Origin of the sequence: Paenibacillus sp. DCT19, from assembly GCF_003268635.1 — a bacterium.
Taxonomy (GTDB): Bacteria; Bacillota; Bacilli; order Paenibacillales; family Paenibacillaceae; genus Paenibacillus.
On record NZ_CP029639.1, the window covers coordinates 737672 to 795342 of the forward strand.

At 46.0% G+C, this 57671-nt stretch carries 50 protein-coding genes, 2 pseudogenes and 1 riboswitch (2 of these 53 running past the window's edge); of the genes and pseudogenes, 36 read left to right on the forward strand and 16 right to left on the reverse strand.

Annotated elements, in window-relative coordinates:
• From queG to DMB88_RS03465, 8 genes and pseudogenes are all read left to right on the forward strand, one after another.
• Positions 1-1377, forward strand: a pseudogene (gene queG, locus DMB88_RS03430) (tRNA epoxyqueuosine(34) reductase QueG) (it extends 560 nt beyond the left edge of the window).
• Positions 1378-1392: 15 nt separating this feature from the next.
• Complete coding sequence (locus DMB88_RS03435) at positions 1393-2424, forward strand: HD-GYP domain-containing protein (RefSeq protein WP_128100209.1); 1032 nt, start codon at positions 1393-1395, stop codon at positions 2422-2424.
• Between the two features lie 176 nt (positions 2425-2600).
• Positions 2601-2864: a YneF family protein gene (locus tag DMB88_RS03440; RefSeq protein WP_128100210.1), complete on the forward strand. Its 264-nt coding sequence runs from the start codon at positions 2601-2603 to the stop codon at positions 2862-2864.
• A gap of 55 nt (positions 2865-2919) precedes the next feature.
• A complete protein-coding gene (gene folE / locus DMB88_RS03445; protein WP_036668229.1) occupies positions 2920-3513 on the forward strand; it encodes a GTP cyclohydrolase I FolE in 594 nt (197 codons plus the stop codon).
• A gap of 476 nt (positions 3514-3989) precedes the next feature.
• Positions 3990-4847, forward strand: a complete 858-nt coding sequence (locus tag DMB88_RS03450; protein WP_128100211.1) for a lipoate--protein ligase family protein — start codon at positions 3990-3992, stop codon at positions 4845-4847.
• Positions 4848-4958: 111 nt separating this feature from the next.
• Positions 4959-5183 (forward strand): hypothetical protein, encoded by a 225-nt coding sequence (locus DMB88_RS03455; protein ID WP_128100212.1) that lies wholly within the window; start codon positions 4959-4961, stop codon positions 5181-5183.
• Positions 5184-5417: 234 nt separating this feature from the next.
• Complete coding sequence (locus DMB88_RS03460) at positions 5418-6047, forward strand: ZmpA/ZmpB/ZmpC family metallo-endopeptidase-related protein (RefSeq protein ID WP_128100213.1); 630 nt, start codon at positions 5418-5420, stop codon at positions 6045-6047.
• Between the two features lie 88 nt (positions 6048-6135).
• Positions 6136-9129 (forward strand): S-layer homology domain-containing protein, encoded by a 2994-nt coding sequence (locus tag DMB88_RS03465; protein WP_128100214.1) that lies wholly within the window; start codon positions 6136-6138, stop codon positions 9127-9129.
• 202 nt (positions 9130-9331) lie between these two features.
• On the opposite strand, the pseudogene DMB88_RS03470 reads toward DMB88_RS03465, so the two are convergent.
• Both DMB88_RS03470 and DMB88_RS03475 read right to left on the reverse strand, forming a co-directional pair.
• Positions 9332-10610, reverse strand: a pseudogene (locus DMB88_RS03470) (Fe-Mn family superoxide dismutase).
• A 222-nt stretch (positions 10611-10832) separates the two neighbouring features.
• Positions 10833-11846, reverse strand: a complete 1014-nt coding sequence (locus DMB88_RS03475) for an alpha/beta hydrolase (RefSeq protein ID WP_128100215.1) — start codon at positions 11844-11846, stop codon at positions 10833-10835.
• A gap of 343 nt (positions 11847-12189) precedes the next feature.
• Here DMB88_RS03475 and DMB88_RS03480 point away from each other — a divergent pair, with 343 nt between their 5' ends.
• Both DMB88_RS03480 and thiC read left to right on the forward strand, forming a co-directional pair.
• The gene (locus DMB88_RS03480; protein ID WP_056697171.1) at positions 12190-12933 is read left to right on the forward strand and encodes an IclR family transcriptional regulator; all 744 of its coding nucleotides are present in this window, start codon (positions 12190-12192) and stop codon (positions 12931-12933) included.
• A gap of 170 nt (positions 12934-13103) precedes the next feature.
• A riboswitch (TPP riboswitch) is annotated at positions 13104-13217 on the forward strand.
• Between the two features lie 380 nt (positions 13218-13597).
• Complete coding sequence (thiC, locus tag DMB88_RS03485) at positions 13598-15382, forward strand: phosphomethylpyrimidine synthase ThiC (RefSeq protein ID WP_128104294.1); 1785 nt, start codon at positions 13598-13600, stop codon at positions 15380-15382.
• A 149-nt stretch (positions 15383-15531) separates the two neighbouring features.
• On the opposite strand, the gene DMB88_RS30120 is transcribed toward thiC, so the two are convergent.
• From DMB88_RS30120 to DMB88_RS03500, 5 genes are all read right to left on the reverse strand, one after another.
• Positions 15532-15675: a hypothetical protein gene (locus DMB88_RS30120; RefSeq protein WP_164848599.1), complete on the reverse strand. Its 144-nt coding sequence runs from the start codon at positions 15673-15675 to the stop codon at positions 15532-15534.
• 292 nt (positions 15676-15967) lie between these two features.
• Positions 15968-16657, reverse strand: coding sequence for a hypothetical protein (locus DMB88_RS03490; RefSeq protein WP_128100216.1), 690 nt, complete (start codon positions 16655-16657; stop codon positions 15968-15970).
• 167 nt (positions 16658-16824) lie between these two features.
• Positions 16825-16992, reverse strand: coding sequence for a hypothetical protein (locus DMB88_RS30125; RefSeq protein ID WP_164848600.1), 168 nt, complete (start codon positions 16990-16992; stop codon positions 16825-16827).
• Between the two features lie 524 nt (positions 16993-17516).
• Positions 17517-18335: a zinc ribbon domain-containing protein gene (locus DMB88_RS03495; RefSeq protein WP_164848601.1), complete on the reverse strand. Its 819-nt coding sequence runs from the start codon at positions 18333-18335 to the stop codon at positions 17517-17519.
• A 71-nt stretch (positions 18336-18406) separates the two neighbouring features.
• Positions 18407-19357 carry a helix-turn-helix transcriptional regulator gene (locus tag DMB88_RS03500; protein ID WP_128100218.1) on the reverse strand — a complete coding sequence of 317 codons (951 nt, stop codon included), beginning with the start codon at positions 19355-19357 and terminating at the stop codon, positions 18407-18409.
• Positions 19358-19441: 84 nt separating this feature from the next.
• Here DMB88_RS03500 and DMB88_RS03505 point away from each other — a divergent pair, with 84 nt between their 5' ends.
• From DMB88_RS03505 to DMB88_RS03535, 7 genes are all read left to right on the forward strand, one after another.
• The gene (locus tag DMB88_RS03505) at positions 19442-20137 is read left to right on the forward strand and encodes a response regulator transcription factor (RefSeq protein ID WP_128100219.1); all 696 of its coding nucleotides are present in this window, start codon (positions 19442-19444) and stop codon (positions 20135-20137) included.
• Positions 20130-21218, forward strand: a complete 1089-nt coding sequence (locus DMB88_RS03510; protein WP_128100220.1) for a HAMP domain-containing sensor histidine kinase — start codon at positions 20130-20132, stop codon at positions 21216-21218. Before DMB88_RS03505 ends, DMB88_RS03510 begins: the two co-directional genes overlap by 8 nt.
• A 368-nt stretch (positions 21219-21586) precedes the next feature.
• On the forward strand, positions 21587-22450 hold the full coding sequence (locus tag DMB88_RS03515) for a M15 family metallopeptidase (RefSeq protein ID WP_128100221.1): 864 nt from the start codon (positions 21587-21589) through the stop codon (positions 22448-22450).
• A gap of 77 nt (positions 22451-22527) precedes the next feature.
• Positions 22528-23079: a VanZ family protein gene (locus DMB88_RS03520; protein WP_128100222.1), complete on the forward strand. Its 552-nt coding sequence runs from the start codon at positions 22528-22530 to the stop codon at positions 23077-23079.
• Between the two features lie 15 nt (positions 23080-23094).
• Positions 23095-23301 carry a hypothetical protein gene (locus DMB88_RS03525; protein WP_128100223.1) on the forward strand — a complete coding sequence of 69 codons (207 nt, stop codon included), beginning with the start codon at positions 23095-23097 and terminating at the stop codon, positions 23299-23301.
• Between the two features lie 39 nt (positions 23302-23340).
• Positions 23341-23739 carry a hypothetical protein gene (locus DMB88_RS03530; protein ID WP_128100224.1) on the forward strand — a complete coding sequence of 133 codons (399 nt, stop codon included), beginning with the start codon at positions 23341-23343 and terminating at the stop codon, positions 23737-23739.
• A gap of 52 nt (positions 23740-23791) precedes the next feature.
• Positions 23792-24106, forward strand: coding sequence for a hypothetical protein (locus DMB88_RS03535; RefSeq protein ID WP_128100225.1), 315 nt, complete (start codon positions 23792-23794; stop codon positions 24104-24106).
• A gap of 164 nt (positions 24107-24270) precedes the next feature.
• Here DMB88_RS03535 and acnA read toward each other — a convergent pair whose 3' ends face one another.
• Positions 24271-26985: an aconitate hydratase AcnA gene (acnA, locus tag DMB88_RS03540; protein ID WP_128100226.1), complete on the reverse strand. Its 2715-nt coding sequence runs from the start codon at positions 26983-26985 to the stop codon at positions 24271-24273.
• 363 nt (positions 26986-27348) lie between these two features.
• On the opposite strand from acnA, the gene DMB88_RS03545 reads away from it, so the two are divergent.
• From DMB88_RS03545 to DMB88_RS03610, 14 genes are all read left to right on the forward strand, one after another.
• On the forward strand, positions 27349-28347 hold the full coding sequence (locus DMB88_RS03545) for an amidase domain-containing protein (protein ID WP_128104295.1): 999 nt from the start codon (positions 27349-27351) through the stop codon (positions 28345-28347).
• Positions 28348-28492: 145 nt separating this feature from the next.
• Positions 28493-29593, forward strand: a complete 1101-nt coding sequence (locus tag DMB88_RS03550) for a D-alanine--D-alanine ligase (RefSeq protein ID WP_128100227.1) — start codon at positions 28493-28495, stop codon at positions 29591-29593.
• Between the two features lie 57 nt (positions 29594-29650).
• The gene (locus DMB88_RS03555) at positions 29651-29974 is read left to right on the forward strand and encodes a hypothetical protein (RefSeq protein WP_128100228.1); all 324 of its coding nucleotides are present in this window, start codon (positions 29651-29653) and stop codon (positions 29972-29974) included.
• Positions 29975-30101: 127 nt separating this feature from the next.
• The gene (gene uvsE, locus DMB88_RS03560) at positions 30102-31103 is read left to right on the forward strand and encodes a UV DNA damage repair endonuclease UvsE (protein ID WP_128100229.1); all 1002 of its coding nucleotides are present in this window, start codon (positions 30102-30104) and stop codon (positions 31101-31103) included.
• 288 nt (positions 31104-31391) lie between these two features.
• On the forward strand, positions 31392-32264 hold the full coding sequence (locus DMB88_RS03565; protein ID WP_128100230.1) for an inositol monophosphatase family protein: 873 nt from the start codon (positions 31392-31394) through the stop codon (positions 32262-32264).
• Between the two features lie 109 nt (positions 32265-32373).
• Positions 32374-32661, forward strand: coding sequence for a hypothetical protein (locus DMB88_RS03570; protein WP_128100231.1), 288 nt, complete (start codon positions 32374-32376; stop codon positions 32659-32661).
• Between the two features lie 199 nt (positions 32662-32860).
• Positions 32861-34189, forward strand: coding sequence for a stalk domain-containing protein (locus DMB88_RS03575; RefSeq protein WP_128100232.1), 1329 nt, complete (start codon positions 32861-32863; stop codon positions 34187-34189).
• A 231-nt stretch (positions 34190-34420) separates the two neighbouring features.
• Positions 34421-36208 (forward strand): sensor histidine kinase, encoded by a 1788-nt coding sequence (locus DMB88_RS03580; protein ID WP_128100233.1) that lies wholly within the window; start codon positions 34421-34423, stop codon positions 36206-36208.
• A complete protein-coding gene (locus DMB88_RS03585; protein ID WP_128100234.1) occupies positions 36183-37736 on the forward strand; it encodes a response regulator transcription factor in 1554 nt (517 codons plus the stop codon). Before DMB88_RS03580 ends, DMB88_RS03585 begins: the two co-directional genes overlap by 26 nt.
• Before the next feature lie 221 nt (positions 37737-37957).
• Positions 37958-39241, forward strand: a complete 1284-nt coding sequence (locus DMB88_RS03590; RefSeq protein ID WP_128100235.1) for an ABC transporter substrate-binding protein — start codon at positions 37958-37960, stop codon at positions 39239-39241.
• A 139-nt stretch (positions 39242-39380) separates the two neighbouring features.
• Positions 39381-40283 (forward strand): carbohydrate ABC transporter permease, encoded by a 903-nt coding sequence (locus DMB88_RS03595; protein ID WP_128100236.1) that lies wholly within the window; start codon positions 39381-39383, stop codon positions 40281-40283.
• Positions 40284-40285: 2 nt separating this feature from the next.
• Positions 40286-41125 carry a carbohydrate ABC transporter permease gene (locus DMB88_RS03600; RefSeq protein WP_128100237.1) on the forward strand — a complete coding sequence of 280 codons (840 nt, stop codon included), beginning with the start codon at positions 40286-40288 and terminating at the stop codon, positions 41123-41125.
• Positions 41126-41235: 110 nt separating this feature from the next.
• On the forward strand, positions 41236-42399 hold the full coding sequence (locus DMB88_RS03605) for a rhamnogalacturonan acetylesterase (RefSeq protein ID WP_254438609.1): 1164 nt from the start codon (positions 41236-41238) through the stop codon (positions 42397-42399).
• 68 nt (positions 42400-42467) lie between these two features.
• Positions 42468-42887 (forward strand): sensory rhodopsin transducer, encoded by a 420-nt coding sequence (locus DMB88_RS03610; protein WP_128100239.1) that lies wholly within the window; start codon positions 42468-42470, stop codon positions 42885-42887.
• Positions 42888-43026: 139 nt separating this feature from the next.
• On the opposite strand, the gene DMB88_RS03615 is transcribed toward DMB88_RS03610, so the two are convergent.
• The 4 genes from DMB88_RS03615 to DMB88_RS03630 all read right to left on the reverse strand — a co-directional run bounded on the left by DMB88_RS03615 (position 43027) and on the right by DMB88_RS03630 (position 47804).
• Positions 43027-44163 carry a Ger(x)C family spore germination protein gene (locus tag DMB88_RS03615; protein WP_254438610.1) on the reverse strand — a complete coding sequence of 379 codons (1137 nt, stop codon included), beginning with the start codon at positions 44161-44163 and terminating at the stop codon, positions 43027-43029.
• A 17-nt stretch (positions 44164-44180) separates the two neighbouring features.
• Complete coding sequence (locus DMB88_RS03620; RefSeq protein ID WP_128100241.1) at positions 44181-45650, reverse strand: spore germination protein; 1470 nt, start codon at positions 45648-45650, stop codon at positions 44181-44183.
• Positions 45631-46737, reverse strand: a complete 1107-nt coding sequence (locus DMB88_RS03625; protein ID WP_128100242.1) for a GerAB/ArcD/ProY family transporter — start codon at positions 46735-46737, stop codon at positions 45631-45633. The genes DMB88_RS03620 and DMB88_RS03625 overlap by 20 nt, the downstream gene beginning before the upstream one ends.
• 125 nt (positions 46738-46862) lie before the next feature.
• Positions 46863-47804 carry a DMT family transporter gene (locus DMB88_RS03630; RefSeq protein ID WP_128100243.1) on the reverse strand — a complete coding sequence of 314 codons (942 nt, stop codon included), beginning with the start codon at positions 47802-47804 and terminating at the stop codon, positions 46863-46865.
• A gap of 123 nt (positions 47805-47927) precedes the next feature.
• Here DMB88_RS03630 and DMB88_RS03635 point away from each other — a divergent pair, with 123 nt between their 5' ends.
• On the forward strand, positions 47928-49307 hold the full coding sequence (locus DMB88_RS03635) for an aminotransferase-like domain-containing protein (protein ID WP_128100244.1): 1380 nt from the start codon (positions 47928-47930) through the stop codon (positions 49305-49307).
• Positions 49308-49446: 139 nt separating this feature from the next.
• Here the strand turns inward: DMB88_RS03635 and DMB88_RS03640 are convergent, their stop codons facing one another.
• Together DMB88_RS03640 and DMB88_RS03645 are read right to left on the reverse strand one after the other, a co-directional pair.
• Positions 49447-50772, reverse strand: coding sequence for a glutamate-1-semialdehyde 2,1-aminomutase (locus DMB88_RS03640; protein ID WP_128100245.1), 1326 nt, complete (start codon positions 50770-50772; stop codon positions 49447-49449).
• A 163-nt stretch (positions 50773-50935) separates the two neighbouring features.
• Complete coding sequence (locus DMB88_RS03645; RefSeq protein ID WP_128100246.1) at positions 50936-51922, reverse strand: LCP family protein; 987 nt, start codon at positions 51920-51922, stop codon at positions 50936-50938.
• Positions 51923-52125: 203 nt separating this feature from the next.
• Between DMB88_RS03645 and DMB88_RS03650 the strand changes: the two genes are divergently transcribed.
• The 4 genes from DMB88_RS03650 (at position 52126) to bcp (ending at position 55459) form a co-directional block, all read left to right on the forward strand.
• Positions 52126-53172 (forward strand): ABC transporter ATP-binding protein, encoded by a 1047-nt coding sequence (locus DMB88_RS03650; protein WP_128100247.1) that lies wholly within the window; start codon positions 52126-52128, stop codon positions 53170-53172.
• Entirely contained in the window at positions 53173-53967 is a 795-nt protein-coding gene (locus DMB88_RS03655; protein WP_056699805.1) for an ABC transporter permease, read from the forward strand.
• Positions 53968-53971: 4 nt separating this feature from the next.
• Positions 53972-54757, forward strand: a complete 786-nt coding sequence (locus DMB88_RS03660; RefSeq protein WP_128100248.1) for an ABC transporter permease — start codon at positions 53972-53974, stop codon at positions 54755-54757.
• Positions 54758-54988: 231 nt separating this feature from the next.
• A complete protein-coding gene (bcp, locus tag DMB88_RS03665; protein WP_174715266.1) occupies positions 54989-55459 on the forward strand; it encodes a thioredoxin-dependent thiol peroxidase in 471 nt (156 codons plus the stop codon).
• A 170-nt stretch (positions 55460-55629) separates the two neighbouring features.
• Here bcp and DMB88_RS03670 read toward each other — a convergent pair whose 3' ends face one another.
• Together DMB88_RS03670 and DMB88_RS03675 are read right to left on the reverse strand one after the other, a co-directional pair.
• On the reverse strand, positions 55630-56727 hold the full coding sequence (locus DMB88_RS03670; RefSeq protein WP_128100250.1) for a GerAB/ArcD/ProY family transporter: 1098 nt from the start codon (positions 56725-56727) through the stop codon (positions 55630-55632).
• Between the two features lie 42 nt (positions 56728-56769).
• Positions 56770-57671, reverse strand: the 3' portion of a protein-coding gene (locus tag DMB88_RS03675; RefSeq protein ID WP_128100251.1) for a GerAB/ArcD/ProY family transporter. 202 nt of this gene lie beyond the right edge of the window; the window shows 902 of its 1104 coding nt (coding positions 203-1104); the start codon falls outside the window, past its right edge; it ends in the stop codon at positions 56770-56772.

Below are 57671 nucleotides of genomic sequence, written 5' to 3' on the forward strand. Positions count from 1 at the left end.
ATTCCATTTCAGCCGGATACACCTGTGACCGAAGACTGCGGAGAATGTACAAAATGTATTGATGCCTGCCCAACCGGGGCGTTGGTCGGGCCGGGGCAGCTTAATGCACAGCGATGTATTTCTTTTGTAACCCAAACCAAAGGGTTTGTAGATGAAGAGTTTATGTTGAAAATAGGCAACCGGTTATACGGTTGTGATACATGTCAGATCGTCTGTCCGAAGAATCGGGGCAAAAATTGGGATCATCATCCCGATCTACAGCCTGATCCGGAGATTGTAAAGCCTTTGTTACTGCCACTCCTAGACATTGGTAACCGTGAATTTAAAGAACGTTTTGGCCAAAGCTCCGCCGCATGGCGGGGAAAGAAACCGATTCAACGTAATGCAGTGATCGCCTTAGGCAATTTCAAGGATAAGAGCGCTGTACCAAAACTCACGGAAGTATTGAAGCGAGACCCGCGTCCTGAACTGCGGGGAACCGCAGCTTGGGCGCTGAGCAGAATTGGAGGAGAAGACGCAATGAGAGTAATTGGGGAAGCTGCCGCTAACGAACAAGATGGGAACGTGCTAAGCATGCTGCAGAAGGCCAAGGAACGACTGCACTCGTCCGAGACCTTACCCGATCAACCACAGGCTGGGCAAGCAAGTGAGAAGCAGCCGGTGGAACAATCAGTGGAACAACTAGCGGAACAACCAGTGAAGCAATCAGTGAAGCAATCAGTGGCACAGCATCAGTTTGAGTCACTACACGAGTTACAGAAGAGTTTGCAATCGGAAATGGCATCTGATCAGAGTGGTGAGTTACCTCCGCAGCCGGCCAAACCGGAAGCAGCAGCCTGGAAACCTTCAGCAGTTACGGGGCTTCAGGGTACACCTGTGTATTATGATGAATTGCTGACGCCAATAGGAACATTGACGCTATGTGCCACAGACGAAGGCTTATGCCACGTTGATTTTGGAACATTTCATGTGCGTGAGGCCCATCTGCAACAATGGGCTCGAACCTGGATCGGTGAATACCGCTATGAGAAGAATGAAGAGAAGCTGAGTGAGGCTGCGAAGCAGGTTCAGCAGTATTTTGCTGGAGAACGAAAAAGCTTCGAATTAAAGCTAAATTTGCATGGAACACCGTTTCAGCTACAAGTATGGCATGTTCTATCCGATATATCTTATGGAGAGACCTCATCACACCAACAGGTTGCGGAAACGATCGGAAGACCAAAAGCCGTTCGCGCAGTTTCGGATGCTATCAGCAAAAATCCGATGCCGATTATTATTCCCTGTCACCGCAACAGTGACAAAGACGGTACCCTGTTGGGTTATGTAGGCGGTCTGCAAACCAAAGAGCAATTGCTCACATTGGAGCAGCAATCGTAAGAGCGGGGGACGTGCATGAAGTATGTAAACGTGGAGAGTGTGGAGGCGGGGGAGCTTCTGGGGAAGACCGTATATTCAGCTAACGGAACTGTTTTGCTGTCTGCCGGCGTCCAGCTTACCGTATTTATGGTTAATACGCTCAAGCGTATTGGCGTAACCATGCTATACATCCAGGATGAAGCGTTTAAAGATGTGGAGACAGAAGACATTCTGGATGAAGCCACGAAGAGAGCGGTTATTAATGAAATGAGCGTTACCCTAGAAGCGGTTCGTTCCGGAAAAGACTGGAGTCCGAAGAAGGTAGCGCTCAGCATTGATAAACTGTTGAACGATGTATTGAACGGACGTGAGCTGCTGGTTCAACTTACGGATATTCGCACGAAGGACAATGCACAGTATGTTCATGCTATGAATGTATGTTTGCTATCGTCGGTGATCGGACTGAATATGGGGCTTAACTACAATCAATTGAAGGATCTCGCTGTAGGTGCGCTTCTGCATGACATCGGTAAAGTTGGTGAGCCTCCGGGTGGTAACTCTGCTGCCAATTCCTCGCTTCATCATACATGGCGTGGATTCGAAGTGATTAAGAACAAACGGGAGTTCAGTTTGCTCGTCGCTCACACGGCTCTACAGCATCATGAACATGTCGATGGGACAGGATTACCTAGAGGCATCAAAGGCAGTGATATTCATGTATTTGCCAAAATTGTTAGCACAGCGAACATCTATGATAATCTGATCAATGGACTATCTGGAAGCAGCATGCTGCCACATGAAGCGTGTGAAGAGATGATGGCGATGTCAGGCACGAGACTGGATCGGGACATTTTGATTGAGTTTAACAAAAGTGTATCCGTTTATCCGAATGGAACCGCTGTACGACTCTCAACCAAAGAGTCTGGCGTTATCGTGCGGCAGCATCGTGGACTGCCAGGCCGACCTGTCGTGAGGATTGCACGCGGGAGCACGCGCTACTCTCTCGATGTTATCGAAATCGATCTAGCGGAGCATACCACCGTTTTTATTGAATCGGTCATGACTTAGAAATGGATAACCAATGACAGTGATAGCTGGAAAATCCGTTTGCTCCATGCGTGCGGAAATGCTATGATAACTTTCAGGAAATCCGGTCCGTGACACGTGTATGAACAGGCGTTAGGATGTTATGTATATGCGCGGATCATCATGCTTTTTAGATTGCATAAAGAGGTGTCTAAGAGATGGAAATTGTAATACCGATTATTACATTGATTGTTGGTCTGGTCGGGGGCTTCTTCATTGGGGTGTTCTACTTGCGTAAACAGCTTGAGAAAATGCAAAGCGATCCAGACGCACTTCAGAAGATGGCGAAGCAAATGGGCTATAACCTGAATGGAAAGCAGATGCAGCGTGCCCAGCAGATGATGAAGAATCAGCAGCCTGGCGGTAAAATGCCTCAGCCAGGGCAACATCCTGCGCGTAAAAATTCGGGCCGCCGAAGATAATAGCAGTGTGTGGTAACTGCTTTACACCATGTGGTTCGAAAGGAGGCGTTCGGCAGTGGCTGGCGTGAAAGATTATTTGAATTCAAAAGTATCCGACAATCGGGAGAAGATCGAGTACCATGTGGAACAGATCTTGAAATTGATTGGCGAGGATAGTACGCGGGAAGGGCTGCTTGAAACGCCTGCACGCGTAACCCGGATGTATGAAGAGATTTTTGGTGGGTATGAGGTAGATCCACGTGATGTACTGGGGGTAACCTTTGACGAGAATCATGAAGAGTTGGTTATCGTTAAGGATATCGTCTACTATAGCCAATGTGAGCACCACATGGCGCCGTTCTTCGGCAAGGTGCATATTGGGTACGTTCCAAGCGGCAAGATCGTTGGTCTTAGCAAAATGGCTCGTCTGGTGGAAGCGGTAACGCGTCGTCTCCAGGTGCAAGAACGTATTACATCACAGATCGCTGATATTTTGACAGAGGCAGTTGAACCTCATGGTGTTATGGTCGTTGTGGAAGGCGAGCATTTGTGCATGTGTTCCCGCGGCGTGAAGAAGCCGGGCAGCAAGACGGTAACGTCTGCCGTACGTGGTTCTTTCCGTGAGAACCCAGCACAGCGTGCTGAGTTCCTGTCACTTGTTAAAGATTGAGGCCCAGCTTGGCTTAATAGACAAGCTGCATACTCTCACCTGCGTTCTTGCATGTTGTTTGGCATTAGGACGAACTAGAATGTCTCAATGCGGAGCAGCGCAGCATAGAGCAAGCATCTGAGGTTGTACAACAATAAGCCGTGTTCCCAGGGGAACACGGCTTATTTATAGAGGTTGTTCAAAAAGTCCACTTTCGATTACAAAAGATGCCTGTCGAAGATGGAATTTAGCCGAAATAAATGGAGGCTTACGAAGTTGGTTTCCTTTGGAAACAATGTAGTTGCTCACGTAGTTTTGCCTACGCTCCGCTACTCCATTTCTATCTTCATCCCATCTTCTCGGTACTGAAAACCGCCTTTTTTTGAACAATATTTATATGGATTCTATTATAATTGTAGTGGGAGTTATGGTAGGTTCGAGAATGTATCATGACTTGTACGCTCTCATTCATCTATATACAACGGAGGCTGTCTTCTATGAGTGTACCTTCAACACCAGAGGATCGATTTGGAAAACCAATGGAGCAGAGTTCGTCGGAAGATCGTCCTACCAGCCGTCTTCAGATTTGGGAGACACCGCTTATGGGGCAGAACAAAAATGTGCTTGAGGCTTTTGCATGGGAAGAAGTGATGTGTCGACTTGTAGGACAGGGGCATGAACCGGTGGCTCATATTTGGCGACATACGGATGCATTTGTTGCTGGTTTGCGTGATCGCAAACTGCCACATGCGGTTGAGAGCATGGAACGTATCCGAAATGAGGGGATTTCCGTCTGTGTTCGACCTTCTGGTGGTGCGGCGGTTCCGCTCAATCCAGGTGTGGTTAACTTGTCACTAATCTTGCCTAATCCTAAGCACGCGATCAATATTCATGATGATTTCCGTCATATGGCTGCTTTGATAGCCCGCTCACTGAATCCATGGTCTGATCAGGCTAAGACGGGAGAAGTGGAAGGTGCTTTTTGCCCGGGGGATTATGATGTAAGTGTTGGGGGATTGAAATTTTGCGGAATCGCTCAGCGAAGACAGGCTAAGGCTTACATTATTACTGCGTTTGTAATTGTGGAAGGCAAGGGCGATATGCTTGCAGCAGAGGTGCGACGATTCTATGAGCAAGCGGCCAATGGGATGAAATCTGGCTATCCGGATGTACATTCAGGTACGATGGCGAGTCTTCAAGAACTAGCTGGTGTACCTTCTGCGGCGGCATATACAGCATCCTTGGTGCGTACACTACGTAACCATTATCCTTCGTCAGAAACGAGCCGAGTATTGACTGTGAACCGGGACACGGTTGAACAGACGATGCAGCAGATGAAGTTACGTTATGATTAGGGAGTTTTCAGACACGACCTAGATTGATATAGATTCATTAGATTGGAATACACTGACTTGGAATTGGTTAATAGAGATGATATGATGTGATTTCGGAAGGAGAGTGACAGAATGGAAACATTGAGATATACATTTGAATACGAGGTTGTATCTTCGGGCGAAAAGTCTGAATTCAGCCAAATGGGTACAAGTAAAGAAGAAGCTGCGGCGTTGATTATTGCACGAATTGCTGACTTGGAGTTTACGGGTGAGGAAGATATTAAGCTAGGCGATCTCATCGCGATTAGCAAACAGGTTGGCGACAACTATGTTGCCTGTGAAGGGTGCGCTTCTTAAGTAAATGTCTTGCACTGATAGGTTCTAATAATAAGCAGGTCTCTGGTATAGAGGCTTGCTTTTTTTGTTGTGAAACGCGCGAAAAATGAAAAATAATTCATATTTGAAAAATATTTTTTTGCAAAAATGCGAGAAAAGCTCTTTTTCGCGGAAAATGTCGAAAATGTTCAGAATCCGTTCAGAGCTGACAGGTATACTCTTCTCACAAAAAGAAAGAGAAGGGAAGTTTCAAATATGAGAAAAAAGGATCGCCAGAAGCGCTCTAAGCTCCTGAGACAAATAGGGATTGTAGCCTTAACATTCCTTATGGTCTTGGGTTTGTTGCCAGGTCTATTTCAACAAGGAGTTGTACAGGCAAGAAGTTGTTATGAGATGACGGAAATCGATTCAAATAATGTAGAATGGAATCTCATTAGTACTCCTGAAGAGCTGTACTGCGTGGGAGAAGACGCAAACGGTAATTATAAGCTGAAGAATGATATTTCTGAAGCAGATATGAGCACGTTTTTAAACGGAGGATCTTGGACACCGATTGCCTATGAGGTAGAAGATGAGTCTGAACCTTTTACAGGCAGGTTTGATGGTAACGGTTATTCAATCTCCGGTTTGAAAACAACAGATGAAAATCAGAATGATGTAGGGCTGTTCTCTGATTTGTATGATGCTGAGGTTAAAAATCTTATATTAAATAATGTATCCTTTACAGGGAATGCGTCGGTAGGTGGGCTTGCAGGTAGTATATCAAATTCTCGTATTGAGGGTGTGCATATCAGTGGGAATATACAAGGCAATAGAAGAGTAGGGGCATATCAGGGGTTTCTAATAACAGTGAATATATTAATAATAGTACTGACGTTGTGGTGAGCACTATAGATGAGTATGGCGAATCACTCGGGGACTATTTGGAGAACTTTACGAGAGCACAATCATCGCAAATGCTGCTGAAGGTACAGTGAGTGGTTATCAGACAATAGGTGGACTGATCGGAGAGTCGAATGATAATACCATTCGTCAGAGCTACGCTTCAGGACAGGTAATAGGGAACTATCAGGTTGGTGGCTTGATTGGTGAACTTAATTATGAATCTGAATCTGAACTGAACCAGACTATTGAAGACAACTATGTGGTTGGTTCAATGAAAACTTATGCTGCAGGTGAGGATGAATTTTCTGCTGAGACTATTGGAGGCTTAATTGGAGAAGTAAGAAAAAATGGTCGTAATGATGACATCCAAGTAATTATTCAGAATAATTACGTTGCTGCATCCCTCGAAGTTGACCTTTCTAATGGTGTATCATCACCTATTGATGATCAGACGATAGGGTCAGTCATCGGCAAAGTGAAAGGCCCAACTAATCAAGTGACTTTTTTCGGTAATTATTTTGATTTGAACAAAATTGATACGAACCAGCAGAATGGTTCTGATTATGCAATGGGTCTTACTACTGAGCAGATGAAACAACAATCTAATTTCAGTGGATGGGATTTCGATGAGGTTTGGACATTCAGACAACGTATTAATGATGGGTATCCGATCTTGCGTTCATCCAAGCTGATGACTGCACCGACTCCGCCACTGCCAGATCCGACAATACACTTCCTGTCTCCATACCCTTTGTACGGAACAGTTACTCAATCCACATCTAAAGTTACAGTGAAGGTGAGTGAGCCTGGTAGATTTTACTTTGACAACGATGTGTGGGACATGTTTAATGATCAGTTGACAAAAGAAGATACCAAGTTAAACGCTATGAACAAACAAACCTATGTGGATTTAGCTGCGAATGAAGAAAAAACGTTCTTGTTTACAGGTTTGGATGAGAACACATTGTATCGATTGTACCTGGCTGTTGAAGATGTGAATGGTCAACTCGTAGATATGGGATCTAATATTTATCCAACACCTGCAAACTATACTCCTCTTCCGCAAAATGTAGTCGCTACACCGGGTGATGGTCAGTCTGCCCTTGAATGGACTGAAGAACCAGAAGTAGAATATCGCGTGTATATGTACCAAGGTACGGAGGCACCAAAAGATCCAGATCTGTGGACCAATGTAACGGACAGTTACATCGATGGATATATCGGTGGGCTGACGAATGGTGAATCTTATGTGTTTGCAGTTAGATCGTATGCTTCCGATGAAATGAATTCAGATTATGTTGCGTCTAACGTTGTAACTCCGCAAGAGGAGAATACAGGCGGTGGTAATGATGGTGGTGGTGGATCTAATCCAGATCCAGACCCAGACCCAGACCCGAATTTTCCTGTACCGCAGCACGTAGTGGCAACAAAGGGAGATAAAAAGGTTACGTTAACTTGGGATCCAATTTTAAACGGGTACGCTTCAGTTTATATGTACGAAGGTTCATCAGCACCGATAGATCCTTCACAATGGATTCTTGTTTCTACGGAAATTATGAATAATAGTTGGGAAATTAAAGACCTTAAAGAAGGCGAAAAATATATATTCGCTGTTAAAGCTGTATATGATGGTGGCGAATCGGAATATGGAATTTCTAATTCAGTGAAGATTAACATCACTCCATCCAATCCAGAAACACCGGGTAATGGGGGAGGCGGGGGAGTTATTACACCTACTCCGGTAACGCCAACACCGTCACCAGCACCTGTGACAACGAGTCCTGCGCCAACTACTCCACAAGCTCCACAAAAAGAAGTAATCAAAGTGGATGTAGCAAATGGGAATCAGGCGTCAACGATTGCTTCCTTGGAGATTAGTCGTACACGGGGCACAGATGGCACGGTGAAGGATGAGCTTCTGCTTGATCAGAGCAAGACCCAAACCATTATTGATCAATTGAAACAGACAGGCTCCCGCACAGCGGTTGTCTTGATTCCAGATACGAAAGATGAAGTATCACAGTGGGACCTTAATCTCTCTCCACAATCGTCAGCAATGCTGGCTGAGCAAGGTGTGGATCTCGTTATTTCCAATCCAAACGTGAAGATTACTATACCGGCAAGTTCTTTGCTCGGACGTACAGATGATATTTATTTCCGTCTGGTACCGGTGAAAAAAGAGACTGAACGTTCAGAAATCCAAACGAGAGTGCAAAGCAATGAGACAATTACTCAAGTTGTAGGCACAACGAATATTCAGATTCTCGGTCGTCCAATGACGATCGAAACGAATCTGCAGAGCAGACCTGTAACGCTCGTATTACCTGTTGAGGCTAGTCAGATCGCAGGTGTGAATTCTGAAGAGCTGGGTGTATACATTGAGCATAGCGACGGTACGAAGGAGCTTGTACACGGTAAACTCGTTACGATAAACAATGATGATCAACAAGGCATTGAGATTCAAGTCAACAAATTCAGTACGTTCTCCGTTGTTAAAGTGAAGGACTGGACGGACAACAGCTTGAAAGCTCAGCCATATATTCAAGGATATGCAGATGGTAGTTTCCGACCAGAGCGTAATGTAACTCGCGCAGAAATGGCAACATTAATTACGCGTATTACAGGAGCATCTACATTGGAAGCCAGTCATCCTTTTACAGACGTGAACTCCAGTCACTGGGCAGATGCAGCTATCTCAGCAGCAGCTCAATCCAGTTATGTTCAAGGCTACACGGACGGCAGCTTCAAGCCAAATCAAGCGATTACTCGTGCGGAAATGGCTGCTCTATTACAGCCGTTGGTAACATCTGACCAGATGAAGACTGTGCCGACAGCATTTACTGATGTGAACGGGCATTGGGCACAGCAGGCAGTAGAACAATTGAGTTCAGCTGGAGTAGTTACCGGTTATGCAGATGGCACGTTCCGTCCAAGTCAGCCGATCACTCGCGCTGAAGCCGTAACGATGCTGAATAAGCTGATTGGTCTTCAAGCTGCAACGAATGCAGCGGGACAGTGGTCGGATGTACCTGCCACACATTGGGCATATGCAGCGATTGAGGCAGCTTCTATCCGCCAATAGATCGTTACAATTTATCGATATAATCTCATAATAATCAAATGCAAAGAGATATCTATCAGTCATTCGGCTGGAGATATCTCTTTTTTTTACACTTATATTGTGAAGCATCGGGCTTAAAGAGGTCTGACACATTTATTTATGTTGTCCCTCGCTGATGAGAGTTGTTCTTAGGGTGGAAAGACTTTAAGAATCATAGGGGTCTTTAATAAGGTGGCCAGAGTAATTTCCTTGCCGTCTCGTACCGCTCAGCTACTGCAGGCCAGTAGACGACCTTCCACCAATCCTCAATATATTTTTGCGTTCATTCTGGTGCTTCAGATAATAAGCATGCTCCCACACATCCAGAGGAAGGAGCGGAACAATGTCGGATTGAGATAGGTTCTGATGCTTCTCTGCTTGCAAAATTTCAAGACGATGTGCCCGCGGACTCCAGACAAGCATAGCCCATCCACTGCCTTCTACTTTGTTTGCCGCTTCGGTGAATTGGTTCTTGAATGCTTCATAACTGCCAAAATCACGTTTGATCTGTTCAGCAAGCATGCCGGACGGTTTGCCACCACCCTGGGGACTCATAATCGTCCAGAAAATGGTATGCAGGTAATGACCTGCCCCGTTAAAGGCAAGCTCCCGTTCCCAATGTTTTACGAGTTCAAAATTGTTTTTCTTTCTGGATTCCGCTAATTTTTTCTCAGCCGTATTTAATCCATCCACATAGGACTGATGATGCTTATCATGATGAATGCGCATGGTCAGCTCATCAATATGTGGCTCTAAGGCATTGTATGCATAAGGCAGTGGTGGCAGGGTATGTCCGCCAATCGGTACAGGGCGTTCCTTAACAGGTGGTGTTGCAGCTACGGAAGTGGTGGTGCTATCGCTTGTTTGTGTGGGGGCTGAGTGAATTGCTGGAGAGTTTTGAGTCTGAGTAGCAGATGCAGAAGCATTAGAGGTTTCTTTAGCCGATGTAGCTGCAGGCTTCTCTACACTTTCTCGTTGGGATGATTGAAGGAGACTGTCCAGCGTAAAAGGGGGATCCGCTGCAGAGTCTCTCAAGGGTCCGGGCCCACGAAGTGTATCTAACACACCAAGGAAATACTCCGATTCTCGAATAAAATGCAGAATAATAGCTTTGGCAGAGGGCACGGCCTGCACCGCAGCACTCTGCTCCAATAAAACATAGAGTTGCCGGATGAACTCTCTGGATTGTGCTATGCTCGCAGACACTAACTGTTCTACACTACGAAGAATATAGGGGCGGGAGCATGAGTTCCAGGTAACACTTGTTTGATTAGCTGGTTAGCTGTGTGTTCACTGTTTGAAAATGCTACTTCCCATTCCTCCAGTAGTTTGACATATTCAGGTTCAAGGTCAGGTACAAGTGTACGAATAACAAGGGTGTGTTCTTTCTCTTGTTCTTTCCAGAAACGAATTTCTTCTAATATACGCAGGGGTAAGAGTGGTCCATATCCTTTCCATTGCATATCCAAGCATCCTCCCGTCATTGATATGATTCCGAATCCATTTCACCTTTAACATCGAGATGGGGCTAAAACAGCCAGATCTCTTTATCCTCGAACATGTCGTGCATAGCCATCGCAACAATATATTCATTAATGATGTTGTCCTATGTATATAAAAAAAGAGCCCCATAAGGGCTCATTCGTAGTTCGTATTCAGGCGCGATACACTTCAGGGCATGAACATTAATATCGATCCAGATCATCACTGGTGGTCTTCGTTACATGGCTCAGGAAGGTTGATACGCGGCGCAGGTATTCTTTGGGATGCTCACGGAAGATTAACTCATGGTGGGAACCGTCCACGATCCATTCCTCTGAATTCGGATTGGTTTGATTGGCGGCGAGTAGCTCCGCGATTGGATAAGGCGCCTTCTCGTCTTCCGTACCGTGAATGAAGAAAATCGGGAAAGGATAATCCTCTTTTTTGACCTCTTGATACGGAATTTGCTGTAATCCAGTGCCGTTCAGAACCGGGAACAACAGCTTCATAATCTCAAGTGTAGGTTGGCGCGGAAGATCGATCTGATTATGAATGTTGTGATACAGCGTATCTGGTTCAAGTAAAAATGTGCTGTCCAGAATCATCGCATCAACATCCTCGGTAAGAAGGCCTGTCTGTAATGCTGTGCCTGCACCCATGGAGAATCCCCATACGACGAGCTCCTCAGCACCTCGTTGCTTCGCCGTTTGAATGGCGCCCAGCAATTGTTGTGATTCCGCTTTGCCGCCTGTAGCGACGGCTTTATTCACCTGAGATGCAAAACCATAATCGAACATAATGACGTTAAATCCAAGTTGGTGCGCATAATGGGCAAGGTCATACATCGGAACCCAGGTTTCCTCACGGTTGGCACCATAGCCATGACTGAAGATAATCGTTTTGTTCACATCTTTGTCGGCAGGAATGTACCAGCCCTGCATCGTTCGGCTTCCGTCTGCCGCAGGGAATGTTATGTCTTCGTACTTCATATTCCTCGCTTGCATCGGATTAGAGAAGACAGGGGCTACCGTTGGGTTGGATAAGACCCAGGCGATGTAACCGTGTAGTGCAATAAAACAAAAGAGTAGAAAAAATACCACGGAGAGCAGCAACGCTACGATAATATGCTTGAACCGAATCAGCCTTGGCGATAACGAAGTAGGCAGATCGGACACTTTCGTTTGCAGCGGGGCTTCGCTCTGGGATGTCGAATACATGATTGCCCCTCCTTATAAGTTCAGATGAAATTGAGGATAACAACGAGAACCATCAACCCATATACGTAGTTCCTAAGTCACAGGAACGAATGATACAAATGCATAATCTATCTTTATCGTATGTTCCTATATAACCAAAGTCAATTGATTGGCAGCATTTGTTACGCAATTGTTATATAGTCCTGAGAGGATCTGGTTAACATTTCCTAAGCGTACAAATCGCGGAATATTTAGTCTTATAAAAAGGAGAATATTGCCCCTTTTTAGTTTACAGATGAGATCGTTTCTCATATAATTTATGTAACCAAGTTTCATGTGATGAAACATGAGGAGGCTTAGTGTCATGGAAGACCGCAAGTTGACCGTCAGGGCTGTGGAACGAGCCTTGGATATATTATTGTGCTTCACAACTCGGAGTGATCTGGGGCTTACCGAGATTGCAAGCCAGATTGGTCTGCACAAAAGCACGGTGCACCGGCTGATGGCAACCTTGGAAGAACGGGGATTTGTTATCCGGGATGCAGCTACCGAGAAGTATCGGCTTGGCATCCGCATCTGGGAGCTGTCCGCTCATATGTCCCGTAGTGATGACCCAGCTATCCTTCTTCTTCCTGCGATGGAGCGTCTGAGAGATCGACTCGGGGAGACGGTTAGCTTGTATTTGCGGGATGGCAGTGAACGGATTCGGATTCAGGCTGTTCAGAGCGATCAGGCTATACGGCGTGTAGCTCCTGTTGGTGTGCGCCTTCCTTTATCCGTAGGTGCGTCCAGTAAGGTGCTAATGGCCTTTGCTACGGAAGAGGATCGTGAGGAGCTGATGAATGGGCCGGAGTGGCCTGTCTTTATCGATCCTAAGGTCTATCTCGCGCAGATGAAGGATATTCTGGAGCATGGTTATGCAACGAGCTATGAGGAGCGTGAACCGGGAGCTGCGGCGGTATCTGTACCGATTATGGATCGCAAAGGCCAAATCGCTGCTGCATTGTCTGTATCAGGACCTGTCAGCCGTCTATCACAAGAGACGTTACATGAGTATGCACCCGTGTTGAAAGAAGCAGCTGCTCAGATGGGCTTGATGTTATCTTAACGAGTTTGTTCAACCACAACGCTCTTATGGAACATATATGTCATGATGAATCTGCTGATTCTGGAACATAAAGGTTGTTTTTCGTTCTCGGTTGAGCTATCCTGATATGGACAGCCCAGCCGGGCTTGATGAATTGAATATGACACTGCGGTATACTTGCCGCAACTTGTTAACGTTACTAGGGGAGTCCGAATTGTCCGGACTGAGACGGAATCGCATGAGATTCTGGACCCTTTGCACCTGATCTGGATCATACCAGCGTAGGGAAGTAATCGGCCAATCAACCACGAACATCAATGGGATGTAACCTATGGCTGAACTCAATTAGAGTTCGGTAATCGGTACATCATTGGTGATGGACATAGCCGGTTCCCTCGGGAACCGGCTTTTTTTATATACAGTGAGCAGAGACAAGATTTAGACTTCAGAGTTACTTTCGTAAAAAGAGCGGAGGTAGGTATCTGTTGTGGAATCTATTCAATTAGTTAGGTGAATGAACCTTACTCTGCTGCATGTTGTCTTACTGTATATGTCTCTCTAGGTAAGGTTGTCCTTGCTCCTTATATGGATGGTCTCCAGATTAGATGCGCTCGCATGGAAAAGAAGTGATGCAGTCGTGAAGACCAATGAGGAGGAGACAAAGACGATGAGTACAGAACAACCAATGATGGGACAAGGGAATACAGAAGCGCAGGCGGCAAAAGAAACAGGTTCGGCTGGAGGGGTTCAACCTTTTCCCGGCAGCCGTAAAGTATACATTCAGGGCTCACGTCCGGACATTGCTGTACCTGAGCGTGAAATAGCTCTTCATGACACGAGTACTCCCCAAGGGGTGGAGCATAATGAGCCGCTGCGTGTGTACGATACGAGCGGCCCGATGACCGACCCTGAATTTCACGCAGACATCCGGGCAGGACTACCTGCACTCCGCACACGCTGGATTACGGAGCGTGAGGATGTGGAGGCTTATGCAGGACGTACGGTGCAACCGGAAGATAACGGGCTCAAGGCGGGGAGTAGAAGAACCGGAGCTGAAGCTTACCCAGGCTTGCGTGGCAAGCCGCTGCGGGCTCAGGCTGGACGATGTGTAACGCAGATGCACTATGCACGCCAAGGCATCATTACGCCAGAGATGGAGTTTGCCGCGATTCGTGAGGGAGTAGAGCCGGAGTTTGTGCGACAAGAACTGGCCAGTGGCCGAGCGATTCTACCATCCAACATCAATCATCCTGAAAGTGAGCCGATGTTGATTGGTCGTCATTTTCATGTGAAGATCAATGCGAATATCGGGAATTCTGCCGTCTCCTCCTCCATCGAAGAAGAAGTGGAGAAGATGACCTGGGCTGTACGCTGGGGCTCGGATACCGTTATGGATCTGTCGACAGGAAAGGATATCCATACTACGCGGGAATGGATCATTCGTAATTCTCCAGTACCGATCGGAACTGTGCCACTCTATCAGGCGCTGGAGAAGGTCAATGGCGAAGCAGAAGCACTAACGTGGGAATTGTACCGAGACACACTCATTGAGCAGGCAGAGCAAGGCGTAGACTATTTCACGATCCATGCAGGCGTCTTACTGCGCTATATCCCGATGACAGCCAAACGTATGACAGGCATTGTGTCCCGGGGTGGATCTATTATGGCTGCGTGGTGTTTGGCACATCATCAAGAGAACTTTTTGTATACGCATTTTGAAGAAATCTGTGAAATTATGAAAAGGTATGATGTGGCATTCTCGCTTGGGGATGGATTGCGTCCGGGGAGTATCTATGATGCCAATGACGAGGCTCAGATGGCCGAGCTGGCTACACTGGGCGAGTTAACGCAGATTGCGTGGAAGCATGATGTACAGGTGATGATTGAAGGGCCGGGGCATGTGCCGATGCATAAGATCAAGGAGAATGTGGATCTACAGATGGAAATCTGTAAAGAGGCTCCGTTCTATACCTTGGGTCCACTGACAACGGACATTGCTCCAGGTTATGATCACATTACTTCAGCTATTGGAGCGGCGATGATTGGCTGGTTCGGGACATCCATGCTCTGTTATGTTACACCGAAGGAACATTTGGGGCTGCCTAACAAGGATGATGTACGAGAGGGAGTCATCGCCTACAAAATTGCAGCACATGCCGCTGACCTAGCCAAAGGTCATCCTCGAGCTCAACGCCGAGATGATGCGCTGTCCAAGGCTAGATTCGAATTCCGCTGGCGCGACCAATTTAACTTGTCGCTTGACCCTGAACGGGCGCTCTCTTACCATGACGAGACATTGCCTGCTGAGGGAGCTAAGGAAGCCCATTTCTGCTCGATGTGTGGGCCGAAGTTCTGTAGTATGCGAATTACGCAAGACATTCGTGCATTTGCTGCAGACAAGGGGTTGTCCGAAGATGATGCGGTAGCCGCAGGGATGCAGGCGAAGGCTGAAGAATATCGGATGCGGTAGGTGAGATTGGAGATTGATAGTGCAGCAAAAAAAAAAAACAGTTCATCACATAAAATGAGTGATGAACTGTTTTTTGTTTGTAGCCTTCAGAATTGCTCTTTTGGTTTGACTAAATATTGGCCGTCGTTCACAGATATCTCTACTATAGTTTACTTCATTTTACTCCAAATTCGAAACAGAATACCTGCAATGACAAATAGTATGCCGTCTGCTAATTTAAGACTTCCACCGTAGATAAATGCAGAACAGGCCAAGCCTATAATAAACAAAATTAGAATGTATAAGAAACGCACTAACATTCACTCCTCTACAATAAATGGAACTGTGCTTAACATATCTTAAGAGTGTGAACAATAATTCAAATTTATCTAATAAGATATAATGTTCTTAATACTCAGAGTAAATTAATAATAGAAATTTTTTAGTGTTCCTCTGGAATCATTATTGGCCGAACCCGAAAAACTAACGCTCAAAGCTCCGAAAGTTAATCCAACACTATGTAAGCCATAAAATACATATTAATATTAAATAGACTAGATACAAAAGTATAAAACTAGTGCCCTAATCTACTCCCCATTCCAACATTCAATGCGGTGCTATGCCTAGCTTCTTCTCCAAATACGTTGCAAGCAATGCCAAAGGGCTATGGATCGCAATACCGGTCTCTACTGTAACTCGCGCAGCAGCGGGCGCCATGGATAATTGGGCTGCGACTACCGTTTTGCCGGGATGCTGCCCAGCAATGTACTGTAATCCTTCACGTACTGCTGCAAGATAACCTTCCTTGTCACCGCGCATAATCAATTGAAACGTCTCAGGAATGCACACGGCTTCTGGCTGAGGCACCTCGGTAACACAGTTCTGCTCTTTCTCATAATCTTGCTGTAAAGCCCGATACACCCGTGCCATTGTACCTTCAATTGTAGCTGGATTGGTAAAAGCGAATATGTATTCATTGTCCATCCGTTGTATCTTCGCTAGTAGTGGATCATCAATGCCAATGACAGGAATGGCAATCTTTCGTGCTTCCTGTTCCAGAACAGCAGCAAACAGGGTGCAGGTCACGAGAATGGCATCGGTATGGCAGCGCTCAATCCATTGCAGGGTTTGAGATACTTTGTCCTTCGTTATTGCGTCAGAGAAGCCTTCATCATGTTTAAGCCGATCCAGACCGGGATCAACATAATGCACGAGTTCCACCGCATAGGCAGACAAAGCTTCTTCGACCAGGGTAATGTTGGAATAGTGAGCGTGAAAACAACTGATGGTAAGCATAGTATTTCTCCCCCTAATGGCTTCAGCTGCCTGTGAGCAGCCTAGGCTTGCCAAAGTTTTAACCCATTATAGAGGATAGGCGAATAACCGTCATCCCTAGCGTTCTGGAAGGACGGTAAGCTGATTGTAACCGAATAAGAACAAGAGACCGGTTAGAGCATGATATGTTAACGCATAGAAGGCGCAGCATTCTTATTCGCGATCTTTTGTTGCAAAATTTCATGAAAGGATAGACCTTGAGTGCTCTCATTCTCCTTTTTTGGAGCATTGGTCGCCGTGTTGCGCGGATATTGGTGGTGATACGGGATCATTTGCTGAATAGGCATGCGGATCATCTTGGTTCCTCCTTTGATGCGTAATTTATGTATTCATGATTTATAGGTATATGTGACTTGTTATATGAATTGGGCAAATTTATGATGTAATTCCAATTGGATTGTAGTGATTTTACCCGGTATTTGAGAGATGTAAACGTTTTTAGGGAAATTCAGGAATAAAGGACTGCATTTCGAAGAGGGTAAATGGGAGGATAGAATCGGTTGTTAAGTGAATAGACCCAATTTTAAATAAGTCAACCATGACCTAATTGAGACATATTGTCTGGTTGAATAGGTATGGGAAATGCTAAGTAACTTGGTACCTTAGACCGTTGTTTGGAGGGGAGAAAGGCAATTTGTTTGCGCGAATAATGAGTCGTTGCATGGATTCTACTTTAGTAATTGACCTTTCATTGGCTAAAAATATTAGCTAAAAGTACATATAACAAAAAGCCATCGGATTCCTCCGACAGCTCGCCTGAATATGATCTTAGAATTTAAATTTAGGATGAAGGATAGCTATCACATCAAATAACAATCCACTATTTTGACTGAACAGCAATATATACGTCTACCTGAACATTCTCAGGGTCAATACTACGTTCATCATATAGCTCGAAGTCACCCGTAAATGTACGTTTATGCTGATCCGCCCAAGCCCATACTGCGCCCCATGCTTCCCCTACCACTTCTGCCATAGCTCCTCTTCTGGAGGTGAACACGGCGTACGTAGCTGGAGGCAGATCAACTGAATTCATGTCCTCGGGCAGCCTTTCGTCCGCAGAAACTTCGTGACCAACCAGAATGGTGTACTCCCCGGTAATACCGTCTGTATAGTCACTATAACAGCCATAGCGAGCTACCTCTGGTGCTGGTAGTTGGTCAGAGGAGAAATACTGATTCCACAAGCCTTGAATGCAGCCTTTGCCACTGATCTCAATCGCATTGGTTGTTCTCGCAGACACACCCGCAAGACGTTTCGCCGGAAGAGTCACATAACGAACAGGCTCGGACAATCCAAGAAGCGCGCCGCTCAGACCATTCGACTCCGTAGATGTATCATTTGAATCGTCCCCTGAGCTTGCCGAGGTTCCTCTCATTATAGTGCCGTTCCATCGTTTCAAATAAGGAAGCTGATTCCGCAACATAGATCGTGCAGACTCCTCATCCATGCCTTCCTCCTTGAGAATCGCGGTGCACATTTCGATCATACCTTCCAGTGGAATGTTAGGCTGCTCGAATTGCCCGTTCTTATAACAGTAGATACAATACTCTCTTGTAGCCTTCCCATCAGTCTCTGTTCCGAACTGAGCTGGAGTTGTCAGTGGCATGCCGCAGCTTTGACATAACGTTGTGTTCATTATCATTTCCTCCTCGATCGTTGTAACTGAATATATGGACAGTATAACGAGAGGAACTAGACAGCAGTCTGTCAGGTTTGGGATGAAGAAGTATAATTTTGTACAATCTGTTCTGCCATTTGCCTTATTGTAACTCGGATATGCTCTGGCTCTAACACTTCGACATCTGCCCCAAAGCCCAAAATAAAGCCGTACAGCCAGTTGTCTTCTGGAAAGGCGACCTGACTGATGTAATATCCTTTTCCATCAGGAATGACATTTTCAATGCCAAACCATTCTTCTGCTAGATGGCGGGCGCGAGCGTGAAATCGCAGGGTCAGAGGGGCTTGGTTGTCGGGTGCTACCCATTCTTGCTGCCAGGGTCTATCATGTGGTTGTATAATTCTTCGCTCAAAATGTTCTTGTGCAAGGGATACATCTCGCATACGGACAAGCTTGAACATGCGGAATTGATCCCGTTCATGGCAGAATGCATAGAGATACCAAGAATGTCGTTTGAGCACCAGCGTATGGGGTTCAACGGTTCTAATGGTCTGATTCCCTCCAGCACTGCAATAGGTGAAGGTGATGAGCCGTGACTGATCCATTCCAGATTCGATCAACTGAAGCTTGATCTGCAAGGCTTCGGGATGTGTCCAGGTTGAATAATCGACAATGAAGCGGCTTGTATTGGACTGGAAATCTTCATTTTTGGCTTCGGGTACAATACTGCTGAGCTTCTCCACCAAGAGATCCCGTGCCACGTTGCTATGAGAAGTAGAGATGCTACGAAGTGCGGTCACGATCGATGCCAGATCCTGATCTGTCAGCACGTTACGGTCGAGCCGATAGCCCTCTGCAAGACCAATTCCGCCGCTAGCGCCTTGATACGTAACGACAGGGATACCTGCTTGACCCAACGTGTCGATGTCTCTATAAATGGTGCGAATGGACACTTCAAACGTATCTGCCAAGTCCTTGGCCTGTACACGACCTCGATTGACCAGCAGCACCACGATGGCTAATAAACGATCCAGTTTCATGAGTGGGTTTCCTTTCGATCGTTGATTATGTTAGATTCAGATAGATTATACTGCCCACTATCACATATAGGAGTGGAATAGGCAATGAAACGTATTACGATTTTGATTGCAGATGATGAAGTTGAGATTGCGGATCTGGTTGCTTTGCATCTGCAAAAAGAAGGATATCATATCATCAAAGCATTTGATGGGAAAACAGCGGTTCAAGCCGTTCAGACACAAACGATAGATTTAGCGATTTTGGATATCATGATGCCTGGTATGGACGGGTATGAGGTGACTCGCAAAATTCGGGAGCAGCACCATATGCCTATTATTTTTCTGAGTGCCAAAACCTCAGATATGGACAAAATTACGGGACTCGTGATGGGTGCGGACGATTACATGACCAAGCCATTTAATCCGATGGAGCTGGTTGCCCGTGTGAATTCACAGCTACGCCGTTCGCTTCAATTCAGTCAGGTAGCATCTGTCCAGCGCTCTGTTCTGGAGAAGGGTGGACTTGTGATCTCCCCCGATCAGCATAGTGTTATGCTCTATGGCAAGCCTGTAGAGTTAACACCGAAGGAATTCGATATTTTATATCTGCTCGCTAGCCATCCCAAACAGGTTTTTAGTGCAGAGAGCATTTTTGAACACGTGTGGGGAGAGGCTTATTATGAGAGCGGTAATACCGTTATGGTTCATATTCGAACCCTGCGCAAGAAGCTTGGTGAAGACGTAGACAAGAACAAGTTTATCAAAACGATCTGGGGTGTGGGGTACACATTCAATGAATAAACGTAGAAGTTTTCGAACAACGATGATTCTGTTGCTTGGTCTGAGCATGCTCGCCTCTGGTGCAATTACCTATGGTGTGTATAAACTAATGCAATACTTCTACTCGGGAGTGCGGGCAGAAGATCAGCTTGCTGAATATCGTCATTTTATGAAGAGTATCGGGGATATTTATTTCTTCTTACTCCTGTTCATTCCACTTGCGATATTGTTCTTCTTCTGGTTTACCAAACCCTATGTTACCTATTTCAAAGACATCTCTGCAGGCATAAGACACTTGGCCAATGGAGATTTTCAGCATCGGGTGCAGATTTCCTCGAAGGATGAATTAGGAACGATTGCAGAGGACATTAATCTGGCGAGTCTCAAGCTCAAGGAAGCGGTAGAACGGGGTGATTTTGCAGAGAACAGCAAGGATCAACTGGTGGTGAATCTAGCACATGATCTGCGAACTCCTCTGACCTCTGTATTAGGTTATCTGGATCTATTGGTGAAGGATGATCAACTAACGGAAGAGCAGGTTAAGCATTTTACTTCCATTGCATATACTAAGTCCCAGAGGTTGGAGAAGCTGGTTGATGACTTGTTTGAAATTACACGAATGAACTACGGCATGTTGCCTTTGGAGAAGAAGCAGCTTGATCTTAGTGAATTGCTCCGGCAGATGAATGAAGAGTTGTACCCCGTTTTTGAAAAAAATAAATTGGTTACTCGACTTCATATCGATTCCGATCTGGTCATTTCTGGCGATGGTGAACTACTGGCACGTGTCTTCGAGAATCTGCTAATTAATGCCGCCCGGCATGGTAAGGATGGTCTATATGTAGATATTTACGGTCATCGCGAAGCAGGGCAGGTTATCGTTCAGGTCATGAACTATGGAGGACATATTGATCGAGAAGATTTACCCCATATTTTCGATATGTATTATACCGGGGATCGCTCACGGACACCTCAGGAGGGTGGAACAGGGCTAGGGCTGTTTATCGCCAAAAATATTGTGGAGCAGCATGATGGAGCCATTTCGGCTCAAAGCGATGTTGTACGGACGGTATTTGAGATTCGGCTGCCCGCGCTAGCGTGAGTTGAAATCAATTTAAATTATATGCAATGAAATATATAAGTTTAACTAAACTTTTTACACGAGAACGGAGAGGACAGAAATAACGTGAAGAAGCGAAGCGCTCGCCTCAAAGCTTTCTGAAAGAAAGCTACTTCGGAAGCATACGCCATCACCGGATTTTCCCTTTGAAGAAGGGAATCCAAAAAATCTGGGGATAACAGCGATCGGAAGGTTATTCTGTCATCGGAGTGGCAAGTGTAAACCTTCTTTAGTTGAACCTATATAGTTGTATGAACGCTCTAATTTAAGAAAAACTTTAGAATTGCCCTGCTTTTATTTAACTTGTTTCTTCTATCCTTGATTTTATGAGGAAGAGGAGGAGCGTGGAGATGAAAAAGTGGGGATTTTTGATATGCATCATTGCTGTGGGTTATATTTTTAGCAGGTCAACCGCTTGGTTGCAACAACCGACCGAACCGATGGTAGAGATTCAGTATACGAATGAGATTCATACGGATCATGCCCAAGCCGTCCATATAGATATGAAAAGTGAAGTACATAAAGGCAATCTATTGCTCGTGAACTTAGAATATCCCGTACATCCAACAGGCATGAGAACGGATATTGTGAAATTAGCTGAACAGAATGAACTGGTGCGTGGATACGGCTTGCTGGATCATAAAATAAGGCTATCACGGTACGTAGCCCAAGCGTTTGAGCAAATGGTTGAAGCCGCTGGTCAAGATGATGTGCGCTATTTTATGATTAGTAGTGGTTATCGGGACTTGGCAGAACAAGCACGATTGTATGAGCAAAAGGGTTTGGATTATGCGCTCCCTGCGGGGCACAGTGAACATAATCTAGGCTTGTCCGTAGATGTAGGTTCTACTCTAGCTGCCATGAGTGAGGCACCTGAAGGGGCATGGCTGGAGCGAAATGCGTGGAAATATGGTTTTATTCTACGCTATCCGAAGGACAAGGTACATATTACGGGGATTCAATATGAACCATGGCACTTTCGTTATGTTGGCTTACCACATAGTGCTGTCATGGTTCAGCGTAATTTGGCTTTGGAGCAATATCTGGAGCTGCTAAAGGACAAGAAGAGCCTGACTGTTGAGGTTGAGGGTCAGATCTATCACGTTCATTATTACACTGCTTCACAAGACCAAGCGATCTACATACCTGAGAACCGTTCATATGAGATATCGGGCGATAACATGGAAGGCGTCGTCGTGACGGTGAAGGAATAACAGTTATAGTTACAGTAACACTAACATAGCAACATTTGAATCGTCGCAAACGTACATTATAATGGAGGTTCATCATCATGAGCACAAAAAAATTAATAGTCCAACTTTTATGGATCTCCGCTTTGGTCATCTATCTATATCTGTTAACGAAGCTGATCTTATTCAAAGGTAATCCTGTTGATATTAACTTGGTACTGACTCAACTTAAGCTGTTCATGCAAGAGCCAGACCTTATTCATACACGAATCGTTAACTTGACGCCATTGCAGGAGATTGCAAGAGACTGGCATAGTGTGTCGTTGGGTCGACCGGGGAGTGCCATTCATCTGTTTGGTAATGTACTCGCTTTTATGCCGCTAGGCATATTTATCCCTGTGCTAATGGGCAACAAGTGGTTGGCAGGGGCAAACGTATTGGTATTATCTCTCCTGCTCAGCCTGGCCTATGAGGTCACACAGCTATTGACCGGTATGGGTGTATTTGATGTAGATGACCTTATTCTCAATACTACGGGTGGTATCCTTGGGTACGTCCTCTTTACGATGGCTCGTGGGATGAAACGCATAATAGCAGGTGAACCTGCACGTACTGTGAAGAAACAATATGATGCAAACAAAAGTCACACCTAAAAGGGGAGAATCCTTATGTTCTTTTTGGCTCTTCTGATCATTGGCGTAGGCCTTATGTTCATCGCTAGTCCGCGTTATGTAACGCATGCCTCGAATCGTCGTATAATGGATCGCACGACATCCAAGTTGATCGGGTACTCACTTATCATTATGTCATGCTTATTTCTAATCAGGGGAGTGCTGCAAATGCTGGATCAAGCCTCACATCATGTGGGGCATTAATGAGCAGGTATGTTCATCAACTGACAAGGAGGACACTAATTGTATTCATTAGCTAAACAACTGGCCAGCCGAATGAGAGCTATTATGGAAGTTGAGAATGAGATTGCAACATTAAAAAGCAAGGATGCCGATGACAAGGCTGTGCTTGATCTGGAGCAAAAGAGATCTGAGCTAATCAATAGCTGTACACGAGATGAGTTATTCGTAATCAAAACGGTGATGAATGTAGGGCGTGGAGAGAGAGGATATCGGTTCCATGCTGGATCGGATGAGATAGAGATTATTAAACTGCCAATTGAACTAAACGAGCATGAGATGATGCAGAAGTATTCCTACTACCTTGTACATAAGACAGAACGTGAACTGGCGAATAGCATTGAATTTAATACGGTTGTGACGGAAGAACTCAGGGAAGGCATGGAAATCTTAAAACTGTAAGAGGGTGTAGTGTAAGTTATAACCGGAATTAAGCTTGAAGGAGGTCTGTTCAATGATAATGAAGATTTCATACTATAGCCCGGATGGCCACTATTTTTATGTCCCTGATCATTACGCGGATCGAATCGAAGAGTGGCGAATAGAATTTTCTGATTTTTTACAGACATTAGAATATAAGCATCCCTTCACCCAATACATGGAGTCCATTAACTATGATGGCGAATTGGAATATGGTCACTTTGTTCGTTGTTACGGAGGAAGTGATTTTGTAGACTGGATTAATGTAGAAAAGTTGAACAGGAGGGGGCTCTATAGCATTCCTGAACCACCTGATGATTCGGAAGTTGGCATAAAGATTGATTTTTAATATCGTCTATCTTCCGACGAGGATAAATTAATTCATTCATTCATTACAGACATATCAGCTGCCAACAGATATACACAAATAATGCAAGAAGCTCCCCATCATGCCTACCGGCAACGATGGGGAGCTTCTTTTATATCACTTCATAGCATTAATGGTTAAGGCAATTAAGCTTTTTTCATCATTTGACGCAATACCGTTTGCAGGATACCGCCGTTATGGTAGTAATCCACATCAACCATACTGTCCAGACGTGCGATAACAGGGAAGTCGAACTGTGTACCGTCTTCACGAGTTACAGTTACTTTCAACTCTTGTCCTGGTTTCACGTCATTGCTCAGGCCAGTAATGTCGTATGTTTCGCGTCCATTCAGACCCAGGCTAGACCAGCCGTGACCTTCTTGGAATTGCAATGGCATAACGCCCATGCCGACGAGGTTACTACGGTGAATCCGCTCGAAACTTTCTGCGATAACGGCTTTGACGCCGAGCAAGAATGTTCCTTTTGCCGCCCAGTCACGGGAGCTTCCTGTACCATACTCTTTACCTGCGATAACGATCAAGTTCTGTCCTTCATCCTGATACTTCATGGAAGCATCGTAGATGGACATTTCTTCGTCTGTTGGCAAGTATTTCGTAATACCACCCTCAGTACCCGGAGCTACTTGGTTACGAATACGGATATTCGCAAACGTACCACGCATCATAACTTCATGATTACCACGACGTGAGCCGTAGGAGTTGAAGTCTTTGCGCTCTACGCCATGCTCTTTCAGGTACAATCCAGCTGGGCTGGACGGTGCGATATTACCTGCTGGTGAGATGTGATCCGTTGTTACGGAATCAGCAAGCAATGCCATAACACGTGCAGAACGGATATCGGAGATATCGTTCAGCTTGTCACCAAGCTCTTGGAAGAACGGAGGATTCTGAATGTACGTGGAGTTTGGATCCCACTCGTACAGTTCGCCTTCTGGTACAGGGATGTTGTTCCAACGTTCGTTAGCTGTAAATACGTTCTCGTATTTGTTACGGAACATTTGAGCGTTCAGGGAGCTAGCAATCGCATCCTTGATTTCCTCAGAGCTAGGCCAGAGGTCTTTCAGGAATACAGGCTCGTTATTTGTATCATAGCCGATTGGATCGACTTCGAAGTCAATATTCACCGTACCCGCGAGTGCGTATGCCACAACGAGTGGTGGAGAAGCCAAGTAGTTAGCTTTAACTTGAGCGTGTACACGGCCTTCGAAGTTACGGTTACCAGACAATACAGCCGCTACGGTCATATCGTTCTCAGCAATAGCTTCGCTTACTTCATCCGGTAGTGGACCGGAGTTACCGATACAAGTCGCACAGCCGTAACCAGCAACGTTGAATCCGAGTTGATCCAAGTACTCGATCAGACCTGCTTTTTCCAGATACTCGGTAACCACCAGAGATCCTGGAGTCAAGCTGCTTTTCACGTAGCCTGGTTTAGTCAAGCCGCGTTCAACTGCTTTTTTCGCAAGCAAACCTGCTCCAACCATAACACTAGGGTTAGATGTGTTTGTGCAGCTTGTGATGGCTGCGATTACGACAGCTCCAGCAGCAAGTTCGCTTGTTGAACCATCAGGATGTTTAACAGGTACTTTTTGTTCAAGCTTCTCTTCAGTCAGTCCGTATCCACCTTTATCAACCGGTGTGCGCACGATGCTGTTGAAGCTTTCTTTCATTTGTGTCAGCTCGATGCGATCTTGTGGACGTTTTGGTCCTGCAAGACTTGGTACAACGGAGCCGAGGTCAAGTTCAATAACATCTGTAAATTCAGGATCTACTGTTGAAGCAGTCCGGAACATACCTTGAGCTTTGTAGTAAGCTTCAACCAGATCCACTTGCTCATCGGAACGGCCTGTGCTGCGCAAGTAGTTCAGCGTTTCGCTATCTACAGGGAAGAAACCGATGGTTGCGCCGTATTCAGGTGCCATGTTAGCTACAGTTGCACGGTCAGCAAGACCAATATTAGCAAGTCCTGGGCCGTAGAACTCTACGAATTTACCAACAACGCCTTTTTTACGAAGCATTTGGGTAACAGTCAGCGCCAGATCCGTTGCTGTTGCGCCTTCGCTCAGGCTACCTGTCAATTTGAAACCGATAACGTCAGGTGTAACAAAGTAAAGCGGTTGGCCAAGCATACCTGCTTCAGCCTCGATCCCGCCAACACCCCAACCTACAACGCCAAGACCGTTGATCATTGTTGTATGGGAGTCCGTACCTACGAGAGAGTCTGGGAATACTACCGTTTCGCCGTCAACTGTTTTGGTTGCAGCAACGGAAGCTAGGTACTCCAAGTTGACTTGGTGAACAATCCCTGTGGACGGTGGAACCGCACGGAAGTTGTTGAACGCCGTTTGTGCCCAACGCAAGAAACGGTAACGCTCTTCGTTACGCTCGAATTCAACCTTGATATTGTAGTCAAGGGCATCGTTTGTTCCGAATGCATCAACCATAACGGAGTGGTCAATAACGAGGTCAACTGGTACGAGCGGGTTGATCTGTTTTGGATCGCCGCCTGCTTTTTTAACCGTATCACGCATTGCAGCAAGGTCAACGACAACCGGTACACCGGTGAAGTCTTGCAGAACGATACGTGCAGGAATAAATGGAATTTCTTTGTTATTGTCACGGCCATCTGCCCAGCCGGTCAATTGTTTCACATGTTCTTCGGTGATTGCGTGTCCATCGAATTGACGAACTGCTGCTTCAAGCAGCACTTTAATAGAGAAGGGAAGCTTGGAAAGGTCGCCGTAGCCGCCTTCCTGAAGAGCATCTAAACTGTAGTAGCGGTAAGACTTGCCTCCGACCTCAAGACTGCGTGCGGCGGAGAAATGGTTCTTGGCTGACATACATGTACCTCCTTAAAAATGTGTCGGTGAGATGAAGAAGACATTCATTTAAATGAAGAACAGGCCTTCATCGCTCCGTGTTCTTGTTCGTTGGTTTCATTAGGTGAAACATAATTTCATAATCGTAACTTTAGTTTTAAGTATACCGTTTCGAGAGGTCTACGTAAAGGGATTTTTGCCTGTATAATCCTGCTTTTTAAAAAGAATGAAGGCGTTTTCTCACAAAGAGTAAGTTCGTATCATTTGGATTTCAGAAGGCGTACTCATACAACCCGGTGGGTTCTCATAGATATAGAAGGAGTTTTATTGTGCATATCGGTGGGAGATCGTCCAAACACAGCTTATGCCGAAGGGGACAACAGCTTGGAACGGGAATGGAAGAGTGCCTTGTATACGTATGTTAACCAATATAATCGCTGCGAGATTGACTACCGCCCACAGACAAGCGAACGTATCGTAACTGATCCTGCGTTTGTTCTAGATCGTGGCGAACGTATGACGAGATTAGATGAGTGGTATCGGAGGCGGCGGGCTGTGCCGCTGCGGAGCGAGACCAGCGCCAAGATCGTACGTACGGTTACCGAGAGCCCGGAAGAGTCGGTGGTGGATGTGCAGCTATACAGCAGGTTGTTTTATGAGAAAAGCGGCATGACTCATCGCGAAGATCGAATTGAGCGGGAACGGTTGACCTTTCTGCGGCAGAATGGAGCTTGGACGATTACACGTGTAGAACGTGAAGTGCCTGAACGCCGCCCTCCTGGGGCGAGCCGCCCTTTTCAGCAGGCTGATTTTGTACAGGCGATGAATCGACCTTTGCTCAATCACGATGTACTTAGACAGGGACGCAGCTCTCGTCAACAATTATATCGCCGAGATTTAGCCGTTGCATATGCGGATCGGTGGTGGAATACAGGCAATCCGGCATTTGAAGAATTCGAGGTGGACTGCACCAATTACGTGTCCCAATGCCTCTTTGCAGGTGAGGCACCCATCCACTATACTGGTAGGAGAGAAGCGGGCTGGTGGTATAAAGGCTATGTAAATGGCACGGAGATGTGGAGCTACAGCTGGGCGGTATCGAACAGTTTGGAGCGTTATCTGTCCAGTAGCATTTGGGGCTTGACCGCAACGGTAGTGGAGCGTCCTGAGCAACTGATGCTGGGGGATGTCATTCTCTACGATTGGGACGGGGACGGTCGCTTTCAGCATAGTACGGTGGTCACTGCCTTTGATGCAGGTGGCATGCCGCTTGTTAACGCACATACAGTCAGCAGTCGTCACCGTTACTGGGATTACCAGGATTCTTACGCTTGGACAGAGCGGACGGTGTATCGGCTTTTTCACATTGCAGACGAGTTTTGAGCCTAATCGCACGGGAAATGAACTTGTTTTCGGTGACGCACCGAGCCCATTCCGTGTAAAATAAGATCAGTACAGAATATTAATGGTGCCTGTCGTGATTACGGTCATGAAGTAGGCATGATGCACAGATAATCGGAGGTTACGCATGAGTATGGATAAATTAAAAGTAGGCGTCGTTTATGGCGGGAAGTCTGGCGAGCACGAGGTATCGCTGCAAACGGCGTTTGCTGTAACAAATGCATTTGATTATGAAAAGTATGAACTTGTTCCTTTTTATATCTCCAAGCAAGGTACATGGAAAAAAGGCTCTGTGATGCATGCGCCATTCGCGCAGATCGAAGACCTGAAGCTGGAACATGCTGCTGGCGGAACGCAGGAAGCACTGAACGCGCTATTCGGTCGCTTGTACGGTGGAGAAGAAGCTTTGGATGTGATGTTCCCGTTGTTGCACGGCACATTCGGTGAAGACGGAACGATCCAAGGTATGTTCGAGATGGCAGATATGCCTTACGTTGGTGCGGGTGTACTCGCTTCAGCGGGTGGTATGGACAAAGTTGTAATGAAGAAGTTGTTCGCACAGGCGGGGATTGACCAATGTGCCTTCACTTATTTTAACGCAACACAATGGAAGCAATCTGAGCATGAAATGATCGTTCAGGTGGAAGATCAGCTAGGTTATCCGTGCTTTATCAAACCGGCAAACTTGGGCTCAAGCGTGGGTATCTCCAAAGCACGCAACCGGGATGAATTGAAAACGGCTGTTGAATTTGCACTTCGTTATGATACGAAGGTGGTTATTGAGGAGTTCGTTGAAGCACGTGAAGTCGAGGTGAGCGTGCTAGGAAACGATGAGCCGATGGCTTCGGTGCCAGGAGAAATCGTATCCTCCGGTGAATATTATGATTATGCGGCGAAGTACATTGACGGACAATCACAGATGTTAATTCCTGCACCACTCGATCCAGAAGCAGCAGATCGTATTCGTGAAGCGGCGTTGCAGGCATTTCGTGCAATCGAAGGCAATGGTATCTCCCGCGCTGACTTTTTCATCCGCAAATCGGATGGCGCCTTGCTTATTAATGAAGTGAACACAATGCCAGGTTTCACACCGTACAGTATGTATCCTTTGCTGTGGCGCGAGACAGGTGTATCGTATGCAGAGCTGCTGGATCGTATGATTGAGCTTGCTTTGGAGCGTTACAACCGCAAACAGGCTCTGAACTACGAAAACGGCGTGCAAGCATAATTTCGGATTTTATAAAATGAACTTATTATTTACACGCTAATTTAAGGAGGGATAGGCATGGGATTTCAGACTGAATTCAATTCTGTATGCAAATTCAAAAGCGAACAAGAACTATTCGAACTACTTGAATATGGCCGTGGCAAAATGGTAAAACAAGGCTTCCGGGTATTCCCTACCGGACAGAAAGTCATTGCGTACACACCGGACAATGTGGCGGTTGCCATCGTGAAGATTGTCGCTTCCATTGCGGAGATTAACTTCCAAAATCAAGAGGTGACCGAAGTAGAGATGCAACTCATCCGTAAATTAACGGAAGAAGAGTCACGCATCCAGACTGCACTTGCCGACGAGATGTTCTTTGGAGAGCAGGTGCAGGGTTAATCAACCGATTTGGTGCCTGAGCGATTATGGTCTTTCGTTTAGGGTAAAACTTGGTTATATACAAGTTGGCAAAGCTCGGCGTATATCAGTCGGGCAGAATTGCCGCCCATAGAGAGGAAGAACCTTCATGCTCGTGCGTTTTGGTTACGTGGCTATGTCTGTGCTTGTGGAGAATGCTTCACCGTCGCGCACAATGACCATGGCCAGCTTCAAAAAGATCGACGACAGGCAAGCAGCCATTCGTAAGCTGGAACGGATCGCGGCTGAGAATCTACACAATACGTTACGATTACTCAGACATAATCGCGGGAGTCATATTCATGTCTATCGTTTCTCCTCCAAATTAATTCCGCTCGCAACGCATGAGGATCTAAGTGATTGGGATCCATTTCCGGCACTAAAATCTGATTTTGCTGCAATAGGTGAATTTGTGAAAGAGAACGAGATGCGTGTATCGTTTCACCCGGATCATTTTACGGTACTCAGTACACCTCGTGAGGAAGTGCTACGTAATTCGATCAAGGATCTGCGCCATCATGTGCGGATGCTGGATGCAATGGGTCTGAATGCAACTGCCAAGAACAATATACATATTGGTGGTGCATATGGGGACAAGCCTTCTGCAGCACTTCGTTTTGAAGAGAACTTTATGAAGCTGGACAGGGATATTCAAGAGCGGATTACGCTCGAAAATGATGATAAAACTTTCAATGTGCCTGAAACTCTTGCGGTGTGTGAACATTTGGGGTTACCGATGGTACTGGATATTCATCATCAGTGGGTCAACAACGAAGGGGAAAAGCCTTGGGAGCTGTGGCCTAATATTTTGAAAACATGGACGTCACCACTTGCACAGGCAGATTCTCCAGCGGATCGCCCACTCCCACCTAAGATTCACGTATCTAGCCCGAAGAGTGAGAAAGACCTGCGTGGTCATGCGGACGGGGTAGAGGTTGAGCCATTGCTGGACTTTTTAAGGCACATTGCTGCAGATACCCCTGCGCTGGATGTCATGATTGAGGCCAAACGTAAAGATGAAGCATTGGTTCAGTTGATGCAGAAGCTAGCATTCTATCACGAAGAGGGTGTGGAATGGGTGGACGAGTCAACGGTCATTATTCATCCCTAAATGCCAAAAGAGGCTTAGGCAACTAGAAACTTTAACGCTGGTGAGGCGTATACTTTTGAGAGGTTGTTCAACAAGTACGCTTTTGATTACGAAGGATGCCATGCGGCATGCGGCATCATCAACATCGAATATGGAATTCAGCCGAAATGTCCGTTGCTCACGTAGTCACCCTACGCTCCGCTACTCCATTTCTAGCTTCATTCCATCTTCTTGGTACTGAAAACCGTACTTTTTGAATACGTACTTGGACAGTATTTTAATTTTTCGTAGATTGATATAGAAAGTAGAGTGAACGCTTTGAATGAGAAGGAAAAGACACCTTATGTCGTGACAAGCAAAAGCTATACTGCCGTCGCCATCAATGCAGCTTCCAAAGCTGGAGAGTGGATCAAGAGTCGCCTTGGAACGGTAAGTGAACTTGGAATCAAGTATTCTCCGCAAGATCTGGTAACCGAAGTGGATAAAGGAGCGGAACAGATGATCCGCCGCCTCATTCTTACCCATTTTCCAGAGCATGCTATTCTGGGTGAAGAGGGCGTGGAGCCAGGACCTGAAGCTTCGGCTAGAGCACTCCAAGAGATCCAAGATGAAGAGTACCTCTGGATTGTTGACCCTGTGGATGGTACGACCAACTTCGTGCATGGATTTCCGTTCTTTTCGGTATCTATTGCATTAGCGCATCGTGGTGAAGTTATTGTAGGTGTTATCTACGATCCTTCACGGGATGAATTATTTGTAGCTGAAAAAGGAAAAGGCGCTTACGTTCATGGTAATCGTATGGGCGTATCTGGAGAGCAAGAGCTGGCACATAGCCTTGTTGCGGTTGGCTTCCCTGCTGATCCTAACTATACTCTGCCGATTAATATGGCTGCTGTACAGGCACTTGCACCACAGGTGCGTAACTTACGTGCTGGCGGTTCGGCTGCATTACATCTGGCTTATGTTGCTGCGGGAAGACTCAGCGCTTATACGGAAATCGGACTGAAACCATGGGATATTGCAGCAGGCGCATTGCTCGTTGCTGAGTCTGGTGGCACAATCACAGATACGGTTGGAACACCGTACGATCTGTCTGTTAGCCACATCGTAGCAAGTAATGGCAAAATTCATGACGCCCTGACAGGTGTACTGAAGGAAGCCAAAGCTACAGGCATGGAGTAAGTGAATTAAAATCATGTATTCTTGAATACGTTGAAGGCAACTGAGGATAACAGCGATCAGAAGATTGTTCTGTTCACGAAGTGAAATTCAATCAAAGGAGCGAATACCAATGGATGAATCCAAAGAACTGGAACAACGGCTCAGAGATATGCTGATGGAAGGGGACATGGAGGACTCCGGCGACGCCGATCAGCGTGAACACCAATTGATTCCTCCCAAATATGAAGTGCGGATTCAGACGGAACGCGACCCCATTGTCGAAGAAACGTTAAAATTTCGGCAATTAGCACGTGAAGTAGATGATCGTTATGATCGTTATCTGGAGCGAGCTACTGGGAACAAATCTGACACAATGGATTCCAACCATTCTAACGATCCGGATCCGTCGCAAACTTAACCAACGACCAATGAATATATGAACGAAATAACAGGTTATCCCGCCAGGGAAGCCTGTTATTTCATGTGCATCACCAGTATTTGGGACAATCACTACTTTATAATGATAGAATAGAATCACACGCACTTATGTCATTAAAGTGACTGATATTTTATATAATCGTGTAAATGATAGATTCGCAAAAGGAGTGTTAACGAGAATGAAGCGTAAACGTACATGGGGAAATACAGCAGCAGGATTAACAGCGAGTATGTTAGCCGGAATGTTGCTCTTAGCATCATCTGCATTGCCTGCATATGCAGCAGAGGCGGGTACAAGCACATTACCAGCGAGCACAAGCGAAGCATCCTTGCCAGCGAAGAAAGACGCAGTCGCGGTAACGAAGGAGTTTCGTATCGTAACCTTGGGAGATTCCATCACTGTAGGATACGAGCCTAATCTCAAACAGCAAGACCAGCCATATGGTTATGTAGAACGTTTGCAGGAGCAAGGCTTGCTTCATGGCCGTACACAAGTGGATAACTACGGTATTGCTGGTTTGAAGAGTAGTGGTCTGAAGACATTCACGACGGCAATCAAAGAAGGCAAAACGCTCACGTCAGAAGGGATTCAACCAAGTCTGCCAGACCCAAGAGCAGGACAGATTGGAGCGAATACCGCTGCCATTCGGGAGAGTATTGCTCAAGCGAATCTAGTAGCCATTACAATTGGCGGTAATGACGTATCGGAGTTGCTTGGTACAGCCAACAAGATGAGTGATCAGGAACTGCAAGAGAAGGTCAAAGAATTACTTACAACCTATACAGCGAATATTAATGCAACGATCACTGATATTCATGAGATTAACCCGGCAGCCCGAATTGTGATTGCTGATCAATATCAACCGATGCCAGAAGTAGCAGGTAAGGAGCTTTATGCTAAGCTCATGGAGGCATCCAAAGGCTTCACAACAACGATTGATGGGATTGCAGCTCAATTTACGGCCCAAGGGGTCAACGTACAAGTAGCTCATGTAGCGAAAGAGTTTATTGGTGGCGAAGGTACGATGACACATATGATCAGAGATCGTGATTTCCACCCGAATCAATTGGGATATGCATCGATTGCTGAAGTGTTTTCCAAAACCATCTGGGGCAACTATACCAAATTGACAGCTCCAGCAGCAGGCGAGCCGATGAACATTATCGTCAGCGGCAAAACGCTCAACACACCGTACAAACCGATCATCCGCAGCGGCAAAAACTTTGTAGCCATTCAGGATATCGTGAATGCGGTTGGTGCAACAACGGTTTGGGATAACAAAACGTCTACCGCTACAATTACGTATGGTGATCGCAAGGTTGCTGTGAAGATTGGTGCAAATGCGGTTCTAGTTAACGGAGCATCGGTGAAAGTGGACACACCTGCCTTCCTGAACAAAGTAGGCAAAGAGTCCAAAACATACGTACCTCTTGCTATGGTAGCAGAAGGTCTTGGATTTGACGTGCAGTATCTAGCGAAGCTAAAAACAGTATTTGTGAATCCGTAACCGTTACTTCGCATCCGAATAGACAGATGGTCTCCCTTATTTCCATAGGGGAAACCTCTGTCTATTTGTCTTTTTCTAGGCACATCGTGAATAGATTGTTTCATGTCTCCAAAAGTTGAATAAATATGACTTGTCATCTGACCATGGATGTGTAAATATGAAAATAACTTACAGTAGTTATACACGCCATAAGAAGCATCGTACCCTTTTCCAGTCAAAGGAGCGCGTTGGATGAGGAAAATTAAGAACGCTTTCATGACGTTGCCGATACAACACAAAACCATTCTTCTCATCGGGCTTTTGATGTTGGTCAGCTTCACCTTTTATGTCTCTGTCCTGCGATATGTCTTCAGCATCTATGACCGACAGATTTACGAGAAATCATCACAGGTTCTTAATATGTCTTCTGTAGGCATCGAGAATCAGCTTCGCGAGATCGCAAATCTATCCTTCAAAGTCATGTCAGACGAACCGCTACAGCAATACCTGTTACAGTTGGAGAAGGCGGAGACGGGATACGAGAAGAACGGTCTGCGCAAGAAAATCACGAATCGACTTGTAGCTTATGCTGGTTCAGAGAAATACGTGTACTCTATGATATTTATTGATAATGATAAAAACATTATGGCTGCGGGAAACCGGGAAGGTGTCTCTGAATCGATGCAGAACGAGCTGGTTGTGCTCGGTGAGCAGCATTCAGGTGCAAACGCATGGTATACCGGCGGGGATCGTCAAGCGAGGTTGTTGTCGGTGAGACAGGTAAAATCCTTCATCGGGGGTGCGTTTACGCTCGATAAGCTGGGGACATTAGTGATTCGTGTTCGGTTGGATCGTATTGTCCAGGATCAGATGCAGCATCCGGCAGAGGATTCTCAGCTACTCATTACAGATGGCAAAGAAGTCATCTATCCAACTGAACCCTCAGTCAGTGAATCCGAAATCGAGTCGGAGCTGAAACGCATTCAGCCGTATGGCATTGCTACGTTTGAACAGGGAAGGAATTTTGTTGCGCGTGCTCACTCCTCCTACACGGATTGGGTATACCTGTATATGACGCCCTTTGATCAGATGTTTAAACAGGTTCAATTTGTCAAACAGCTGGTAACGGTTATTTTCATTGTCATATTCCTGGCGGCACTTGTATTCGGATTCCGGTTCTCGCGTAGCATTACTCAGCCTATTGCTCATCTAATCAAGAAAATGCGTAATATCGAAAAGGGTGATCTCGACAAGCTGGAGGAAGCTGCACTCGGTGATATTCCCTCTTCCCCGCAAAATGAGGTCGGCTTGTTACATCGAACCTTCAAAATGATGCTGCAGCGCATCCGTGAATTGATTGATGAGAATTATGCCAAGCAGCTCGTGATCCGTGAGACAGAGTTGAAAGCGCTTCAGGCACAGATCAACCCTCATTTCTTATATAACACGCTTGAATCGATCAATTGGCTCGCCAAAGTTCAGAAACAACGTCAAATCTCTGAAATGGTGGAGGCGCTGGGGTTTTTGTTACGAAGCTCTGTGAACATGTCTGAAAAATGGATAACGCTCGAAAGGGAATTGGATATCGTTCGCAGCTATGTGACCATCCAGCGTACACGTTTTGAGGAAAGGCTGGATTTTGACATGGAGATTGCTCCTGAAGTGGGGACAGCTCGGATTCCGAAGCTGACATTACAACCTCTTGTGGAGAACGCCATTCATTATGCACTGGAGCCAAGCATAGATCCTTGCCGTATTCGTATCCGAGCGAGGGCAGAGGGAGATAAGGTAATTATTGAAGTGGAGGATGATGGCCCGGGAATGACAGCTGAGTTCCTACAACAATTGCAGGAGGGGCAGATTCAGACAAGAGGGCAGGGCATTGGGTTATCTAACATTCAAGAACGGATCAGACTGACCTTCGGTGATGAAGGCACAATGGTCATGAGCAGCAGCCCTGGATCAGGAACTGTAGTATCGATCAGCATACCTTGGATTAGAGAGGACGATGACGATGTACAAAGTGATGCTCGTAGATGATGAGCGTGTCATTCTAGAGGGGATTTCCCAGGTGGTCGATTGGGCAGCGGCAGGCACGGAGCTGGTGGATACGGCGAGAAATGGGATCGAAGCATTGGATAAAATCGGGCAATCCCGACCTGACATTGTCATTACGGACATTTCAATGCCAGGTTTAGATGGTCTTGGACTTATTGAAAAGGCGTCTGAGGCCTACCCTGATCTGCGGTTTATTATGTTGTCAGGTTATAAGGAGTTCGAATATGCCCGCAGAGCTATGCAATATGGGGTGAAGCATTATCTGCTTAAACCTTGTAATGAAAACCAGATACATGATGCCATTTCAGAGCTGCTACAGGAACAGCAGGTTGCCCAGGTGAAGGAGCATGTAGCGGGAGAGATGAAGCAACGACTGCAACGGGTTCTTCCACATGTGAAAGAACAGTTTCTGCTAGAATTCATGACAAATCGAACCTATGGGCCAGGGGATCTGGAATATTATCAGGAGCTGTTCGATCTGGAGCTTGAGGATACTGAAGTGCGCCTGTTGCTGTTCCGAATTGCAGATGAGCATGATTACAGTCATTTATTTGCAATCAAGAATATCGCGAACGATCTTCTCCCACATGTCATGTTAAGTACAACGATTGAAGGAAAGCTATTGATTTTGCTGAAGGATTCCGCTGATGCAGCTCCATTACAGGAAAGTATCGAAGAAGTTCGGGCTACATTTACCCGCTTGTATAAATTACAGGTGACTGCTGCACTGAGCGAAGCAGATCGAATGATTCAGGCTCGGCGTTTGTTCCGTGAAGCACTGCAATGTCTGAATCATCGCTTTTTCATTGGAGAAGGGAAGCTCATTACGAAGAACGACCTTGTATTAGCGGGGGAACGTGAAGGTATTCATGTGGAACAGGATGCTGATCAATTGTGTCAATTAATCAAGTCGGGGAATGCCGAAGAAACAGCATCTGAAGTAGATCGTCTGTTTGATCTGTTATCAGAGCATCAGCTGGAGATTGAGGTTACTCGCTCTTACGTGGTGCAATTGTATTCGGCAATGATTCAAGTCTGTCCGCCCGAAGAGGCGACGGAATTCACTCAGCGGATGGCAGAGCTGTCTCATATTGATACGTTATCTGGTCTGAAATCCTTTGTATCCAGCAGTGCGGCTCGGTTAACCTCGGGTTACTACAAGAATCATATTAGTCGTCAATCTTCGGCGGTGGAGAAAATGATGGATATCGTAGATCGTCATTACGGTGAAGCGGATCTCTCGCTCAATGGCGTAGCACATCAGATGTTATATATGAACCCGGACTACTTGGGGAAAATATTTAAAAAGGTGACCGGTGAGAATTTCTCCAACTATGTGAATCGTCTGCGGATTGAACGGGCGTGTGACCATATTCGCAGAGGCGGGGATGTAAAAGTATTTGAGCTTGCCGAATTATTCGGCTTCGGCGGCAATTCTCAATATTTCAGTCAGGTGTTCAAAAAGTGGACGGGAATGACACCGACTGAATTCCGTAGATCCGGCACGTAACAATTGCACACCGATCCTGTGGTGACAATATGGGGAGGACGAACAGTGCCATGAGGGGCAATGTCGTCCTCCTCTGTTTTTTGAACCAACAAGACGGATTTGTGTATTCAACTCTGCGCGTACATTTGCGAAAATGACAGTATCAAGTTTGTGAAAGCGTTATCAGGAAAGAAAAGGTAACCCGTTCACACAACCATATCAACATAAAAGGGGAGATTGGCATGGTGAAAAAGGCAATATTCCTGATGATGGCTGCTTTGCTCGTTTTTACAGCGGCATGTAGTTCAGGCGGAGGAACAGAAGGTTCATCCTCGGATGGATCGGTTAACCTACGAATCGCTTGGTGGGGTTCAGATGCACGGCATGAATACACACAGAAGGTCATCGACCTGTACAAAGAGAAAAACCCGAATGTCAAAATCGACGTGGAATATGCTTCATTTGATGATTACTGGAAAAAGCTCGCTCCACAAGCAGCGGCAAGTCAATTGCCGGACATTGTGCAGATGGACATCTCTTACATTAGCCAGTATGCACAGAATGGTCAGCTAGAAGATCTGGCTCCTTATCTGGGCAACCAGATCAAAGTAGACGATGTCTCTGAGAATGTTATCAGCACTGGCGTAATTAACGGCAAACAATATGGTGTGCCTGCTGGTGTTAACGTTCTAGGCTTCCAATACGATCCGGCATTGCTTCAAAAAGCAGGTGTGGATGCCATTCCGGATAATATGACTTGGGAAACCTACGAAGAGCTGGGTAAACAAACCGCAGATAAAGGTCTGTATTTGGATGGTGGGGTAGCGCCGGATATCTTCTTCCACTACTTCCTGCGTACGAAAGGACTGTCACTGTACAATGCGGAAGGAACTGGCCTTGGCTATGACGACGATAAATTATTCGTTGAGTTCTTCGGACTTATGCGTCGCATGATTGAGCAAGGTGCAGCGCCGACTCCAGATATCGCGAACCAAACTAAAGGCATTATTGAAGAATCCGATCTGGTGAAAGAAAAAGGAATCGGTGTATGGCAATGGTCGAATCAGTTCGTGGCCTTGCAACAAGTAGCTGACCGTCCACTTGCAATTGCACCAATGCCAGGTCCTGATATGGAAAAAGGTCTTTATATGCAGCCAAGTATGTATTGGGGTGTAACGTCCAACTCGAAAGTAAAAGAAGAAGCGGCTAAATTCATCGATTTCTGGGTGAACGATGTAGAAGCTAACAAATTGATCAAAGGTGAGCGCGGTGTGCCTATCTCTGGAGCAATCAAAGAAGCGATTGCACCTGAACTGAGCGACGCAACCAAACAAGTATTTGATTTCGTAGCATCGATGGAGCCAAAAGCTTCTCCAATGAGCCCGCCACCACCAGTAGGTTCACCTGAAGTAATCTCATCCCTAGCAGATGTTGTTGAAGAACTGAACTTTGGCAAAATCACACCAGAGCAAGCGGCAGAGACATTCCGTAAAAATGCTGAATCTGTCCTAGCCAACAATAAATAACAGTTGAATGATTGCTTGCTCATCCCGCGACTGGGATGGACGGGAACAGGGCTACTCGCTTCTGCGAGGGCCTTTCCCGTCCAATCATTTTGAGAAACCAGTCATAGCGCAAGCAGATCTATGAAGGAGGTTCGTTCCATTGAGACAGTATTCGTCGTTACGTAGAAACCTGACCGGATATGCGTTTATCAGCCCGTTCATTATTGGCTTTCTGGGCTTTACGCTGATCCCCATGTTTGTTTCTCTATATATGTCATTCACGAGTTATAACTTGTTCACTTCTCCGCGCTGGATCGGGCTCGACAACTACTACAAAATGTTCTTTGAAGACCCGAAATACTGGAACTCGGTTAAGGTAACATTCCTGTATGTATTCATTGGGGTACCGTTAAGGTTGATTTTCGCCCTCTTCGTAGCGATGATCCTGAATACTGGCTCTCGCATGGTTGGAACGTATCGTACCTTGTACTACCTGCCATCTATCATCGGTGGTAGTGTCGCTGTATCCATTATGTGGCGTAACCTCTTCAGTAATGAAGGTGTCATTAACAGTGCACTCGTAGCAATCGGGGTGGGGCCAATAAGCTGGTTCGGTGACCCTGATGCATCCCTCGTGATGCTGATCTCGCTGTCTGTATGGCAGTTTGGTTCTTCCATGCTGATCTTCCTAGCGGGTCTCAAAAATATCTCTCCTGAGATGTATGAGGCAGCGGGTGTGGATGGAGCGAATCCGATTCGTAAATTTTTCAGCATCACCTTGCCACTCCTCAGTCCAATTGTTTTGTTCAACCTGATCATGCAGACGATTGGTGCATTCATGACGTTTGTACCTGCCTACATCATCTCCAAAGGAGAGGGTGGTCCAATGGACGGTACGATGCTCTACTCTCTATACCTGTTCCGTCAGGCGTTTATGTTTAACAACATGGGTTACGCTTCGGCAATGGCCTGGATTATGTTGCTGATGATTGGTTTGCTTACTGTAGCCGTATTCCTGACATCCAAATTCTGGGTGTTCTATGAATCCGAAGGAGGGAAGTAACGATGGTTTGGAGAAATGTAAAATGGCCCATTTATCACCTGTTCGTTGCAGCTCTAGCCCTCCTGATGCTCTATCCTGTACTCTGGATGCTGTTCAGTTCCTTCAAGGAAAGCCGCACCATCTTTGTTACAGCAGACACGCTCTTCCCAACAGAATGGATCTGGAGCAACTATGTTGATGGTTGGAAAGGCGCTGGCGGTAGACCGTTCATGGATTACATTACGAACTCGCTTGTCATTGTTATTATCTCAACCATTGGTGCAGTAATATCGTCATCATTGATCGCTTTCGGTTTTGCCAGACTCAACTTCAAAGGACGTGCCTTCTGGTTCTCCATTATGATGTTGACTCTCATGCTGCCACATGACGTTGTACTCGTTCCTCAATATATTATTTTCACAAAGCTTGGTTGGCTGAATACGATCCTGCCGATTGTTGTTCCTACATTCTTCGGGATGCCGTTCTTCATCTTCCTGATGGTGCAGTTCATTCGAACGATTCCTAAGGAATTGGATGAGGCAGCTACGATTGACGGATGTAACAAATTCAGGCTATACATTCAGATTATTATGCCACTCATCAAATCATCGCTCGCTACTGCCGCAATCTTCTCCTTCTACTGGAGATGGGAAGACTTGCTGGGTCCCGTATTGTACCTGAATTCACCGGATAAATACACCGTTTCAATGGCACTGAAAATGTTCCTGGATAGCGAATCTGCCTCTAACTGGGGAGCGATGTTCGCGATGTCCATCGTCAGTCTCGTACCTGTTGTAGCTGTGTTCTTCATCTTCCAGAAACAAATTGTACAAGGGATGAGCACCAGCGGTTTGAAAGGCTAATTGCACGCGTTGGAACAGAACGCTGAACAAGGAGGCTATTTCCATTGAATAATGCTCAGGATCGTCATGCCGTTGCCTCGGAGGCAACGGCAGAGAACAACGAGAGTACAATTACAGCATGGAAATTTAAGTTTGGCCCTGGAGAAGAAATAGAAGGTTACAAGGCAGTATCTTCGAATACATTCTATGAGGCTCACCAGGGATTCGGATTTGAACAAGGCTCCATCGTGTATGAGAAACAACGAATCCATGAGAATGAGTCATCACGAGGGGCTAATCGCACTCAAGGTAACGGGGAGCCGGTTAACCTGGCCTCCCAATTACGTTCAAGCTTCTGTATCCCAACGAAAGCCTCCTTTGTCATGGATGTGCCGGATGGCACGTATCAGATCATGATGCTTGCTGGAGATGAGCTGGCTGAGACACGTACCCGTGTCAAAGCTGGAGAAGGCAGACTCATGGTACCAACCATTCATACGTTGCCAGGACAGTGTGCAGAGGTTCGATTCTCTGTCGTTGTTCGAGGAGGCAAGCTTCGCTTATCCTTCTCAGGCCCAGCACCACGAATTAATGCATTGGAAGTTACACTTGCGAACCAGACCATGACTGTGTTCCTGGCAGGCGATTCCACGGTTACGGATCAACCGGAGAGTGGTTACCCTTACTGTGGTTGGGGGCAGTTGTTGCCGGCTCAATTCAAACACGATGTGGCTGTAGATAATCATGCGCAATCAGGACGCAGTTCTCGCAGTTTCATTCATGAGGGACGCTTAGATGCCATTCAGAGGAAGATCAAGGCAGAGGATTATCTCTTTATTCAATTCGGACATAACGATGAGAAGCCAGATCCTAGTCGGGGAACGAAGCCTTTCACAACATATAAAGAGCATTTGAAAAAATATATTGATGTCGCCCGTGAGGCAGGGGCTCGTCCAGTGCTGGTTACGCCCGTTCATCGTCGCTATTTTGCGGACGACGGCACGCTAACAGATACGCATGGCGATTATATCGTAGCTGTACGTGAATTAGCGCAAGAGGAAGAAGTTCCGCTAATTGATCTTGCGGAGCGAAGCCGTCTTTTGTTCGAGCAGACGGGTATCGAGGGTACCAAAGAGGATTTTATGTGGGTGCTGCCTGGTGAATTTATGAACTTCCCTGCAGGTGTTGAAGACAACACGCACTTTCAAGAGCGCGGTGCTCATCGTCTTGCCGAGCAAGTGGCTGAAGCCATCCGTGAATTAAGATTACAGCCATTACAGATGTTCTTGCGTTAGAGGGAATTTCTAGCAATAAAGCAGAGGTCAATCGGAAGCACTCAGTTGAAGACGAGGAGGTTGGCATAGTGGGAACGAATCAGACGAATGTCACGAGCGATCATACAGGACACAGCGCAGGGGGAGCAAAAGGCCATACATATTGGGTGATCCCCGATGGATACATTCCGCCAGATAGTAGTGGTACATTGGAGAGCCATGAGAGCATCTGTGTATTGAACACAGGCACGGAAGATGCTGAACTTCAGCTCACCATTTTTTTCGAGGATCGCGACCCATTGGAGCAGATCGCGGCAACGGTACCTGGGCGCAGAACGAAACACATCCGTACAGCTTCTTTGCAGGCAAATGGTGAGTCTATTCCACTCGGAGTGCCATACGCAATCACTGTATCCAGCAATGTGCCAATCATTGTGCAGTACAGTCGATTGGATACGACGCAGCCTGAATTAGCATTGATGAGTGTTGTTGCTTTTCCGATAGCGTAGATGAATAACGGTGGAACACCGAACATGTTAGCACATCAAAATGATTGCACACCAAAAGGCGAACCAATGACCCTCTACTAAATGTAAGGGCAATGGCTCGCCTTTTATTTTGAAGCATTATATTTATAGGTGCTTGCATTCATAATATCGACATGAACATCCACCTGACCCAACTTGAAATGGGCAATTGGATCGGCTCGTTTGTTGGCGTGTGTAGACCACAAGGGTGGTCATGGCGATATAGGTACTCGACCAGGCCATAGGTATCTATTTTCCTCGCCTGTGCATGTTGAAAGGTATGTCGTATCTCGTTCTGAATTTGCTGCGCTGCCTCTAGTTCCAACATTTGTTTGGATTGATGGTTACTATGGTCTTCAATGATCGTAGCTTTAACGATTGTTTTTAGGTCAAACTGAACCCCGGTTCCACTCTTCTTCGCTCGTATCACAGTTCGTGGATCACGGAGCATGAGGGATAGGCTGGGTAATTTTTGCTTGTCCGAATAGACGTACAGCGGATACTGATAGACTTTGTTGTAGTTTACATATCTTGCTCCTGCGGCATGATTTGCGTCTACTCTTCCTTGATTTTGCCCACCTGTAATAACGTAAAATCCATTCATCTGCACGAGTGGTGGCTTCCGATCCTGATGTGTCCATGTGTGATTCGTATTCGTAACAGAGGGAACCAAAATGGTAGACGCAGGTTCTCGGAATCCATCTAGAAGCTGATGCATGCGAATAGGCTCGAACGCTGAGTATTGTTTATATAGCTTAATCGGTTCGAATAACTCAATTGTCTGTTCAGATTGATTCAGCAGAGCGGAGGAAGAGAGCAGATCCTTCATATCGTCCGCCGTAGCGAAAATCCAAGGGGTATAGCGAAGTTGCCCGGAGTGCATAAGGGTATCGAAGATATCCTCTAGATGCCCATTCAGTGCAGTTTCGGCTAATACGATGGCCTTCACATGGGTCCATAACGTCTGCTGTTGAGAACTGCGGTATAGATCGTTGATCGCCATATTCAGTGTTGCTCCCTCACCTTGGCCGATCCAGATTTGACTCCCTTCCCGAGAGGTAGGACCATCTTGCTTCGCAATGCTCGAAAAATCAATCAGTTGTGCGTAGGCTACATAGTGATCCTTGACGTAATCAATACCCAGCGCAGTGATGAAATTAATGCTCTGGACTTCCTTCGAATCCCAGCATCCAGATAGGGGAATAGCCATAATAATGGCGAACAGCCAGAGCCCTATTTTTCGGATGAGGCATGTCATGCGCTGCACGGAGCACCTCATGAATCTCCCTTCTTTCGGGTGGTATCCTGGGTATGAAGAGCCTTAGGTCGTTGTTTGCGTTTCATTGTAGGTAGCATTGATACGGATTGAGTAAAGTCACCAGGGATATAAGGCGATACAGGAGACAGATACGATACGCCATAACATTCCAGAGACACCAAGTGAACGATTAGAGCGAAGAAACCAACCATGAATCCAAACAGCCCGAGTACAGAAGAGAGAACCAGCATGAAAATGCGGATCTGTGAAGTGGCTCCGCTTAGAACGGGATTCACAAGAATGTAGCTAGAAATGACAGAGATCGCCACGGTTACAATAATGGTGGGGGAGGTAATTCCCGCCCGAATAGCGGCATCCCCGATGATAAGTCCACCAACGACACTAACCGTCTGTCCCAGTGCTCTGGGAAGTCTACGTCCAGCTTCATTGAATAATTCAAACATAAAGATCATTAGGAAGGCTTCGAGTGTGACCGGCATAGGTAGTCCCATTCGAGTGCCTGCAATGGTCGCGAGCAGAGGTAATGGAATTTGTTCCAGATTGAAGCTGGTTAATCCAATATAGAAGGCAGGAAAGAAACAGGCGATTAATAAACCCGCAATGCGAAGAATACGCTCAAAGGTCACGATAAAAAACGGAGTACTCTCGTCTTCGGGTGACTTCAGCTGATTAAATAAGGTAGTAGGTGCAATTGTCGCTACTGGAGAGCCTTCGATGAGAACGGCAAAGCGGCCATTAAGGATGGAATCAACGACATAATCAGGACGTTCAGTGCTATCCGTTAAAGGAAAAATACTTTTGATTCCGCCCATAACGGCTCTTTCCACAAGCGAGGTTCCGAGAACACCATCAATCTCAATCTGATTGAGATTGTGACGAGCTTCGCTTAGAATATCCGGGTTAATAATATCGCCTATATACAACAGTCCCATGGAAGTTTGTGTCCGGGTTCCTTTAACAAATTTCTCGTAACACATGGAATCGCTTTTCAGGCGTTTTCGAATAAGGGCAATGTTGGTGCTGAGCTCCTCGGTAAATCCATCGCGGGGGCCTTTGACCGATGTCTCAATGGCGGATTCTTCTGGGGTACGACCCGGAATGGAGGCGATATCCATGCTATAGGCCTCTTGTCCCTGCCCGAAGAAAAGGACAAGTTGTCCGCTAAATACGAGGCGATTAATATTGGGCACATCCTGTATATCCTGAATGGAGCTCATGGAGAGTTCCAGTTGTGAAGGCAGTGGCATGCCTGCATCGAGTCTAGCCTGTTCTAGTCGAGGAGCAACATATTGATTAATTTGTTTGGTATCTGTTAAGCCCTCACAATATACCAAAATGACAGATAGTCCAGCTGGCTGCCTAGAAGGATAGGATTGAACAACAACGTCTGCACAGGATTTAAACAATTGTTGTAATGAAGCATATAGGGACTCTGGGGATTCGGAGTTAATCGGTGTGTGCTCCATGTTGTTTTCTCCTCTGAGCGCGCGAACTGAACCACGCAGTGAAAGTGGCGACTACAGCAAGGCTGCTCAGGTATAGCACGTTAACCGGGAAAATAACATGTACGAGCAAATATTCGAACGTGATATCATCCAATGGATGTAACATCGTCATGATAAAAACGACAGTGAGCGCGCTAAAGGCAGCTTTTCTTGTATAGGCGTTTTTAATATTCCATATCTCCACCACAATATACATACCGAGGGATATCCGTGTAAAAGAACCAGCGAGCCACTGGTAGATCGAAAAGAAATCCGTTTGGGCAATATATTTGCCCAAGGAAGCAATACGCCATTCCTCAAAGGCGGGATAACGCATCCTGGCCGCCTCATACGGATCGAATTCCACAATGGCTCCGATCAGTGGACCAAGCGTTAAGCCTACGATGATGCAGGCGAGTAATAGATATTGCCATATTCGAATACGAGAACGCAGATGAGGCTGAATATACCAGATAAACAATAACTCAAACATGCCAGCCAGGCAGTACAATGTGCCATCCATAACAGGCGACCATCCATGCTCAAGCACAGGCAGTAAGCGGCTATAGTCCTTATACTGCATATTGACGATAGCTACGTAGAAGCCAAGCAGAACCACGAGTGGAAGTAACAATCCGGCTGTGAACGCTAGGGTGCGTATGCCTTTATAAGCGGTGTAACCACACACGGCCATTAAGGCGATCGTTGTTGCGATTACCGGAGTATCCTGTAGATAGTTTGTTTTGGTCCAAGTGGTTGTGTCATGCAAAGTGAAATAGATCAAGGACAGGAAGAAGAGACTGTTTCCGATACGAAACAGCAGACCAATTGATTTACCGAGATGATTCGATAACCAGTTATTGAAGGTTTGATGCTCAAGATGCCGGGAGACGTAGGCAAGCATGAGGGTAAATAACAGGAAGGGGCCTGCAGACAGCAGAACGGATATCCACGCATCTCGTTTGGCAGCTGTGAGAAGAGCCGGGATGATCAATACGTGACTGACAAGCCCCACTGTTAACATCATAAGCATTAATGCTTGCAGGAATGAAGGCTGGGTTGGTTTCATGCTGAGGGAACCTCACTTACTTATAGATTATCTCAGCAGTGTTTACTTGAATCCTGTGCTTCATACAAGTGAGCGGTACTTAGGTCAATGTATTTGCTTAATTTCAACAACGAATTAACGCAACATCAGGCTCTAAGTTTAGGTTCTAGACTGCGCTTCCTACCACTCATGTTGGTGCCAAGAACACCTGCAATAATGAGCAATGCTCCGATAAAATGATAACCACTAACCGGCTCATGTAGAACCCAAGCCCCGCCTGCAATCGAAATTAACGTGGACAGATTGCTGAATACACTCATCTGCGAAGCCTCCAAATGGGTCAGTGCGTAACTAGCAAGCAAGGTAGAGACCATGGTTGATAGGATAGCCAGGTAGGCGATCGAGCCCAGATAAGAACCATCCCCAAGTGGATTGACATAATCCGATAATGTTCCCATTGAAATATGGCGAATGACAGATGTGGCGTTGAAGACAATGGCTCCAACCATCAAGGTTACCCACGTCAATTCCATCGGTTTATATTTTTGCGTCAGGGGTCGTGCAAGAACACCATAACCTGCAAAGCAAATGGTGGAGAGCAGAAGTAGTGCAATGCCCTTAAAATTGCCGAGAGACATAGCAGTGCCTTTCATCAAGAAGATGTAGATCACACCAGCCACCGATAACATCAGAAATAGCTTTTGTAACGTTGTTGTGCTTTCTTTCAGAAAAACAGAAGCCAGAATGAGTGTGAATACAGGAGCCATGGCCTGGATAATACCAGCTTCTGATGAATTTGATGAGACAAGCCCAAAGGTCTGGAATGCAAAAAATAATACAGGAGACAGAAGACCAAGTGGGATAATCCGCAATAGATCTCCCCACGTGAGTTTAATCCGAATCCATCCCAAAACAACAGGTATACTGACCACGAACAGGGACAGGGCAAATCGGTGTGCTAACACATCAATTGGATGAGCGATATTCACTGTCATTTTGGCAAATAAAAAGGATAAGCCGATAATAGCCGCATAGACAACCGCTGCCACATAGGCCAAACCTTGAGTACGAGTAGGGGATTGTTTCATGTCGATTCCTCCGCTTAATTCATAAGATCATGTTGACCCTATCAATATACTGCCGGGAAGAACGTGTTACAATGAACATAAATAAAGACTGTACCGGTACAATTGTGGAGGTGCGAACTTGGAATGAAGAAGAAATATGAAGTTATCGCGGAGTCCATACAACGTTGGATTCAGGAGCAGTCTCGCGAGCAGAATACAGGGCAATGGATGGATAAGGGGATCAGACTTCCAGCAGTTCGGACTTTAGCACAGCAGCATCGATGTAGCATCAGTACCGTGATTAGAGCGTATGAGTGGCTTGAGGAACGACATCTGGTGTATGCGATCCCTCAGTCTGGCTATTATGCTGTACAGAATGGTGCAGATGTAGATGATGCTGAATGGAATGAGCCGCTGGATTTTGCCTCCGCTGCACCTGATCCACGGGTATTTCCTTATTCCGATTTTCGCCATTGTGTAGATCAAGCGATGGAGAAGAAACAGGCTGATTTATTTCTGTATGGGACGGAGAGAGGTCTGCCTTCACTCATTCAGTTAGTACAGAGACAGTTTGCCGATTATCAGGTTTTTGCCCATACGGATCAGTTCTTTATCACATCAGGGGTACAGCAGGCACTTGCAGTGCTCGCACTAATGCCTTTTCCGAACGGAAAGCAGCGAGTGCTGCTCGAATTACCGACGTATCACAATATGCCTTCACTATTAAGTGGATTAAACGTGCCGATTGCAGGGGTTAAACGCTCACTAAGTGGATTGGACTGGGATGAATTAGAACGCCAATTCCGAGAGGGCGATATCAAATTCTTTTATGTCATGCCACGATTTCATAATCCGCTTGGAACATCACTGACAACGTCGGAGAAGAAACGGTTAATTCGGCTCGCCGTGAGGTACGATGTATACGTCGTTGAGGACGATTTTTTGGCCGATCTGGAAGATAATTCGAAGCAAGACCCTTTATTTTCCCATGATACGGACGGACGGGTCATTTATCTGAAAAGTTATTCCAAAATTCTGTTTCCGGGTCTGCGCATAGGCATTGCGATCTTGCCCCAGAAGCTTACCTCTTCCTTCCATATGTACAAAAAAATGCTCGATATTGACACCTCCGTATTGTCTCAGGCTGCACTAGAGATTTATATAAGCAGTGGCATGTTTGCCCATCATGGCAAAGTGATTCGCAATCGCTATGCCGCGCGCATGCGTGAGGTTCATGAGCAGTTAGATGTTTATCCTGAATTTAGACCTTTCAAGGAAGCGCCGCGTACAGGAGGGGAGCATACGGTGCTGCCCCTCCCGGCCAACATTCCGCTCAAGGCATTGTTGACTCGTTTGGAACAGTATGGAGTTCTGGCAGGAACTACAGAGCGTTATTACCCGGAGGGGATGCACGGAGATAAAATGCTGCGATTGAACATATCCAACGTGCCGAAACAGCGAATTGCAGAGGGAATGCGAATAATCGCAGAGCAGATTAAGAGGTTACATGTAGTCCAGCATTAGAATGGATCAGATAGAAACGTAAAAAAAGAGGCGTCGTAAACGGTCACCATCACCGTTTATCGACGCCTCTAAGGCGTGTCTGAGAATTCCGAAGGACGCAGAGTTTGCCGAGTTTTTAGACACGACTTAGCATTGTAAATTATTCCTGAGCCATTGCTTTGAAGGAAGCTTCGGCTGCTTCTAATGTCGCTTGTACATCCTCATCGGTATGTGCAGTAGTCAGGAACCACGCTTCATACTTGGATGGAGCCAGATTAATGCCACGGTTCAACATATGCCGGAAGAACGAGGCGAACTTTTCTCCGTCTGTATCCTGCGCCTGGTCATAGTTCGTAACCGGGTGATTACAGAAATGAGTGGAGAAGGCACCGCGAATTCGGTTGATTGTTACATCGATGCCATGGCGATCTGCCGAAGCTTGTAGCCCAGTGGTCAGATCAATTGCAAGGCGTTCCATTTCTTCGTACACACCTTCACCTTGCAGCACTTCAAGGCAGGCGATACCAGCAGAGATGGAAGCCGGGTTACCCGCCATGGTTCCTGCTTGATAAGCAGGGCCGAGTGGAGCAACTTGTTCCATGACATGTTTACGTCCACCATATGCACCAATCGGGAGACCGCCACCAATAATTTTACCTAATGCCGTCAGATCCGGTTCAATCTCAGCATGATTCTCCAGGCCGGCATATGTCTGAGTAGAACCATAGTGGAAACGGAAGGCTGTAATAACCTCGTCATAGATGACGAGTGAACCATTGTCTCGTGTCATCGCGCAGAGCCCTTCGAGGAAGCCAGGTTCTGGCATGACCATACCGAAGTTACCTACGATGGGTTCAACCATGACTGCGGCAACGTCGTCACCCCAACGCTCTAGAGCGTCTTTGAGAGCATCCAGATCGTTAAAGGGAACCGTAATAACCTCATGGGCAATACTCGTTGGAATACCTGCGCTATCCGGAATACCAAGCGTCGATGGACCAGAGCCGGCAGCTACTAATACGAGATCGGAGTGTCCGTGATAACAGCCAGCGAATTTCACAATTTTGTTACGCTTGGTATATGCACGTGCTACACGAATCGTTGTCATGACCGCTTCGGTACCTGAGTTAACGAAGCGAACTTTATCCATGGAAGGGATCGCTTCTTTTAACATTTTGGCCAGATGAATCTCAAGCTCGGTTGGTGTACCGTACAGGATGCCATTGGCAGCCGCCTTCGTAATTGCCTCTGTAATATGAGGATGAGCATGTCCTGTAATAATAGGACCGTAAGCAGCGAGGTAATCAATATATTTGTTGTCATCAACATCCCAGAAATGAGCACCTTGTGCCTTTTTCATGAATACGGGTGCACCACCGCCAACGGCTTTGAAAGAACGAGACGGGCTATTAACGCCACCAACGATATGTTGAAGTGCTTCTTCATATAAAACTTCGGAACGTGAGCGAGATGGGAATGAATTCATGGGATAACTTCCTTTCAATATGGTTTGAATGATTTCTATACTTAGCAGAACACAGCGAGAGGGCAGCGTGATGGCTGCCCTCTGTGTGTTCGACTTCGAAGTTGTTACTGTGCTGGTTGTTCGGAGGATTTGGGTTCGTCCCCACTAGCCGTTTTATCTTCCGTTACCTTGCTGCTGTCTTCAGGATCAGCAGGGGATGAATAATATCCTGAATGTGTTGTTTAAGTTTCTCTTCGTTCGTTACAGTTAGCACTTGTGCTCCACCAGGTGTGCGCTCTTCCTTGAGCATGTTCATTGGTGGAATCTGTTCACTGCCATTCATGCTGCTCTGATAGCCCAGTCCACCTAGCTTCCACATATCGGAAAGGGTTAGATTCGTATCTACATACGGGCTAACTTCTTCCAGGATGGAAGGCAGCTTCGCGATCGTTGTTGTCGACTGCATCTTCGCCGCAACGGCCTTGAGGAACTCGCGTTGACGCTCGGAGCGAGCGAAGTCTGACATCGCATCATGACGGAAGCGCACATACATCAGAGCGGTATTTCCATCTAGATGCTGATAACCTTTTTTGAGATCAATATCGTATTCGTTATTGTCTGCTTTACTTGTATAATGCATGTCCTTCTCTACGTCAAAGTCTACACCGCCAACGGCATCAACTAATTTGATGAATCCTTGGAAATCCGTATACACATAATACTGAACAGGGATACCGAGTAAGTCACTTGCGGCTTTCATTGCTGTGTTAGGGCCATGTGTAATCGCGGTATTAATCCGCTCCTTACCGTAGCCGTCTATATTCATATAAGTGTCTCGCAAAATGGAGAACAAATTGATTTTTTTGGTGAGTGGATCGAGTGATACCACCATCATGCTGTCTGAACGAGGAACTTCGCCTTTGGCTAATCCACGAGCATCGACACCCATAACCAAAATATTTACGGTGTCAGTTCCCTCCCACTTCGGCGGGTCAGGGGTGTTCACTTTTTCAACATTTTCGATACCGGCAAACGGAGATTCGTCGCCTTCCTTTTGCAAACCATTCAACTGATTGAGAATAGAACCGAAATAAAATGCCGCAGCTCCACCAACAATCAATACGAAGGCGGCAAGAGATATCCATATGGTTCTCTTCGTCTTTCTGGTCATGCTAGCTCTCCTTTGTATTCAAAATGAATTAAAAATCAGTCCGATGATCATCTAGCCGAGGTTTTCCGCGCACGACCTCTTTCACAGATGCGAGAGAGGACGCTCCTCACACTATTTTAAAGCTTGCTGAATTTCGACTGATACTATTATAATTTCTTTTTGGGCTACAAGCAATTTCAACAAAATCCAAGTGAGGTATAAACATGCTGGCGATTGATGTCAAAGATTTACGCAAGTCGTTTAGCGTTCAGAAGAGCCGTGGTGGGCTCAAGGGCGCGTTTCAGGACCTGTTTGCACGTCAATACCAGGAGGTACTGGCTGTAAACGACATTTCGTTTCAAATTCCGCAAGGCGAAATTTGCGGATATATCGGGGAGAATGGTGCCGGCAAATCAACAACAATTAAGATGTTGACCGGCATTTTGGTGCCTACTTCAGGCCAAATATCGGTAGGTGGATATGTTCCATATCTGGAACGGGAGAAGTTTGTACAGAATATTGGCGTCGTATTTGGTCAGCGCAGTCAGCTGTGGTGGGATATCGGCGTGATTGAATCCTTCCATCTGCTACGCAAAGTCTACCGCGTAGGCGAAGTTGATTTCCGTAAAAGACTGGATGAGCTTGTTGAGCGGTTACAGCTTCAAGACCTGCTCAGTCGTCCAGTACGTAAGCTTAGTCTTGGACAGCGCATGCGTTGTGAGCTAGTGGCAGCCTTGCTGCATAATCCAGGCATTGTATTCTTGGATGAACCGACAATTGGACTTGATATTGTCGTGAAATCCGAAATTCGGGAATTCCTGAAAGACATGAACCAGGAGCACGGTACAACCATTTTGCTGACCACTCATGATCTTCAGGATATCGAAGCACTTTGTTCAAGAGTAATCATGCTGGATGCAGGAAATATCATCTATGACGGTGGTTTGGATCATCTGAAATCCCAATGGGGAACGGAGCGAGAGATCCGCTTCAAGTTCGGTACAGCACACACGATGAGCCAAATGCAGGAGTGGACTGCCGAAATGCCTGTACGCTGGACAGTGGAGAACGAGCTGTCGGCATCCGTCTGGATTCCATTGGAGCTTAATGTATCCGACGTGCTCGGAAGGGTTGTCGGACAAGCTGACATTACGGATATTCAGATTGTTGAGATTAATACGGATGAGATCGTACGTAGTATCTATCAATCCGGTTCTGCTGAGCGCCCTGAGATCGTAGCGGCAAGCAATGAAGCGGTCGGTGTATCTTAGATGAACAGTGCATTTATTGATTTCATGCGCATTCGTTTTCTAACGATGCTGGCTTATCGGGTGAATTATTATTCCGGCATTTTGATATATACGCTGAATATCGGCGTGTATTACTTCACCTGGCAAGCAATTTACGGAGGAAGCGGAGAAATTGGCGGCTTCACGGCTGCTCAGATGACGACGTATGTTGCGGTGTCGTGGATGGCGCGGGCATTTTATTTTAACAACCTGGATCGAGAGATTGCGGCTGACATTCGGGATGGCTCCATAGCGATTCAATTCATCAGGCCGATTAACTATGTGATGGTCAAAATGATGCAAGGGCTTGGTGAAGGCATATTCCGCTTCTTGTTGCTAATGATACCGGGCATGTTGATTGCCATCCTTCTCTTCCCGGTAGAGCTGCCTACTGCGCCTTCGGCGTGGATTGGTTTTCTGGTGATGCTGTTCTTCAGCTTCCTGATTAACTCCCAGATTAACGTCATTACGGGACTTGCGGCATTCTTTGTGGAAAATAACGAAGGTATGATGCGCATGAAACGGGTAGTGGTGGATCTGTTCTCAGGTTTAATTATTCCGATCAGCTTATATCCAGATTGGTTGTCAACCATCATGAAGCTGCTGCCTTTCCAAGCGATTACGTATCTGCCCGGTTCTGTATTTACGGGAAGAGTGGAAGGCACAGGCATATGGAATGTACTCGGTATTCAGGTGCTGTGGTTTGTTCTGCTGCTGATTCCGATGATGCTGATCTGGCGGCAGGCGCGTAAGCGTTTGTTCGTGCAAGGGGGTTAACGGAATGTATTATTTAAGTTTAATCGGAGAATATCTGAAAAATTATATGAAAACCAGGCTCACCTACCGTGCCGACTTCTGGGTTGAGATTATATCGGATCTGTTGTTCCAGGCAACCAACCTGATCTTTATCTTTGTTGTTTTCCGTCATACGGATAACTTAGGTGGCTGGAGCGAGAGTGAAGTTCTTTTCGTATATGGATACTTTATGGTGCCGTACGGTATATTTAGTTGTTTCGTAAATCTGTGGGGGTTCAGTGAGCGTTATATCGTCAAGGGTGAGATGGATCGCATACTGACTCGTCCTGCCCATAATCTGTTCCAGATCTTGCTGGAGAATGTGGATCCACCGGCGCTGGTAGGTTCGTTCATCGGTTTGATTATTATGGTTATAAGCGGAGCAGAAATGGGACTAGTACTGGAGTGGTGGCATATTCCGGCGCTTATCATTCTGGCATTAAGTTCAGTAATGATCTACACGGGTATATATACCATTCTGACCTCGCTCTCGTTTTATTCAGACGCACCAACAGGAATTCTGCCATTGATGTATAACATTCAAGGGTATGGTCGTTATCCGGTGACGATCTACAATCGTGCGATACAGGTGCTGTTAACCTGGATTATTCCATTTGCCTTTGTGGGCATCTATCCAGCAGCACTTTTCCTAGAACGCTCTGAGATGCATCGTATGGCACTTCTGACGCCAGTCATGGGACTCGTATTTGGCTCAGTGGGCTTACTTCTATGGAATTTCGGCGTGAAACGTTATCGCGGAGCAGGATCGTAATAAATGGGTTCAACTAAACTTTTTACACGTGAACGGAGAGGACAGAAATAACGTGAAGAAGCGAAGCGTTCGCCTTTATCACCGGATTTTCCCTTTAGGAGAAAGAGAATCAAAAAAATCTGGGGATAACAGCGATCGGAAGGTTATTCTGTCATCGGAGTGGCAAGTGTAAACATTCTTTAGTTGAACTTACATATTGCAATTGTGAGTGAAAAATGAGGAGGGATTCAGATGACTGTAACCGTAGGCCAGATGGCCCCGGATTTTGAACTTCCGTCCAGTACGGGAGAGAATGTTAAGTTGTCCGATTATCGTGGACAGCGGGTGTTGCTTTATTTTTATCCTAAAGATCTAACTTCTTCTTGCACACAACAAGCCTGTGATTTTCGAGATCGGCATGAAGAGTTTCAAGGATTGAATACTGTCATCTTAGGCATCAGTACGGATCCGATGAAGCAGCACGACAAATTCATTGCCAAGCATGGGCTGCCATTTGCCTTGCTATCGGATGAGGAGCATCAGGTAGCAGAGCAGTATGGCGTATGGCAGCTTAAGAAGATGTACGGCAAGGAATACATGGGCATTGTGCGCTCTACCTTTTTGATTGATGAAGAGGGGAAATTGATAAAGGATTGGTCTAAAGTGCGAGTAAAGGGACATATTGAAGCAGCACTTGAGGCAGTTCGGGAGTTATCGAGCTAGTACAGGGTATTGGAAAATATAAAAGTGGAAAAGGCTGTGTTTGAGGAATGGACGATTCCTTGGAACATGGCCTTTTTGGCTATTTTCAGACGTCTAGAAGAATGGGGCATATTCGCTGCATTGCATTAAAAGGAATGCTCGTCGAACGACTTTTCATTACATAGCCATGTTTAACTTTGTGTAGACTTGCCATTACGGATTCGATGAACCAATAACAGAAGTAATGGGATCACAAAGCCTGTTGTTGTATCCCACAAGAGCCAGGTGTCACCGGTGATGACCATATAGTAGAGCACATTGGGAGCGAGCAGCACGGCCATGGAGAAAAACAGCATAGAGGACGGCAAAATCAGCATTTTATGACTTTTAAGTTGGAACAGTTGGGCGATTCCCGCCACAAACGAATACATGTACAATAGGCTTTTGAAGTAGGTAGAGATCAACCAGGCCGAAGCCATCATCGCCTCAATACGAAGAAAAGAACCTCCGATATTAATTTTTTTGGACAAGAAATAAGAGATGTAAATGTTATGTTGGGTAATAAATGCACCTGCTACTGCCAATGACATCAAAACAAGAAGCGTGAGCATGATACCTGCTGTTAGGGAGGACAATAACAAATCCCGTTTAAGATGGGTCTTTGTGCGGACATAAGGAATAACCATCATAAGTGCAAGTATATCTCCAAAAGGAGAAAAAGCTCCAATCGCAACACCTTTCCAGAATTCAATCAGACTGGAATTAAGTATAGGCTTAATACGAGATAACTCAACTTGTGGCAGGAGGCCTAGGAGCAGGATAAGCATGAACAGCACAAAGATCGGAAGTAGAATCTCGCTGGTGGCACCAATGCTGCTGATTCCTTTGAGAAGAGCCCATGTGAGTGCTGCCACCATCAAGATGATAATTGCTCGAATCGGAGTATTAATGTAAATTTTTGTGGTTAAGAAGTCCCCAACTTCTCTAATACATGTAAAGGCGATCATGGCAAAATAAAATAGGTAGGCTACCGTGAAAACAGTTCCCATCCATTTCCCAAGAATCTTCATACAGATCTGAATAAAACTTAACTCAGGGTAAGTACGGTGAAGTTTATAGATTACGTACACAATGAGTAATCCAAATGGTTGACTTACGAGTGAAGCGAGCCAAGCATCCTGCTTAGCGGAGGCAGCAATCATTGAAGGGTAGATCAAGGTCATGTCGCCAAGGACGACCAGGAAGGTGAGTGCTGTGAACTGTTTAAGTGTAAGCGTTTCGTTGTTCATACCCGGACTCCTTTAAGCGCTCATGATTTTCAGACGGACTGTTCATGATTTCTTTCTGCTGGAAAGAGATTTAATCCAGTGAATCATGAGAAGCAGTCCTGGAAGGATAATGCCGATTGTAGTATCCCAATCCACCCAGTAAGGTACGACGGTGATAATGATATACGTAATCCCGGGCGAGATCAGATTGGCAAGTCCAAAGATCAGCAAGCCAGTAGGTAGAATAAGTCGACGATATTGTTTCATGTTAAACAGTTCAGCGATACCTAGTACAAAGACATAGAAATAGATGCACGCTTTAAAATAAGTAGAGATTAACCAAGCAGAGGCCATAAAGGCTTCAATACGTTGGAAAAAGTCACCAATGTTGATCTTTTGCGACAAAATGAAGGATGCGTAGATATTATGCTGTGTAAGAAAAGCACCTAGAACAAGCATAGATATTGTGACTAGAGATGAGAGGATAAGGCTTCCAATGCCCGCAGCCAGAATAACATCCCTGTTTCGATGAGCGGTTTTGGCAGTGTAGGGAAGGAGCATGAGAATAGGGATAGCCTCGCCCACCGGATAAATGATACTAACCAAGATGCCTTGAGCAATTGTAACGCTAGTGTTCTCTCTGACTGGCTTTAGATTATTGACATCAACCTGGGGTAATAAGCTAACGACAAGAACAACGATAAATACAATAAGCAAAGGTAACAGAAGTTCGCTGGTTCGTCCTAGTGACTCCACACCATGAAAAACGGCCCACACAATAGCAATGACAAATAATAAAATGACAACCCGGATCGGTGTGTATATGAAAATTTGGGTTGTCATGAAATCCCCAACTTCTCGGGTATGGGTGGCAGCTCCGATTACAAAAAAATACAGGTAAAAAAGAGATAGCAGTGTTCCAGGCCAGTAACCTAAAATGGATCTGGAGAGGGATACGAGGTTTT

Excerpts from the sequence above, each read along its gene's own strand:
- DMB88_RS03475 (WP_128100215.1), bottom strand. The coding sequence starts at position 11,846 with ATGTATTCGACATCCCAGAGCGAAGCCCCGCTGCAAACGAAAGTGTCC.
- bcp (WP_174715266.1), top strand. The coding sequence starts at position 54,989 with ATGACTGTAACCGTAGGCCAGATGGCCCCGGATTTTGAACTTCCGTCC.
- DMB88_RS03575 (WP_128100232.1), top strand. The coding sequence starts at position 32,861 with ATGAAGCGTAAACGTACATGGGGAAATACAGCAGCAGGATTAACAGCG.
- DMB88_RS03615 (WP_254438610.1), bottom strand. The coding sequence starts at position 44,163 with ATGACATGCCTCATCCGAAAAATAGGGCTCTGGCTGTTCGCCATTATT.
- DMB88_RS03645 (WP_128100246.1), bottom strand. The coding sequence starts at position 51,922 with ATGACCAGAAAGACGAAGAGAACCATATGGATATCTCTTGCCGCCTTC.
- DMB88_RS03505 (WP_128100219.1), top strand. The coding sequence starts at position 19,442 with ATGAAACGTATTACGATTTTGATTGCAGATGATGAAGTTGAGATTGCG.
- DMB88_RS03600 (WP_128100237.1), top strand. The coding sequence starts at position 40,286 with ATGGTTTGGAGAAATGTAAAATGGCCCATTTATCACCTGTTCGTTGCA.
- DMB88_RS03450 (WP_128100211.1), top strand. The coding sequence starts at position 3,990 with ATGAGTGTACCTTCAACACCAGAGGATCGATTTGGAAAACCAATGGAG.
- DMB88_RS03440 (WP_128100210.1), top strand. The coding sequence starts at position 2,601 with ATGGAAATTGTAATACCGATTATTACATTGATTGTTGGTCTGGTCGGG.
- DMB88_RS03515 (WP_128100221.1), top strand. The coding sequence starts at position 21,587 with ATGAAAAAGTGGGGATTTTTGATATGCATCATTGCTGTGGGTTATATT.
- DMB88_RS03555 (WP_128100228.1), top strand. The coding sequence starts at position 29,651 with ATGGGATTTCAGACTGAATTCAATTCTGTATGCAAATTCAAAAGCGAA.
- DMB88_RS03490 (WP_128100216.1), bottom strand. The coding sequence starts at position 16,657 with ATGCTTACCATCAGTTGTTTTCACGCTCACTATTCCAACATTACCCTG.
- DMB88_RS03510 (WP_128100220.1), top strand. The coding sequence starts at position 20,130 with ATGAATAAACGTAGAAGTTTTCGAACAACGATGATTCTGTTGCTTGGT.
- DMB88_RS03525 (WP_128100223.1), top strand. The coding sequence starts at position 23,095 with ATGTTCTTTTTGGCTCTTCTGATCATTGGCGTAGGCCTTATGTTCATC.
- DMB88_RS03650 (WP_128100247.1), top strand. The coding sequence starts at position 52,126 with ATGCTGGCGATTGATGTCAAAGATTTACGCAAGTCGTTTAGCGTTCAG.
- DMB88_RS03535 (WP_128100225.1), top strand. The coding sequence starts at position 23,792 with ATGATAATGAAGATTTCATACTATAGCCCGGATGGCCACTATTTTTAT.
- DMB88_RS03495 (WP_164848601.1), bottom strand. The coding sequence starts at position 18,335 with ATGAACACAACGTTATGTCAAAGCTGCGGCATGCCACTGACAACTCCA.
- DMB88_RS03455 (WP_128100212.1), top strand. The coding sequence starts at position 4,959 with ATGGAAACATTGAGATATACATTTGAATACGAGGTTGTATCTTCGGGC.
- DMB88_RS03655 (WP_056699805.1), top strand. The coding sequence starts at position 53,173 with ATGAACAGTGCATTTATTGATTTCATGCGCATTCGTTTTCTAACGATG.
- acnA (WP_128100226.1), bottom strand. The coding sequence starts at position 26,985 with ATGTCAGCCAAGAACCATTTCTCCGCCGCACGCAGTCTTGAGGTCGGA.
- DMB88_RS03520 (WP_128100222.1), top strand. The coding sequence starts at position 22,528 with ATGAGCACAAAAAAATTAATAGTCCAACTTTTATGGATCTCCGCTTTG.
- DMB88_RS03550 (WP_128100227.1), top strand. The coding sequence starts at position 28,493 with ATGAGTATGGATAAATTAAAAGTAGGCGTCGTTTATGGCGGGAAGTCT.
- DMB88_RS03460 (WP_128100213.1), top strand. The coding sequence starts at position 5,418 with ATGAGAAAAAAGGATCGCCAGAAGCGCTCTAAGCTCCTGAGACAAATA.
- DMB88_RS03570 (WP_128100231.1), top strand. The coding sequence starts at position 32,374 with ATGGATGAATCCAAAGAACTGGAACAACGGCTCAGAGATATGCTGATG.
- DMB88_RS03500 (WP_128100218.1), bottom strand. The coding sequence starts at position 19,357 with ATGAAACTGGATCGTTTATTAGCCATCGTGGTGCTGCTGGTCAATCGA.
- DMB88_RS03660 (WP_128100248.1), top strand. The coding sequence starts at position 53,972 with ATGTATTATTTAAGTTTAATCGGAGAATATCTGAAAAATTATATGAAA.
- DMB88_RS03585 (WP_128100234.1), top strand. The coding sequence starts at position 36,183 with ATGTACAAAGTGATGCTCGTAGATGATGAGCGTGTCATTCTAGAGGGG.
- DMB88_RS03435 (WP_128100209.1), top strand. The coding sequence starts at position 1,393 with ATGAAGTATGTAAACGTGGAGAGTGTGGAGGCGGGGGAGCTTCTGGGG.
- DMB88_RS03635 (WP_128100244.1), top strand. The coding sequence starts at position 47,928 with ATGAAGAAGAAATATGAAGTTATCGCGGAGTCCATACAACGTTGGATT.
- DMB88_RS03580 (WP_128100233.1), top strand. The coding sequence starts at position 34,421 with ATGAGGAAAATTAAGAACGCTTTCATGACGTTGCCGATACAACACAAA.
- thiC (WP_128104294.1), top strand. The coding sequence starts at position 13,598 with ATGATGGGACAAGGGAATACAGAAGCGCAGGCGGCAAAAGAAACAGGT.
- DMB88_RS03480 (WP_056697171.1), top strand. The coding sequence starts at position 12,190 with ATGGAAGACCGCAAGTTGACCGTCAGGGCTGTGGAACGAGCCTTGGAT.
- DMB88_RS03625 (WP_128100242.1), bottom strand. The coding sequence starts at position 46,737 with ATGAAACCAACCCAGCCTTCATTCCTGCAAGCATTAATGCTTATGATG.
- DMB88_RS03620 (WP_128100241.1), bottom strand. The coding sequence starts at position 45,650 with ATGGAGCACACACCGATTAACTCCGAATCCCCAGAGTCCCTATATGCT.
- uvsE (WP_128100229.1), top strand. The coding sequence starts at position 30,102 with ATGCTCGTGCGTTTTGGTTACGTGGCTATGTCTGTGCTTGTGGAGAAT.
- DMB88_RS03670 (WP_128100250.1), bottom strand. The coding sequence starts at position 56,727 with ATGAACAACGAAACGCTTACACTTAAACAGTTCACAGCACTCACCTTC.
- DMB88_RS03640 (WP_128100245.1), bottom strand. The coding sequence starts at position 50,772 with ATGAATTCATTCCCATCTCGCTCACGTTCCGAAGTTTTATATGAAGAA.
- DMB88_RS30125 (WP_164848600.1), bottom strand. The coding sequence starts at position 16,992 with ATGATCCGCATGCCTATTCAGCAAATGATCCCGTATCACCACCAATAT.
- DMB88_RS03590 (WP_128100235.1), top strand. The coding sequence starts at position 37,958 with ATGGTGAAAAAGGCAATATTCCTGATGATGGCTGCTTTGCTCGTTTTT.
- DMB88_RS03630 (WP_128100243.1), bottom strand. The coding sequence starts at position 47,804 with ATGAAACAATCCCCTACTCGTACTCAAGGTTTGGCCTATGTGGCAGCG.